Consider the following 41,217-nt stretch of genomic DNA (forward strand, 5'->3'; position numbering starts at 1 on the left):
ATTCCCGATGGACAATTCACCCTACTCTTTGGCCCGTCAGGTGGTGGTAAGTCAACTCTTTTGAAATTGATTGCCCACCTCTATCCAAAATACCGTGGGCACCTTGAAGGGCAGATCACTGGGAATGATCAAGTAGCCATGATGTTTCAAGATCCAAGCTTGCAATTTGCCTTAGATACTCCACAACACGAATTAGAGTTCACGCTTGAGAATCTCCAGATTGCGCCAACCGAAATTCCCACTCGCATCCAACAGGCTCTCAGCTTTTGTCAGATCGAAAATTTAAGAGATCGCCAAATCATGACCCTATCCGGTGGGGAACAACAATTAGTCGCCCTAGCCGTTGCCGTTGCAATGGATGCCGCCATCATCTTGTTGGATGAACCCTTTGCTAGCCTTGACCATCATCATCGCCACTGGATCTTAGAAAAGTTAATGCAACTGCGCCAGCAAGGCAAAACCATTATCATCGCTGATCATGATTTAAACGATTACCAGGATTACCAACCTCAGATTATTCAAGTTGGTCATGGTCAAGCTTACTATTTATCTAGTGACCAAATCCAAGCATTATTAAAGGTCCAAGCAATTGAATCACCGGTTGCTTTGCCAGACTCAACGGCGCCGATTTTAGAATTTAAAAACTTTGCCCTCCAACAAGGTCATCAAACTCTAATGGAGGTGTCAAGTTTAGCCGTCCCAACAAATAAAATCACCTTATTTACTGGTGAGTCGGGAAGTGGTAAGACCAGTCTTTTTAAGGCCATTACGAAACGCCTTCCTTATCAAGGAAGTTTAAAATTCAATCACAAAGAGATCGCTAAGTTAAAAACCCTAGGCTTAAATCAACAAATTGGCGTAATCTTCCAACAAGCCAGCGATCAATTTATCAACATTACGGTCCAAGAAGAACTTGACTTAAGTCGTCAACACGGTCACCATCCATACTTTACCGCTGAAAACTTACAGGCTACCTTGACCGATCTGGGCTTAGATCGATTGATGGAGCGCGTAGTTTACTCCCTTAGTGGTGGACAGCAAAAGAAACTCCAAGTTTTAGTCATGCTAATGATGGGGCAACCCGTTTTAATGCTCGATGAACCGCTAACCGGCTTGGATCGCCACTCGGCTCAGCAAATCATTAATCTAATCAGTAAGTGTCAAACTGTCTACCCACAAACGATGTTAATCATCAGCCATCAGTTAGCATTAATTGACAAGTTAGTCGACCACCACTTACACTTAGCTAATCACCGTTTAACTTATCAAGGAGTGGTTGCCTATGAATCCTAGCTATCAATTGCTACTCATTTTAATTTCTGCCTTAGAGATTACCTTCACCAAAAAGTTATTACCTAACTTGATCATTATCATCATTACCATCCTGTACTTGATGTATAAAAACTTACCGGCCAGGACCTGGTGGTGGATTTTAGCCGCTCCCATTATTCCGGGTCTAGCCATTCTGGTAACAATTGGCTGGTTTGGCTCGCATAATATTATGTACGCTTGGATTTTAGTCTCGCGGATTTATGTCTATATCCTGACCGGAACTGCAATTGTCAAGACTCACTCGACCTTAACGCTGACCCGATCTTTGGAGCAAAATCTCCACTTACCACCTAAGTATGCCTATGGGGTCTTAGCCGCTTTGAATCTGATCCCAAAAACGATTGAAAATGTCCAAAAAATCAAACAAGCCGCGACCATGCGGGGGGTCATTTTAAATTATTGGTCACCTCAACTTTATTTCAAAGCGATTTTAACCGCCATCCACTGGTCCGATGAACTGGCCCAGGCGATGGAATCGCATGGTTTTAATGAAGTCCAATCGCGAACGGTTAGTCATGCCATTGCAGTTAAAACTAGTGATTGGTGGCTACTAATCGGCGGACTGATCATTTTGCAATTATTATTAATCTTTTGCCCAGTTTAAGTGGGCTTTCATTCCTGAAGAATCTTTGTCGGTTCTTCAGGTCTTTTTATTTCTTGGCTAACATAATTACCAGTTGCTGACTAAGTTTGTTTTATAATAATCAAAAAAGAAAGTGGAGGATCTGATCATGCAAATGCGTAAATTAGGTCAATTAGAAGTTTCACCGATTGGGATGGGTTGTATGGGCTTTTCTCATGGCTATGGAAAGGTGCCGGAAGCTGCTGTCGCAATCAAAGCGATTCAGGGAGCCCACGATTACGGATGTACCTTTTTTGATACAGCCGAAACCTATGGACGCGAACAGTTTTACCCTGGTCATAATGAACAACTGGTTGGTCAAGCAATCAAATCCTTTCGTAAAGAAGTGGTGTTAGCTTCCAAGATCCATATTTCAACCGAAGAATATCAAGCCGATCACGATCTATACCGAACCATTAAGCGGCACTTACTACATTCATTAGAAAATTTACAAACTGACTACCTTGACCTCTATTATCTCCACCGTTACAACGAAGAGATAGGGATGGCACCAGTCGCTGAAGTCATGGGGAAACTAATAGACGAAGGTTTGATTCGAGCTTGGGGAGTTTCTCAAGTTGGCCTAGACCTTCTTAAAACAGCGCATGAAATCACTCCGGTAAGTGCCGTCCAGAATCTTTATAATATGGTCGAACGGTCTTGTGAAAGTGAAATCATCCCCTATTGTTTACAAGAAGGCATTGGTCTCGTGCCCTTCTCGCCAATTGCCAGTGGTCTTTTATCAGGCAAAATTACGCAATCAACGAAATTCGAGGGGGATGATGTTCGAAAATTTGTTCCCCAATTACAAGCCGAAAATTTAGCGGCCAATCAACCGATCGTTGATTTATTGGACCGCTTTAGTACCAGTAAACACGCTACCAAGGCCCAGATTGCCTTGGCTTGGATGTTAAAGAAATATCCAAATGTCGTCCCAATTCCAGGATCAAAAAATCCCCAACGGATCATTGAAAACCTCGGTGCTTGGAAGGTCGAACTAACCGATGCTGAGTTTAAGGATTTAGATGATTCTTTGAACCAATTAAAAATATATGGTCATCGAGGCTTTGAAGAATCTCAACAACATTCTTTTTCCAATAACTGGCGTTCATAATCGTATGATAGTTGCATAAAACCGAATAATTAAATAAATATTCATTTTTCACTTGCATACTATGCATTTTAGTTGTATATTATTCCTTGTAAATTAATAATTATTCATCAAGGAGAAAATGATTATGGCTAATCCAAAAGTTGTGCTTGCTTATTCTGGTGGTCTCGACACTTCAGTTGAGATCGCCTGGTTAAAAAATGCTGGTTATGATGTCATCGCAGTTTGTTTTAATGTCGGTGAAGAAGAGATGGACCTTAGTGCCATCAAGCAAAAGGGCCTCGATGTCGGAGCAATTGAATCGATTGTGGTCGATGCTCGGCATGAGTTTGCGACTGAATATGTCCTCCCTGCACTGCAAGCAAATGCTCTATACGAAGGAGTTTACCCCTTAGTTTCTGCCCTTTCACGGCCGCTCATTTCAAAGCATTTAGTTGAAATTGCTAAGGAATACGGTGCTGTCGCGATCGCCCACGGGTGTACTGGCAAAGGGAATGACCAAGTTCGGTTTGAAGTATCTATTCACGCCTTGGCCCCAGATATGATCATTGAGGACCCCATCCGGGAAGTTCACTGGTCCCGGGAAGAAGAAATCGCCTATGCAAAGGACAATAACATTCCTGTTCCGATTACCAAGGAAAGCCCCTACTCTATTGACGAAAATTTATGGGGACGGGCTAATGAAGCGGGAGTACTAGAAGATCCATGGGTAGGTGCACCTGAAGATGCCTTTGCCCGGACTAACTCCTTAGAAAACACTCCGGACACGCCGGCAGTTGTCGAATTATCATTTGTGCAAGGTATCCCAACGGCTTTAAACGGCAAAGAATTACCATTAGAAGAATTGATTGCTCAGCTAGACCATCTCGCAGGACAACATGGGATTGGTCGGATTGACCATATTGAAAACCGGTTGGTCGGCATTAAATCGCGGGAAGTTTATGAAGCGCCGGCGGCCGAGGTCCTCATTAAGGCCCATCAAGATCTTGAAAACCTCACCATGGAACGGGGATTGGGTCATTACAAGCCCGTAATAGAACATGAGATCAGCAATCTGATCTATAATGCTCAATGGTTCTCTCCCCTCTTTAATTCATTAATGGCCTTTATCAAAGCCAGTCAAACGGACGTAACAGGTACCGTTCGGGTTAAATTATTTAAAGGGAATGTCATCTGTGAAGGACGGAAATCACCGCTTTCCCTTTATAATGAGGATTTGGCTACTTATACTAGCTCGGACTCCTTTGATCACGAATCCGCTAACGGGTTCATTAAACTTTGGGGCCTGCCAACCCAAGTTTATGCCCAGGTACACCAACACGCTGAACAAAAGGACTAGTGCTTATGAGTATTCAAACTGCTTGGGGCGGTCGGTTTCAATCTGCGGGAGCCAAGTGGGTTGATGAATTCGGCGCTTCAATTGATTTTGACCAATTAATGGCTCATGAAGATATCGAAGGCTCCTTGGCCCATGTTCAAATGTTAGGTCATACGGGCATTTTAACTAACCCAGAAGTCCAACAAATTAAAACCGGCCTAGAAGATTTGCAAGCCGATTTAGATACTGGTAAATTAAGTTTTTCTGTGGAACGCGAAGACATTCATATGAATCTGGAAGCCTTGTTGACGGAAAAGATTGGCCCCGTGGCCGGTAAATTACATACCGCCCGGTCCCGGAACGACCAGGTTGCCACCGATTTTCACTTATATTTAAAACACCGTCTTCCCCTAATTATCGAAACAATCAAAGAATTGCAAACGGCCCTTGTGCAACGGGCGGAAGAAAACGTGGAAACCATCATGCCGGGTTATACCCACCTCCAACATGCTCAGCCGATTTCATATGGCCATTATTTGATGGCTTATTACGCCATGCTTAAGCGGGATGTCGAACGGTTTGAATTCAATCAGCACCATACCGACATAATGCCACTGGGGTCCGCAGCCTTAGCGGGGACCACTTTCCCCATCGACCGGGAATATACAGCCCAACTATTGGACTTCAACCAAATTTACACGAATTCCTTAGATGCGGTTAGTGACCGGGATTTCGCCTTAGAATTTTTGAGTAATGCGTCCATCTTAATGATGCATTTGTCCCGGCTCAGTGAAGAATTAATTTCCTGGTGCTCATACGAATTTAACTATCTTGAAATGGCCGATGAGTTCTCGACGGGAAGTTCAATCATGCCACAAAAGAAGAATCCAGATATGGCCGAATTAACTCGAGGGAAAACCGGTCGGGTCTATGGACATTTAATGGGACTTTTAACCACCATGAAAGGACTTCCCTTAGCTTACAATAAAGATATGCAAGAGGATAAAGAAGGGGTTTTTGACACTGTTAAGACAATTATTCCGTGTCTAAAAGTTATGACCGGGATGATCAAAACTTTAAGTGTTCATCCCGACAAAATGGCCGCTGCAACCCAAAATGACTTTAGTAACGCTACCGAGTTGGCTGATTATTTAGCTACTAAGGGGATCCCCTTCCGACAGGCTCACGCCATCGTTGGTAATCTAGTTTATGAAGGACTCCAAAGTGGGAAAAATCTGCAAGATATTTCATTAGCGGATTATCAAAAGATCGAACCTCGAATTGAAGAAGACGTCTATCAGGTCCTCGATCCCAAAGTCGCGGTCCAACGGCGGACTTCTTTGGGCGGAACCGGCTTTGATCAAGTCAAAGCCCAAATAAAGCAAGCACATGCTGAATTAGATTAGCCAATTATAATTCCGCCCAAAAAGGCCTTCACCATCGTTCTGGATGGTGAAGGCCCTTTAAAGTATTCTTATTCTTGACGTAACAACAAAGCTAACAAATCAGCTGGAGCAATTTTGCCAAAATAATATTCGGTATCAATCCGGCTTAAGGCATCCGCGAGCTCATTTTCTTGATAACGAACCCCGCGCAACTGCTCTGCAAATTCATTCACATCCCCTTGACCTAAAAAGTCACCATAAATCTGTAAATCAGTGATCCGGCCGTCATTAATTTCCAAACGAAAATCAACGGTTCCCTGATCAAAATGTTGTCGATGTTGGATCTTAGACACTGGGGATTTCCCGTACACCCAATCCCAATTGCTATAAACGGCTTGATTCAATTGATCAACAGCTTGTAAAGTGGCTTGGTCTAGCTCATATGGGCGGGCATCCTTTAAATCTGTCAGGCCTAAAATCTTCTTGGCCAGGGTGTCCCGAAATTCTTCAATCGTAAGATTTTGAAATTCCGGCGCAAAATGTGGTTTTAAATTAGTAACTCGACTATGAACTGATTTGATTCCTTTGGAAGCAATCTTATCAGCCGGAACATTCAGCGCTTGACCAATAACGTCGAGGTCAACATCATACATCAATGTTCCATGTGAAAACATCCGTCCGTGTTCAACCCGCATTGCATTACCGGAAAATTTCTGCCCATTAATTTGAAGATCATTCCGACCTGATAACTCGGCAGCCGTCGCTCCCATTTCATGCAAGGCTTGAATAACCGGATCAGTAAATTTCCGAAAGTTACCTGATGAATGCCCGTCATCTTGCGTAATAAAGCTAAAACTAACGTTGCCTAAATCGTCAAAGACGGCGCCACCGCCCGAGGTCCGACGGGTCACAATGATTTGATGGGCTTTCACATAATCTAAATTCACCTCTTCATAAGCGTTTTGATTCCGCCCCAAAATAATACAAGGTGAGTTAATGTAAAAGTACAAGATGGGTTCGCTCAAGTCGGCATGTTCCATCAAGTAGGTTTCTAAAGCTAAATTATAACGAATATCATGACTCTTGGTGACTAAATACTTCAATTCTCTCGCCTCGATTTAAATTGATCAACCAACTTTACTGTAACATTAGGATGTTGACCTAACAACTTTTCCATCGGGCATCGACGCTTAGCAATTTCGAGTATTTCTTCCGCAACGGTCCGATTTACTTCTGGAATGCGTACTAGGACCAAAAGCTTAAATTGATACCCTTCAACGTCCTTAGCTAAATCAACTTGCACCCGCACCTGACTATTATGAACCAGGCCACGACGTGCTTCTTCAGCTTCAATGGTCGCGTTAAGGCAGGTAGCATACGCCAGTCCAACCAATTGTTCAGGATTCGTCCCCGGCGTTTCACTTAGGGGACTACTGGTCCTTAAGACGAGGTCACCCTTGGTCTCACCTAAAATCCCCATATCATTTTCCACCGTGGTTTGATAAATTGATTTGAAGTCCATTGGTAACCTCCGCTAGTTATTCAGCGTGCTTAGCTAACCGCTTCATCCGTGCTTCGTGAATCATAATGTAAATTAACAATAATAATGACAAGGCCGAAGCACCATACAAGACGGCGTTACTTGCCACCCAGCCATATTGAGCAACTAAAATCCCGATCAAGGCCGTGGCTAAGGTTTCCCCAAAAATGTACTGGAAAAAGCCCATAAAACCAGTCGATGACCCAACCGCAAACTTTGGTACAGCTTCGTTAACCATCAATCCAACTAAGGTTAATGGGGCGTAAATCAAAGTCCCCATGATAAAGAGAACCGTTACAATCAGTACATGACTAGTACTATAGAAGTAAGTGGTCAAACAAGCGACTAACCCTAAAACACAAATGAGACAAACTAGGGCCCGACGATCTTTTAGAAAATCCGAGATCGCCCCCATTAAGATTACCCCCGGAACGGCGGCTAGTTCAAAAATCCCAACTAACCACTTAGCAAAATCAGGTGAAAAGCCTTTGGATTGAACTAAATAAGATGGAATCCAAGACATGACCCCATAACGTACCAGGTATAAGGACATAGAGGTTAAAGTAATGGCCCAGACCATCGGGTTCTTCAAAATATATTGGACAAAAATTTGCCATAAGGATAAGTCCGTCAAATCCTCCGATGAGGTTTCCCCACCATCAAGGACCACTTCATCCCCCGTATATTCAGAAATACTTGGCAAACCAACGGCAGCTGGTCGTTCTGAACCGGCCCACAAGACAAAGAGAGCAATAATGACCGAAACGACGGAAGCGGTATAAAAGACCGCTTGAATCGATCCTGAGAACATAAAGACGGCTAGTTGAACGACGGCCACACAACAAAAGGCTCCAGCGTTGTGCGCTGACGACCAGATCGAGTAGACCGTCCCCCGCCAACGCTTCCCCCACCAAAGTTGGATAGTCCGTTGACAAGCAGCTGCTCCCATCCCTTGCGCAATTGACATGACCAGCATTAAGATCATCATCAAGTAAAAATTCCGGGTTGCCCCTAAGCCCACGTTTAAGATGGCGGAAACAATCAAACCTGTCGCTAGGTATCGAATGGTATTACTCTTGTCACTTAAGGCTCCCATGAATAATTTGGAGATCCCGTAACCAATCCCAAAACAGGATAAAATAAGTCCCACTTGGGCGGTGGTAAAGCCATAAGCTTTCATAATATCATTTTGTTCGGTCGTAAAAATTAACCGAATAATATAGTACCCAATATAACCAATACACAATGACAACAGAACCCCCGTTTGATGCCATCGATAACTACTAACAACCTTTTCTGCCGGGACCTTCTTGCTTGCGTCAGGTGCCGGCCGTAAGAATGGAATCATCTGATTCTACCTCCCCATTTCAAAAATTTACATTTTCATTTTATGAGGTTCAACCCGGCTTTGCAACCGTTTTCAAAAAGATAATAACTTTTTTATCAAATAATATATCACGACATAACTTTCCTAAGTTATCTCTTTTAAATTCTCAGCTCACCAGCTACATCCCCAGCCGATTAATGCTAAAATAAAGAAAAGATACAAAGGATGTGGTGGTATGTTTCCAGAACGTTTACGGGCCTTACGCCGCGGGCAAAAAATCACCTTACGGGAACTATGTGATGTGCTGAATGCCAATCTTGGCCCCGATGAACGGCCCAATACTCCGTCACAAATCGGCAATTGGGAACGAGGGATTCGGACCCCTAATTATATTGAAGTCCGCAAACTAGCAGAATTTTTTGACGTGAGTCTCGACTATTTAACCGGCCGTGCCGAACGTGATGATCATGATCTGGCAAAGCTATTCTTCTCGAGTAAGGATCTCTCCTTTAACCATACAACTTTAATTAGCGAAGATCGTTACGAAATTTTTCAATTGATTGATGGTTACTTAAAGGGCCGGCAAAATCGAAGTGAAACCGAAACTTTCTACGGCACGCAAGAAGAATTGAACCTCAAATTCTAGTCTGGAGGAACCTGTGAATCCCAAGAAACTCAAACAATTAAAAAAACAACACCGCAAAGCCAATCCTCAGCCGCAACAATCAACTTATATTCAACAATTGACGCAATACGGAGAACTTTTTCAAGATTTTCCGCGGATTAAGTATCTAATTAATCTCATCCTTGTTAACGATCGGCTGATGCAAGATCAGCTCTTACCCCAACCAGTCGTGAAAATGTTATTACCGGACGATATTCAAGATGAGATTTTTACCTATCTGAACCAACATTATCCAAGTGGTGATCCAATTGGCGATCGATTATGGGAAGAATATAGTGAGGCCTTACCAAAGCTTGATCGCTTATTACGTAATTACCGTGACTACTTGGAAGCAACTTATGGGATGTGGTCATTCACAAATACCAAATTTATTAGCGCCTTGAGCAAATACTTACAAGGAGCCCCCGTTCTAGAAATTATGGCGGGGAATGGCTATATCTCTAAAGGGCTTCGCGATCTGAACCACCAGCAGACTATCATCACAACAGACGACCAATCTTGGGTTAAAGAAAATGAAACTGGTAAGCATCCTGTGACTAAGGTGCAAAATTATTCGGCCATTGAGGCCATCAAGACTTTTCATGATCGAGTTGACTACGTCATTATGGCTTGGGCCCCTGATAAAGGGGATGCCGATTGGCAAGTCTTACAATTAATCCGTCAAGCCTACCCTGAATTGAAGTTATTAGTAATCGGTGAATACCAAGGAGCAACGAACTCCCAACAATTCTGGCAAACGGCGCAATTAAGTCAACCCGATGCTTTACAACCCCTAAATCAAGCCTTACAATCATTTGACCTCATTGACGAACAAATTTATCTGGTCCAATAGTAAAAGGCCACCAACTTGACCATTTCTGATCAAGTTGGTGGCCTTTTAAGGTATTGATATGATCTCAGACTCAAGAACCAGTTCACAATCGTCCTTAAATCGAACACCCTACAATCCGGTAGGTTTTGTGTCCCCTTTCCGAAAAAATCAACGTAACCAATTGGGGTTGGTTACCGACCTCTCGGCTCATCGTAACTTTAATTTAACACACTTTGTAGCTGGTGACTAGTCATCAGCACTTTCCCGATTATTAATTGCCGTTGCGATGTGTTCAGTTACCCAGTTCTTAAAAGGCGTAACATAATCGTCAACCGCCGGCATTAATTCATCAGCCGTCGTTAATTCGTCAATCCGTAATCCTGAAGCATTCACCTGATCACCCTCAATAACCATGTAAACTTTAACTTCATACGGCGCAGTTTGGTCTAACAATTTCGGATCCAGGCGAGGAGCTTCAATTAATGGGACATTAATTAGATTCGTTTCTAAGCGTACGTTTACGGGATCCCCTACTGGCATCTCAACTTGCCAACTAAATTGAGCTAAGTAGCCAGCAGCTAACTGACTGCTAACATGTTCGAGCCCCGCTAGTAAGTTTTCCTGGGTAAGTTGATCAGCGGTTAAGCCTTGTGAAGCAACTTGAATGCGTTCTGCTTCTAACTGTGTAAGTAATTCGGTAACTGTCATTTCCATTATTTGTGTCTCTTCCTCCATCGTGCCTCGTGAGCTTTGGTCCGTTGATTAAAGCCATCGACAATCCCAGTTAAAGCTGTCATCACGCCGATTACTCCAATAAGCTGTGTTAAAATCCCTAATCCTGAAAAGCGTGCACTCACTTGTAAAATTCCGCCTAAGGAAAGGACTCCAAAATAAAGCATCACTATAATCGTCCCGTAAGAAGCAAGCATGGTTTGGGTATATTTGGCGATAATAATGACCGCTTCTAAAATCGTCATTAGAATAATCCGCCCCCAGATCGCCCCACTCAACAAAGAGGTACCAATTTGAACTTGCATTAAAATTTCAATTAGACAAGCCATGAGCCAGCTGATCAAGGTGACGAAGGCAAATCGTGTTTCTTCTTTCATAATTGCTCCCCTTGCATTATTCCCAACAATTCTACCTGATTGGCAATCAATCTGCAATTCATCGAGTAGAATTAAGTTTTTATGTGAATTTCTTAATAAAATCAATTATAATAAAGAAAAGCTGTGTGGAGGGGAAACATTATGCAACTTAAAGAATATCATCATATTTTGGTGCCGGTCGATGGGTCCAAAGCCACCGAAGCCGTCGTTGCTCAAGCAGCAGTCATGGCGAAAGCCCACCACGCTAATTTAGAACTCTTGAATGTCGTTCAAGTAGCTCAATTTAGCGATGGAATTATTTCGGGAATTTCTTTGGATAAAGATCAAACCTACAACCTCATTAATCAAGCCAATGAACGTTTACAGGATCTTAAAAAAGAACTAGAAGACGCTGGCGTGGAAAAAGTCGGCGTCCATGTCCGTTTTGGTAATCCTAAACAAGTGATCGCCCATGACTTCGTGGAAGATCACCAGATTGATCTAATCGTGATGGGCGCCACCGGATTATCAGCGGTTGAACGGATGGTCGTTGGCTCTGTTACCCAGTATGCAACGCGCAATGCCGATGCAGATGTCTTAGTCGTTAAGATCAATAAGGATGATTTTAAGGTCAAGAGTTCGTCAGACGAACCGATTGTTGGACTATAGAATTTAATTAATGGCAAAGCAGCTGGCGAAGGAACTTCATTCTTCGCCAGCTGCTTTTCTTTATTCAACTCCTTTTAAAACTTGAACCATGTCCAACTTTCGAATTCGTCGACTTATCAACAGACTCGTTGATAAGGAACATAGCCAAACAAAAACCGACGCGAGTGTCATCGTCACCCTAACCAAATATACTCGGACGTGAAAGACCTTTTATTTATACCCGATAATGAATTCAAACCAACCCTTAAGTTGTCAAGATTATAGGCCATTCCGCTTTTCCATTAATTTTCGGAATGCTAATTCTTTGCCACCAACGTGTTCAATTTTTATTAGAGTTTCTATCTCCGATAAATCTGATCGTTGTAATGCATCAATCAAGTCTTTTTGACTTCTATCGTACGTTAACACTTGACCATGACCTGCTGCCAAACATTGTAAAAATAAACGAGTCGACCTTCCGTTTCCCTCTCTAAATGGGTGCAAAAAATTCAGATCGTTTAGTAAATCTGCATATATTTTTCTGTTAATCGGAATTGATAATGGTAAGGATTTCAATTCATCATTTATATGATTAATACCACTGGATAAAGCATGGACCTCCAGAAAATGAAAACCTCCTTTAGCCAAATCGTAGTCACGTATCTCTCCTGCCCATTCGTAAATGGAACCAAACAACAATAAATGGATTTTACACAAATCATCAATGGACTTAGGAATTCTTTGCTGATTTAAATATAAATAAGAGTATCTTGAAACCACAGTATATTCATATATCCTTAGTTGCTCAGCATTACGAACATCAAGTTTATTTCTTAGAGTCCCATTCGAATAATTAAATTTATCCATAATTACTCGTCACCAAATATTTCTTTATATCGTGCTATGTATTCGGGATCTGGATTATGAGCAAATCTTAATAGATCTTCGATATCTTGCTTAGTTGGCTCCCAACCTTCCATCACATTATTTTCTACCGCAAATCTAATTTGTTGGTACATCTCATAATTATCGATTTTAACGCCTTGGATCGTCATTAAATCATCATTGGTTTCTAATTCGAATTTAGAAGGATTTATAATATCTAATAGTTGGCCAGCTGACATATACAACGGTTTAGCTACAGCATCCAATATTTTAATTGACCAAGAATCAATAGGTCTATTTAATGTTTGATTAATAGTCGCTAAACTAATTCCACTTGTTTCAGCTATCATAGTTTGAGTGATTTGATTATCATCTAATAAATTTTTCAATGTAACATTCATCATTTTAATCACCTCACTTATATGATACCATATTTTAATATGGTTTTTCATAAAAATCCCCCTAGCTCCTATCTCAGAACTAGGGGGATTTACATTACTTCTTTAACGCTTCTTCAACCTCAAAGCCCATTGGAATAGATGGCATGGCGCCATATTTTTGGACAGTTAAACTAGAAGCTCGTTGGGCATAGGTAATTGCTTCATCCAGGTTATCTAAACTTGTTGAAAGTTGGGAAGTTAAGGCCCCAATGAAGGTATCACCCGCCGCAGTAGGGTCAACGGCTGTGACCGTAAAAGCCGGCACGATTCCTGCTTGATCCTTGGTAGCATAGTAAACCCCGCGTTTCCCTAAAGTAATTAACACTACTGGGATCCCCATTGCTTGGAAATGTTGGGCGATCAGATCCAACGAAGCTTCATCAGTTAACTTGACCCCCGTCAATAATTCGGCTTCCGTTTCGTTGGGTGCGACCACATCCACATATTGGGCTAATTCAGGAATCAATTGACTGGCCGGTGCAGGATTTAAAATCGTCACGACTTGATGTGCTTTCGCCCGCTTAAAAGCTTCCAAGGTCACCGCTTGGGGCGTTTCAAATTGAGCAATCATAAAATCAACGTCTTCAAAAACTTGATCAGTGCCATCCAAGACGCTGGTAGTCATTGCTTGATTGGCTCCACCATACACCATGATATTGTTTTGGCCCTCTTCATTAAGAGTTACTAAGGCTGTCCCCGTTCCATGATCCATATTCGTGGTTAAATGCGCCGTATAGATCCGCTCATCGTCTAAGCACTCACGCATTAGCTTTCCTTCATCGTCATTACCGACACTTCCGATAAAGTAAGTTTTCGCCCCTGAACGGGCGGCCGCAACCGCTTGATTCGCGCCTTTTCCCCCGGGAGCTGAACTCCGACTAATGGCCGAAATTGTTTCACCCGGTTCCGGGAAACGGACAACACGATAGGTCGTATCCACGTTCAAACTCCCTAATACCGCCACTCGATTTACCATGATCTGATCCTCTTTTCGATTATTTACATCTTTAATTTTACCAATAAAAAAAGGCGTGTGAAACCGCTTTTTTGGTTCACACGCGCTTGATGGTTAATTTACTTTAAATTAAGACGTTCTTTAACTAAGGCTTCTACTTCTTCAGCCGTATCAAGATTTAAGGCATCGTCAACTAATTTTGCACATTCCGTCGTGTCTAACTTCGACATCATACTCCGAGTCCGTAAGATGGAAGTGGCGCTCATCGAGTATTCATCAAGGCCCATCCCCATTAGCAATGGTAAGGCGAGTTGATCCCCAGCCATTTCACCACACATGGCAGCTTTAGCATCATGCCGGTGAGCTGCATCAATCACATGCTTGATTACACTTAAGAGTGCCGGGTTCAATGGTTGATAGAGATAAGAAACCGCATCGTTACCCCGGTCGGCTGCAAAGAAGTATTGGATCAAGTCGTTAGTCCCGATACTAAAGAAGTCAACTTCCTTGGCTAGGGCGTCAGCGTTCACGGCAGCCAATGGAACTTCGATCATCATCCCAATCTTAACGTTATCCCCTAAACTAGGGTGATCTGCTTGAACTTCCGCCTTGGCTTCTTCGTAAATTTGCTTTGCCGCCCGTAATTCAGCGACAGTCGCAATCATTGGGAACATGATTTCAATTGGACCAAATTCTGAAGCCCGAATCAAGGCCCGTAATTGGGTCTTAAACATATCTGGTTGTTCCAAACAAATCCGGATGGCCCGGTAACCCAAGAATGGATTCAATTCTTCCGGAAGAGGCATGTAATCTAATGGCTTGTCACCACCGATATCCATCGTCCGGACCACGACTGGTTTACCATCCATCCCAGCTACGGCCACCTTGTAGGCCTTGAATTGTTCTTCTTCAGATGGGAAGTGGTCGCTACTCATGTATAAGAATTCTGACCGGAATAACCCGACCCCGTCAGCCCCTTGGGCCATGGCATCTTCCACATCGTCAGGAGTCCCAATGTTAGCCGCAATTTCAAAGTCCTTACCATCCTTAGACTTGGATGGTGCATCGACCATCTTAGCCCATTCAGCCCGTTCTGCTTCAAAAGCGGCTGCCTTATCTTCGTATTCCTTCACTTCGGCTTCACTTGGGTCAACAATCGCATCCCCATTTAAACCGTCAACGATCACGGTTTGACCTTGCTTAGCAGTGGTGGTGATTTCTTGTGAACCGACAATGGCTGGAATCCGTAGAGTACGTGACATAATCGCCGCATGGCTCGTCCGGCCCCCAAGGTCCGTGACCATCCCTTTGACATACTTGGCGTCCATTTGGGAAGTGTCGGATGGGGTAATTTCGTGCGCCACAATAACCACTGGGTGATCAATTCCGGCGATGTTAGGTAATTCCTTGCCCATTAAGTTACTCATGGCCCGTTTAGCCACATCCTTAACGTCAGCAGCCCGTTCTTGCATGTAGGCATTATCAGTCATGGCCGCTAACATATCTGAGAAGTTAGTCGTTACCTTATCAACGGCTTCTTCGGCGCTGGTTTGGTTTAATTCAATATCATCTTTGATTTGTGAGAGCATTTCCGGATCGGAGAGGATCGCAATATGTGCATCAAAGACGGCTAATTCTTCATCACCTAACCGGCTCTTGGCATTTTCCTTGATGGTTTCTAATTGACTGATTGAGTCTTGGAAGGCCTTTTCGACCCGCGCATATTCCGCCGCGGTGTCGTCAACCTTCTTCTTGTCGTATGACAAATCAGGATCAACTAAGAGATAGGCTGGGGCAACCCCAATCCCATCACTAGCAGCAATTCCTTTTACAACTTGTGACATAAACATTGTCCTCCTTCACATCTTATGTGATAACCGTTTAACATAACACTTATACATTATAAACCGCTTTCATAGATGAAACAATTGATTTTTCGGAAAATGATTCCTTTTTAACGCTTACTTAAACGTTCATATAATTCATGTCCAACGACATCATTCGTCCACATCCACGCAATATGACCTAAGGCTTCGGAAAGGTGTTCTTCAAAAGGCTGATCCTTAGCGGCGGGAACAGTCCCCATTGCCGGCATAATTCCTAAATGAAAGGCTACCCAGACGGCTAAGCCAAAAATTGAACCATCACCAACTCGTAAATATTGACGGTTTTCGGATAATACCTCATAAATTATGGCAAAAGATATTGAAAAGCCAAAGTGAACTAGATAACTAGTAATAGGCAAATCATGTCCTGAATAACGATATGTTAAATGGGTTATTGATTTGGGAATTCCCATTTGTTGCAATAATTTTTGGGGTGGGTTAGTCTCATCACGTTCTTTAGTTCGTGGTGGCAAAATATTTTCCCATCCAAGTTTCACTAATCCCGATACTACCCCTGCAGCTGTTCCTGCAATCATTGCTTTTTTCAAATAGTCTTGTTTCATATAAATCACCTCATGTCTGTTTCATTATACATCATAAGTCTTCACCATGCGGTTGACTAAGAGTTCATGCATCTTATATTTTATACGACAACAAAAAAGCTGATATTTAGGGGTAGATACCCTGAATATCAGCCTAGCAATGTAAGTGTATTAGACAAATTCAATCCCTAAATTACGATTGAAACTCAAACGATGCGCTTCAATCTTCTCTCTTTCATTATCGATGGGCCTTCATCAACTCAACCCCACTCGATCGACCTACGATCACCAGATCAACCGCATCAAGAAAGAGTCCATGTTCCACAATTCCTGCTGTTGACGCTAAATCCCTTGCTAAGGCATGGGGATGGGCAATGACACCTGTTTTTAAATCAATTATTTGATTCCCCTCATCGGTCTTAAACAATTGGTCTCCTTGCATTCGCCATTGCGGATGATAGCCGCGATCGGCCAATATTTGGAATAACTTTTGCGAACCAAACGGGATGACCTCTACTGGAACTCCGAAACGACCAATCCGGTCAACCAATTTGGATTCATCAATAATCCATACATTCCGCGTCGATGACTGATTAACGATCTTCTCCCACAAGAGCGCCCCACCGCCCCCTTTAATCCCTTGAAAATCAGCATCTACCTCATCCGCCCCATCGATCGTGAGGTCAATTTGCCGCACTTCATCGATCTGACGACAATCGATGCCTACTGCCTGAGCCAATTGCATGGTCTGCCGAGACGTGGTAACCGTTTCAATTTGTAATGGTTCTTCTTGCATTCGTTTCCCCAGGGCCTTAATCAAATACGCCACTGTGGAGCCACTGCCAAGCCCAACAACCATCCCCGATTCAATTTGATCAACAGCCGCTTGGCCGACCAAAGCTTTTAAATCATTTTGATTCATTTCAATGATGCCTTTCAATTATTTGATAGCGCTTTCTCACACATTCAAATTATAGCTTTTCCACCCCTGAATGAACAGACATATTCAAAAAAAGAGATTACCAATTGGTAACCTCTTTTTTATCACATTTACAATGTGTTTTAAGTCAATTGTAATTACTTAAGCCCCGTCCACTTCCAGTTAGTAACTTCAGGTAAGTCCTTACCTTCAGCATGAACGTAAGCAGTGTGCTTAGCAAGCATGTTGTCCATTTCTTGAACAAATGCCGTTGCCTTTTCTTCGTAACCAGCAACCTTTGAGATTGCGTCCTTAGCAAGGTCGAACCGGTCAAGCTTGCTCATAACCCGCACATCAAAGGTTGAAGTGATGTCACCATTTTCACGGTAACCATGAACGCTCAAGTTGTGGTTGTGACGGTCAAAGAAGATACTTTGAAGCATGTCTTGGAAACCACTCCAAGCAAAGATCACTGGCTTGTCAGCCGTGAAGTAATGGTCAAATTCAGCATCTGAAAGCCCTTCTGGGTTCCGACTTTGTGACATCAACTTAAGTGGTTGAACCACGTTGATGAAACGAATCTTCAATTCAGGGAAGGCCTTGTGTAAGATGTCAATCGCAGCCAAGGCTTCTTCGTTAGGTTCCGTCCCAGCAGCTGCAAAGACAACATCTGGTTCTGCCCCTTGGTCAGTAGATGCCCAATCAACGTAGCCTAAACCATTGTTAACAATCGTCTTAGCTTCGTCAAGTGAGTACCATTGTGCCCGTGGTTGCTTGGAAGTAACGAATAAGTTAATAACATCTTGGTCGTTGAAGGCCACGTCAGAAACTGCCAATAATTGGTTGGTATCAGCTGGAATGTATTCCTTGATTAATTCTGGACGTTCCTTTTCAAACAAGTGCGTTAACAGACCTGGATCTTGGTGAGTGTAACCGTTGTGGTCTTGTTGGAAGACCGTGGAAGTATCCACAAAGTTCAAGGCTGGGATGGACTTCCGCCAGTATTGTTCCTTAGCCTTACGTAACCACTTCATGTGTTGAGTCAACATAGAATCAACAACCCGACCAAAGGATTCGTAAGTAGCGAAGAATCCGTGACGACCAGTCAAGGTGTAACCTTCTAACCAACCTTCAGCTTGGTGTTCGGAAAGTTGTGAATCGATCATCCGACCTTGTGGTGCCAAGTTTTCATCGTTTGGTTCATGAATGTTTTCCATCCATTGACGCTTGTCTTGGTCAAGCACCGTGTAAAGACGGTTGGACTTGGATTCATCAGGACCGAACCCACGGAAGTTGTTCGGGTTCAATTCCATCATCTTAGCAAGGTACTTAGCCCATTCAATCATGTCTTGAGCAACCACTGAACCTGGTTGGTCAAACTTCAGGGCAAAGTCGTTGATGTCTGGCAATGCCAATGGCTTTTGGTCTGCCCCACCATTAGTAGCAGGGTTAAGAGCCATCCGTTGGCTACCTTCAGTAGCGTTAGCCAAAACTAATTCAGTTGGGTGACCATCTTCGTCAAACAATTCTTCTGGCTTGTATGACTTCAACCAATCAACTAACATGTCAACGTGTTCCATGTCGTCTTGTGAAACTGGTAGTGGAACTTGGTGAGCCCGGAATGAGTTTTCAATTGGGTTCCCATCAAGATCAGTCGTTGGACCAGACCAACCCTTAGGTGCCCGAACAACAACTACTGGCCAAGCTGGCAAGGAGTTGTCATTGTTTTCCCGAGCGTTCTTTTGGATAGCCTTGATTTCTTCAACGGCAGCATCCAATTCCTTAGCCATTTGTTCATGAGTTTCCATGATGTCCTTGTAACCACTGAATGGATCGTCAGACGTCTTGTAAGCAGAAACAAAGTGTGGCTTCCAGCCCATTCCTTCGAAGTACTTAGTAAGTTCTTCGTCGCTCATCCGGGCAGGAATAGTTGGGTTAGAAATCTTGAACCCGTTTACTTGAAGGATAGGCAACACAGCCCCATCCTTAATTGGGTTGATGAACTTGTTTGAGAACCATGAAGTAGCCAATGGGCCAGTTTCGAATTCCCCATCACCGATTTCAACGGCAGCGATTAAGTCTGGGTTGTCTAAGATTGCCCCAACCCCATGAGAAAGGGCGTAACCAAGTTCCCCACCTTCGTGAAGTGAACCTGGTACTTCTGGAGCAGCGTGTGAAGCAGTCCCACCTGGGAATGAGAAGTGCTTGAACAACTTAGCCATCCCGGCTTCATCTTGAGTAAATTCTGGGTAAAGTTCCGTGTATGAACCATCGATGTATGAGTTAGTTTGCATAACTTGACCACCGTGACCAGAACCTTCGATGTAGAACATGTTAAGGTCATACTTCTTAATTGCCCGGTTTAAGTGAGCATAAATGAAGTTTTGTGGTCCGATCGTACCCCAGTGACCAATTGGCTTTGGCTTCACGTCAGATGGCTTTAATTCCCGACGTAATAATGGGTTGTGCATTAAGAACATCGCACCAGCTGAAAGATAAGTGGTTGCGCGCCAGTAGGCGTCAACGCTTTCCAAGTATTGCTTGGAATCGTAATCTACAGTCATAGATATTATCTCCTTTAGATAAAAAGTAACTACTACGTTTGACTTATAAACGCATTGTAAACTCGCACATTGCTCGAATTTACAAAGACTATCATAACGGTTTTGGCGGAAATGTCAACCTTTTTAGAAATTGGACCGGTCCAATTTTAAGAAAACTTATATATTTAACCATATTGCTGAATTAAATAAGCTTCGATGACTTGTAAGACCCCATCTTCATCATTAGACGGCGCTAAATTTTGGGCCGCTTTCTTGACGATCGCCATCCCATTGGTCATGGCATAACTGTGCCCGACAAATTCCAACATCGATAGGTCATTTTGACCATCTCCAAAGGCCATTAGCTCACTTGCCTGCCAGTGATTGGCTTGGCATAATTTGGCGAGGCCCGCCGCTTTATCTTGGCCAGTAATAATCAAGTCGAGATCATCATAGCCACTGGTAACGGCAGTAACTCCCTGAATATGATCATTAATGTAGGTCTGGAGCTGGCTAGTCTGATCCACGGGAACCTTGATTTGCATCTTAACGATCGGTTCGTTAACTTCTTGTAAATCATCAATTCGTTTCAAACCCAGATAATGGTGCTTGACGGAGTCAAAAAACTCATCATCTTTTTCACCCATCAAATAAGCTTGGTTAAAGCCCGAGAGAATAAATTGACTATCGGGCAAGTCTTGATGTAGCCGGAATACATCTTGAATCGCGCTTGAAGTCATTTGCTCACAGGATAGCACCTGTCCAGCTTGGATCACTTCAACCCCATTTTCAGCTACATAGGCGAGCTCGGCTTGGACCGGAGCAAACTGCTTTTTTAATTGGTAATGTGGATTCCCACTGGCCGCAATCAAGGTAATCTGATGGTCCTGTAACTGACGAAAGACTTTTAAAAAGCGATCGTGATTATAAGTTCCATCAGAATGTAAAAAGGTCCCATCCATGTCAACAGCAATTGCTTTAATCATTTTTAATCTCCATTAATGTTGGTAAAAGTGTTGTAACGTAGATATTGGTAGTGAAAACGCATATTAGACACCTCAAAAGGCGTTCCATCGTCTAAAAAGAAGACCCCATCCAAAACCGCTACCGGTTCGGTTGGCTTTAAATCCAACAACTCTTGGTCCACGGCTGTTGAAGGTGCTGCCGATACCGAAACATAAGAGCGGGTAACCGTCTTACCCAAGGCAGCTTCGATATAATTAAAGACCGATCCTTGAACCACTTCTTCTGAAATCGTTGGCGCAATCTTAATCGGGATATAACCCGTTTCCAGGATGAAGGGTTGATCATCAATATAGCGAATCCGTTTGATCTCATAGACAAAATCGGTTGGGTTCAAGAATAGGTCCGTTTGAACCTCTTCGCTGGCCGGGATTACTTGAAAGGACTTAACCTCAATGCACTGGGTTTTTCCGTCGAATTGGTAACTATCCGTAATTCCTAGATTGGATCCTTCATAAGAAAACATTGCCTGTTTCTTTAAGTATAAAGGGTTAATAAAGGTTCCCGAGCCCCGCTTTTTAAAGATAATGCCTTGGCGCACCAAAATTTCTAAGGCCCGTTTGATTGAGCTACGGCTAACCGCATACTGTTGACTCAAGCTCCGCTCATCCGGCAGTTTCATTTCCGGGTACTCACCATGCATGATCTTTTGTTTTATATCTTTCATGACGGTGCGGTATACTAAATCTACCATTTAAATTTGACTCCTTTAGTCATTCACTATTTTTATATTATATCAGTCCAATTTATTTGTGGATACTAATTACATATTAATTGGATCGAACCACTTTTGCTTACGGAGGTACCAATCTTGAGTAAGAAAAAAGGGATCAAAAAGACCCAGGTCGAACAAATTTTAGATAAACATCATATTCCATATCAGCAGGCTGCTTTTGCGACCACCCAGGATGGCGACAGTGCCCGCTCCTTAAAAATGGATCATCAGGGCATTGATGACCATCTCATCTATAAAACCCTTGTTTTGAGGGGGAACGTCACAGGACCGCTGGTCGGCGTCGTGCCCATCGATCGACATCTTGACGAAAAAGCCCTGGCACGAGTTTCCGGCAACAAAAAGGTCGAAATGGTCCCCTTAAAGGATCTCTTGAAAACCACCGGTTATGTCCATGGAGCTAATACACCGATCGGGATTTATGAAAAATACCATTACCCGATCTTTATTGATAATGAAGCTCAAGCAACCCCTACAATTTACGTTTCTTCTGGACAAGTGGGGCGTTCCGTCCAACTCAAGGCTAGTGATCTAGCCGACCTCGTAGACGCTACCTTTGCCGACTTACAGAAATAGCTTATGGAAAATTTAATTAATATCTTCTTTGTAATTTTAATTTGGATCATTGCTATCCCCACGACTTTAAGCATCGCCCTTTGTTATGTGGGTCGTCTCAGCAAAACTGCGACCGTTCGCTTTGGTGGATTTTATGGTCAAATTATTTTTGGTGGAATCGGCGTCATGATCCATGAATTAAGTCACCTATTAATGGCCTTACTTTTTCGTCATCATATTACCGGCTTTCGGTTGCTCCATATCCCGCGGAAAAACGATCCCAACGATCGCGCCTTAGGATATGTCAACCACACTTGGAATCCGCAAAGTTTTTACCAACAAGTTGGGAACCTTTTTATTGGGATCGCCCCCCTCTTTGGCGGGATTGCGGCTCTTCTAGCAACTTTTCGTTGGCTGACGCCGGGAATGTACGATTGGTGGTTAACCTTGATGGGCAGTGAACACCTGGTGATTGCCAATCAAACCCCTTGGTGGCAATATTTAATCGCCATCATCCTAGTAATTCATATTAGCGTGGGTTGTTTTGATCTTAGTCGCGCTGATTTACAAAATTCCAAGCAAGGCTTAATTGTTGCCCTTGGCTTAGTTGTCGTCATTACTCTTATTTTAAGTTTATTGATGTCGGCAAGTACTTTTCAAACCGCTATCTTCTCATGGTTCCCAGTGGTTTATTGGGCCTTTGCCTTAGCAATTGCCTGTAATTTATTAGTCTTGTTAGCCTTTTATTTAATGTATCTATTTAAACGTTAATTCAAGAAAGAAGGTTTTACCTATGTCTCAGTCCTTATCCGCTTGTACCACGGTTTTAGTCGGTAAAAAAGCCACCATTGATGGCTCTACCATGGCTGCCCGTAATGATGATACTTTTAAGCCCTTAACGCCCCAGCGAGTGGTGGTTTATCCCAAATATAGGCAACACCCGAATCAAGTACATTCGTATTTAAACCATTTCGTTGGTGAGCGACCGGCGGAGGGCGCACGTTATCAAGGGGTCCCGAACGTGAATTACGAACAAGAAGGGGTCTTTGATGAAAATGGCTTCAACGAATTTAATGTTGGCATGAGCGCCACCGAAAGTGTTTATGCTAACGAACGCGTCCTCGCTTTTGACCCACTAAATACTGAATCTGGGATCAACGAAGACGTGATTGTTGCAATGACTCTTCCCTTTATTCACTCTGCCAAAGAAGGGGTCCAATACCTTGGTCAATTAGTTGCCCAATATGGTTCTGCTGAAGGAAATGGGGTCATTTTCGTTGATCGTGACGATGTCTGGTATATGGAGATCGTTACCGGTCATCACTGGGTCGCCCAACGGATTCCTGATCAAACTTATGCCGTCACCGGTAATCGGGTCGCCATCCAAGAAGTTGATTTCACCGATCCCCATCAATTCATGTGGTCAGACGGCATCCGTGACTTCGTTGATCAACATCATCTTAATCCTGATTTAACGGGCTGGAACTTCCGCCATATTTTTGGGACCGCCACTAGCTTTGATCAACACTACAATACCCCTCGGCAATGGTATGGTCACCGCCTATTAAAACCAAGCCTAGAACTAGACCCCACGGATTTCGATCTGCCCTTTATCCAAGAACCTGATCGCAAACTATCCTTAACTGATGTGGAAGCCGTTCTGTCGAGTCACTATCAAAACACTCCTTATGATCCCTTGGGACATGGGAGTGACGCTGATAAGCATCGATTCCGACCGATTTCATTAAATCGGACCCAAAATTCACATATCCTTCAGGTTCGTCCTGACCTACCGGAAGTGGCTTCGACGATCATGTGGATGACGCTGGGTATTCCAACTTTCACTCCCTATGTACCTTTCTTTGGCAATGCTGATACCTTAGATGCCGCTTATCGGCTAACGCCGCCAGAAATGAACCTTGATTTCAAGAGTGCCTACTGGATGTACCGAGGACTTTCTATGCTTGTCGAGAGCCATTATGCCGAGTTTATTCAGGCTGACTACGACTATCTCAAAGGTGCTCGCGAGTATCTGTATCGGTTTGTTGAAGATACCGCGCATCAAACGGCTGATTTAACTGCCAACGAAGCAATTCAAGTCTTAAATACGGCTTCTACCGAACTAACGACGGAAATGGCCAAGCGCACTAAAAAATTAATGAGCCAACTAATGATGCAAGGACTCGAATTATCCAAATTAACTTTTAAGATGGATGCTAATTTATAAATTAAAATCAGGTCGCTAACCCAAATTAAGGTTTAGCGACCTGATTTTAATTTCAGCGAAACTACTGTTTTCATTACGGCAAACTTAATTTTATCAACAAACAACACCGGTTGGGCTTGCCAAGGTTGATTAGGGAGATAAACCACCCGGTGCTGATTTTCATACCAATTCTCCTCGTTTAGTTCCGTTAACGGAACTGGATAATTGTCTACCGTAAAGTTTCCGGCAGCAATTAACTGAGCCAACAAAAATAATTCTTTACCAAAAGTAGCCGCGGCAATACTACCGAGACCAGAACCAAGGAGGCGCAGATTATTGGACCGTAAATAGTTGGCCGGTAAAGTCACTTTAGGTCCAGCAATGCTCCCAATTTGGACCCACTCTAACAAGCGATCATGCTCTGTCCGTGCAGCTAAAAGGGCCGTCATCAGGTCGGCAGCTGGCTGACCATACAAGTAATCCAAAACTACATCTACATCCGCATATGGTTGCAGATTTTGTGCTAAGTGATCATCCAGTAAGACCCGCCCATCTAAATTTAATTGTTGCAAAGCCTCCGCATTCCGGGCGACACCGATAATCGCTTGGGCGCCTAAATAACGGGAAATTTCAATCGCTAATTTACCGGCATTCCCCGTCGCTCCTAAAATTAGCACTTTTTTACCTTTAACCCCTGCAGACAATTGTTGCCGAATTGCCATCCACGATGATAAAGCTGGATTCATCGAAGCTGCCAAACTAGCAGCATCCGTGGATAACGGCAAAGGTAACAGATGGTGTTGATCTACCAAGGTATACTGAGCAAATGACCCGTATTGCCCTTCTGAACCCATAAAATAATATAATTTTCCATCGTCAGTTTGGCCAACCCCATCTAACCCTGCTACAAAGCCAGTTGCTTGACCTGCGGAGTAATGACTCCCATTCGCCCGCGAACGGGTCACATTATTGATACTGGCCGCTAATACCTTGATTAAAACTTGACCTGCTTGGGGTTGTGGAACTTGGATTTCTTTGATTTGCGGGATCTTATTAAAATCTTCAACCACCGCAGCTTGCATTGTTGATTTCATCAGTTATCATTCCTTTCTTTTTATATTACCGGTAATTTATTTTAATTATACCTAGTTGTGCTATAATGTCAATATAAATTACCCGTAATTAAAAAGGAGAATAATTATGATTACTTTCCAAGACCTTCGTCAGGTCCTCCAGCACTTTGATGAAGCTAGCGAATCCCGGCGACAACAATTAATTCAAACGATTATCCAGGAGCAAGCAACGCCTTTGCCTCAGGACCTTACAGATCGTTTTAATCAGGACCGCTTTTCACATTCTGAGATGAAATTACTTTCCTATATCGATAATCACGGCGGCGAATGTTCTTATCAGCAATTAACCCAGGAGCTCGAGCTTTCTCAAGGGATGATTTCGCGTTATGTGAACCGACTAACTACCAACGGATTATTGGAAAAATTTCATCGTAATGGCAACAAAAAGTCCGTCTATTTAAAAATTACCCCTACTGGCCAGCAAGTCTCTCATATTCATCTGACCATGCATCGGCGCGAGGATGAATACTATAATCAAATCTTAGAAAAGATTGATGAAAATGACCTGCAAGCAACCCTAAATATCCTACAAAAATTATCATAGAACCTATCAAACAAGCCTTTTCATCCGCTAAATTTGTCGTTACAATAGTATATACAATCTCTTAAATCGAAAGGAAGACCTGCCATGGATCCACTATATTGCCTTTACATTTCCATCAGTGGAAATACCCGCTCCTTCATGCAACGCCTGAAGGAATACGCCCTCCAACTTCATACTATTAATCCTGATCAAGATTACCCACTCATTGATCTAAAGGAAATTTCCGATCAATCTATCCCCACTCGCGAAGACCGCCCCTTCTTCGTTTTTGTGCCAACCTACCTCGATGGTGGAAACGGGTTTGAAACTGGGACGACGGAAGTTATGACCAATTCCTTTGGTGAATACCTATTAGATGGCGATAACACTGATTTAGTCATGGGTGTTGTTGGCAGTGGTAACAAGAACTTCAACGAACAATACTGCTTAACGGCTCGGAAGTACGCTAAAGAATGTCACAGTGAGGTCATTGGCGATTACGAACTCCGCGGTACCGATGAGGATATTGAGCGAATTTACCACCAATTAGTACAAGTAGCCAAGAACTATCGTAATAAGTAAACAAAAATAGGCCGGGAAACCGACCTATTTTTGTTTACTTGTTATTGAGCGCCCAGCGATATGGAAAATTAGGATCATCTAAGGACCATGTTCCGATCACTTGACCATCGGGACCGATTACTTTAACAATCGTCGTGGATGAGGATGAATTATTACTCGTTCCACTCTTGGAACACGAACCAGTCGATGAACTTGTTGTGTCTGCCGCGGATAATTGAGATTGCGCAGCTTTTAAATCAGCCTGAGCCTGGTTAAGCTTTGTTTGAGCTTGGTCTAGCTTCTCTAGAGCGGCTTGATAGGCCGCTTGCGCCTGCGCTAAGCTTGTTTGTAAGCTAGCGCTTTGACTCGCATCCAGACTAGTCGTGGTTGTCGGTGCGGTCAAAATTGTTTCACCTCCCTTAGCCTGGAAGGTTGCCTGGTCTTTGATATAGGCACTGGCATCCGTAATATCAATAATATGAATTCGAGTATATAGATTCCCATCAGCTTCAATCGCATCCGTAGCTACGCCAAGATAAGTAATCCGTTGATCTGTTGGAGTTTGATCCCGGACAAAGTTATTGTATCTCAAGGTTCCAAGCAAGGAAACCGTATGACCGTAATTCGAATCAGCATCTTGGAAAAGCATCTGCATAATAGCTGTATAGAGCTGATTTTTCAAATCCGCCATGGTCGTGGTTGTTTCATATTTTCCAGTAGAATCCCAAAGGACATTAATTGCTAGATTCTCATAATACTGACTATTGCCACTAGTGGTCGCCAAACCATAGCCGCTCGCCACCGCATTAATCCCACTGTAGTAATGTTGTAAATCAGTATAACGATCATTTTGGTATTTATTAGCTACATCAATTGCCATCGCAACAGCTCCCGTCGTGACAACCACCCGACCAGTATAATCAACTAGACCTAACTGTTCCCGCGCTTGGTTAATCACCTCGGCCGCAAACCAGGATAATTCATCAGCCTGGCTAGTAGTTAAGTTAGTCCAATCGGCAGCGGTCGCTAAGTCACTAGCATCCGTATCCGCATATGAATTTAAGGCGTAACCTTGATCAAGTGCTTGCCCCCAAGTTTGCTGAGCAGCACTCAGTTGGGCACTAGTTGCATTGCTATTAGTCAGAATCTTTAAATAATCATTCGTCGCACTTTGCATAGCTGCATTCACGGTGACCGTTGGGGTATTCGCTGAACTGGCCGAAGTCGCCGTCAGTTGACTTTGAACGTTTTGGACCGCCGCAGAGGTTGAATTGACTGCCGCTTGTGCCTGATCGTATTCACTTTGCGCCTGGTCAACTGCCGTTTGCGCCGAATCCACATCTGACTGCGCCGTCTGAGCTGAACTTTGCTGGTTGGTAGCATTTGAGTTAGTAGCGACCGTGCCAGAACTATCCGCTTTGATGGTTGGCGACTGACTCCAGAAAATTCCACTCGCCAAGGCAGTTGTTGAAATAAGGGTTAAAATGGTCTTTTTCATAATTCACCATCCTTTCTAATTTTGGGGTTGCGTCATTTTAGCATGTCGTTGCCAATAAATATGTGTATTGAGTTATATACATAAATCAGTGTCAAGCCAGTATTTATCAATGGTTATCGGTTATCAGTCGTCGAAAATTTTTATTCGATTATTTGAAGTTATATCAAAAGTTATTTAAAAAGGCGTTTAAACAGGCCCTGCCAAGGATGGCAGGGCTTTCATTATTTTCAAACATATATTTATTTTCTTAACCTTAAGCCTGACTTTATAAAGCCGAAACTTATTTGATAACACAGAAATCTATTCACAAACCTATAAAAAGATCTTTTTCACAAAATTTATAGTGAATTTTCGAAAATAGTGCTAAATTATCTCCGCAACTTAATTATTTTAAATTATTCTTGATATATATCGTTAGTTATCCTACTTTCAGTTAAATTTCTAAATAAATATAATATATATTAACGCATAACTTTGTGAAAACTGACCCTGGTACCAAGGAGTAAATTCGAAAGGATTTCATTATGGATTTTAAAACACGCCGAAAATTATACAAAAGTGGTAAACAATGGGTCATCAGTACCATCTTTAGTGCTGCCGTTCTCTCAGGAATGATCTTCTCGAGTCAGCCAGTCACGATTCACGCCGACTCAACTCCAAGCATTACTAACTCCTCCAGCGCTGCCAGTATTGATTCTGCCCAAGTTGCTCGGGATCAAGCGATCGCAATTGCAGCAACCAGTCAATCCGCGGCTTTATCAGCTAATGCAGCTGCTGTAGAAGCAGTGAATGATCGGCTAGAAACAGCACAAAATAACTACAACGAAGCAGTAGCTAATGCGCCTGAAGTTACTAAAACGGTTGCCGCTAATCAACAAGCCGCCACTGGTAGTGATGATTGGAATCAATTAACGACGACCGAACAAAATGCGATCCAAGCCATTGTAACGACACCTGGAAATGAATACTATCAATCTTCGTATCCCGCTGAATTAGCCGGTATGTACCCCACCATCACGATTGGTGAAAACAGCACCAATGTCTTTAAAGACGGCGTAACCACCAATATTGTTGGTTCAGTCGACCAGCTCCCCTTAACCTTTTATCCTGGAATCTTACAGTACGATCCAACTAATGACACTTCAGCCACCGTTTCTGGACAACTGACCCGGGATCAAGTAATCGAATTAAATGACCTGTCCAACACTTGGATGAACTGGATGCGCAACTACATCTACAACACCCTGGGTTGGACCATTCAATCGGCCACAAGTGATGAAAAATACTCCAAAGATAACTTCCAAACCGCTGATAACCAATTATTAACTTTAAGTAGCCATTTAGACTACTTTAATGAAGCGCAGAATGTCGCTGCTGAACGTTCCGCCGAACAACTCGGTTACCAACACAGTGTTAATTTAAAGGGTCTCGATGGTTCGGGCTTCCGACGGGGTTCCCAATACACCTATCGGGCTATGGCCAATGATCGTCAGTTAACGGCCAATAAGAGTTCTTATGCCGGTGAAAACCTTTATGAGATCTCAGGAAAGACCATGTTGCAACTAGAGGTTGACCTCTACAACAAAATGCAAGCTATGCTGTGGAGTGAGGTACTACAAGAAACTCCTGACAGCACTAGTGAACACCCCGCCTATTACGTTAGTGGTCACCTGCTTAACACTTTGACGCCATACAATTCGGAAGCATCACTCGCTACTCAATACGTTGATGATGATACTTATTATGTTATTTGGGAATTTGCCGGTATTAAAAATGGTCAAGCCCTCACTGATAACGGCAAAGAGACCGTATCTTCGGGGATTATTGATCAAATCAAACAAGCCACTAGTCCGACTAGCAAAACTTACATTGACTACACTGGCGATAATATCGTGACAGCTCAAGAAGCCTTAACCGCAGCTCGACAAAATGCCCAAAGTGAATTGTCAACTCTGGAAGCAACCGCTGTTCAAATCAACCAAGATTACGCTTCGGCAGTTCAAGCGGCCAATGAAACCTACAATCTCGCTTTAGCTACGGCAACAGAGCAATCAAATCAGACTAGCAATGCTACGGACAATGATTCAGTTCTCTCATCCACTCCCGTAACTGCGATCCCTACTGACGATGACACCGCTGCTCCAGTGTCAGACAAGTCTTCCATGAGTGACTCTGTTTCTGAAACCTCGACGGCATCCGCTAGTGAAGAAACCAGTCAAAGCACTGCCGAAAACAGCTCAACGACTACGAGCCCCACAAGCGTTAGTTTAGCGACTACCAATTCAACAACTGCGTCGACTGTCTTAACACCTGCAACTTCTACAAGTGATTCAGTTGTTACAGCAGCGTCAACTCCCACTAACCTTACCAGTAATAACCAAGACGTTACTAATTCAACCAATCCCACCCCTGTCGAAAGCACCTCAACTGCTAGCAGTGAAATGGTTAGTCAAGAACCCGCTCAGTCAACTGCATCGTCAGCCGTGGCAAGCACTGCAAATCAGCTTAATCAAGTAAATGTTATCTCAGCTTCAACTGCATCATTAGCATCTGAAACCACATCTGTTGCCTCTACTAGCCAAGCTCCTCACATTCTTCCGGCTACCGCCACTAAAGCAACCAGCCTCGTGGCAATTTCTACCACAAATACGACCGCATCTGCTCAAAAGGCGACTAATGAAGACCAAAAGAACACTACCTTGACACAAACTGGCAATCAATCAACGGCTGTTTTTGCCTTCTTAATGGCTGGTTTGACTAGTTTCCTTAGCTTGATTGGCCTCCGTCGTCTTAAATAAATCCACTTAACAAAACTAGATTGGTATATAAAAACGAACCCCCTAAGTTAGACCAGCCATCCAACTTAGGGGGTTCGCTTATGCTACCCGGATTACTTTTTAACTATTTCAGATACTTTTCTGGGTCATCCAACAAGTCTTTTACTTGTACTCGTTGACGTTGATTATCAGTTACCGATTTGATTTCTAATTCTTCAGTTTCAACTTCGCGATCACCAACCACGACAAAGTATCGACTATTTTTCCGTTCGGCTTCTTTAATCTGCTTACCAAGCTTGATCCCTTGATAATCTTTATCAACTGCCAGACCTTGTTCCCGCAACTTTTGCATTAACTTAAAGGCGTACTGGTCACCAGTATGATTTGCGGATACGAAGAAAAGGTCCAGGGATGGTTGGGGGATAAAGGCCGGGTTTTCCTCTTCTAAGAGCAATAATAAACGTTCAAAGCCAAGGCCGTAACCGATCCCGCCTTCTTCTTCGGGGCCACCCAATTGGCCAATCAAACCATTGTAGCGACCACCACCACAGACGGTGACATAACCTCCCCCAAAGGCTTTGGAATCAGACATAATTTCAAAGATAGTATGGGTGTAATAATCTAAGCCCCGAACCATCGTTGGGTCCACCACATAATCAATCTCAAAATCATCTAATAAACTCTTCACTTGGGCAAAGTAATTGGACGAGTATTCATTTAATGAGTCCATAATTGACGGCGCATTGGCCACAATTGCTTGATCATGCTCATCTTTACTATCTAAGACCCGTAGTGGATTCTTTTCTAGCCGAGTTTGAGAATCTGCACTTAATTCATCTTTATAGGGGGTTAAGTAGTTGACCAAGGCAGCATGATAGGCCTCTCGTGATTCGCGATCTCCCAAGGTATTAATTGCCACCCGTAAATTATTAATCCCTAGCCGCTTAAAGAAGGTTAAGGCTTCTAAAATGACTTCGGCATCAATTTGTGGCGATTCACTATTTAAGGCTTCACAGCCGATTTGCGTGAATTGGCGTTGCCGACCAGATTGAGGCCGTTCATAGCGAAACATCGGTCCAATATAAAACATTTTATAGGGTTTTGGATATTCTGGTCCAAAAAGTTTGTTTTCCACATAAGAGCGGACCACCCCAGCCGTTCCTTCAGGTCGCAAGGCAATGTGACGGCCACCTTTATCATCAAAGTCGTACATTTCCTTGGTGACAATATCCGACGTTTCGCCAACGTTTCGCGAATAAACATTAAATTCCTCAAACATCGGTGTCCGAATTTCTGAATAACCATATTGATGAAAGGTCTCCCGAGCGACTGCTTCCACCTTTTGCCATAATTCACTATCCCCCGGTAAAATATCAGCGGTTCCCTTTGGTTTTTGATAGCGACTCTTTGCCTTTGCCATATTTTCCTCCAATTAACTTTTTAAATTATTAATTCCAAAAGAAAAACTCCCCCACGGCAATTACCTGGAGGGAGTTGATAACTCTGTGCCACCTCTGTTCGTGATAATCTCACAATTATCACCTCATTAAGTCGGTCTTGACTTACGCAACTAACGGAGCGGCCCGGATAATCTATTCTCAAGTGTGTATTCACGTTATGACCAGCTTTCAGCAGGACTGGATCTCTGTTCAATTACCATAACGCTTTCGGGTTTGAAATTATCATTTTCATTTAACTTATGATTGATTCTATTCAGCTCAGGCCCGCTTGTCAAGCCCTATCCTACAAAACCGCATCAACCATTCCTGCACTAATCTGCCAAGTAATTCCATAAGCATCCACAATCTGACCCATCTGCCCATCATTTTCCCGTTTTCCAAAGGGAATCGTGACCCGCTGTTGGTCCGATGCAGATAAACGTTGGAAGAGTTCCTTAGCCGCGCGTTCGTCATCATCAAAATCAAGCATAATAGCGATTCTCGATGAAACCTGTGGATCCGACATCAACGCATCCGCACACACAATCACTTGTCCTGCAATCGAAAATTCCGCTTGCATGGTCGTATCCATCATTTGATCGGGATCTAAGCCCATCGATTCGATTTGTTCCTCACTGAGGGGCCGGTGAGCAATGATCTCCGCACCAAATTGTTCAACGTAATAATCCATCGCCTTTTTCGCATTGTCAAAAATCAAGTATGGATATATTTTTTCCATATAATGCCTCCATTTCGCGATGGATAAATTATACGCAAGATCCGAATTTCCGTCAAACCAGGGCCTTTTACTATGATAGAATGATGGACGGAATTTACTTTAATTAACTGAGGAGCAAATCTATGAAAAAACGCCAATACAGTCGGTGGCTAGTTTTAGGAATCTTCTTACTTGCTGCTTGTATGCGCTCACCTTTTACTTCTTTACCATCCGTGATCAATCAAATTGCGGCTAGCTTCCATCAACCAGCCACTAATCTAGGAATCTTGACCACGGTCCCCCTAATTTGTTTTGGACTTTGTTCCACTATTGTACCGACTATCAGTCGCCGCTGGGGCAATGAAGTCACTTTGGGGGTAGCTTTGCTGATCATGGTGATCGGTTCTTTTCTCCGGATCTTTAATTTTGTAACTTTGATCTTTGGCACAATTTTAGTCGGAATTGCCATCACCTTTTTAAATGTATTATTGCCAGCTGTAATTACGGAAAATATTCCGCAAAAGATTGGTCTCTTGACCGGGATGTACAATGTTTCTTTAGCGATTTTTAGTGCAATTGGCGCCTATGTAATCACCCCGGTCACCCAAGCAACGAATTGGCAGACCGCCATTATCGGTTTTACCCTCCTGATTGGCGTGACCTTTATCGTCTGGTTGCCTAACCTGCGCTTTAACCACCGTCATTCCGGTCCTACCCCAGCAGCGACCCAAACGCGAATTTGGACAAATCCTCGAGCTTGGCTATTATTAATGTATTTTGGTCTCCAATCCTTTGCCTTTTATATCATCGTCGCTTGGCTTCCTTCGATTGCTATGGCCGCCGGGCTTTCAAATGCAACCGCCAGTTTAGTCGCGAGCGCTTTCCAACTATTATCGCTTCCAGCTGCCTTTCTCATTCCGACCATCACTCCCCGGTTTAAAAATCGAGTTCCCCTAGTTATTATGGCGGCCACTCTCCTATTAATCGGTCTGATCTTATTGCTCTGGCCACTTAAATCATTAGCTTACTTTATTTTCATCAGTTTCCTCTTGGGGACGGGAACCTCGGCCACTTTTGGGATTGTCATCACCCTCTTTGGCCTTAAAAGCCATTCGCCAGAAGAAACGAGCCGGTTATCAGGAATGGTCCAATCCGTTGGTTACATTCTCGCGGCTTTAGGCCCTGTGATTGCCGGAAATATCAAAGCGACGACTGGTAATTGGCAGGCCAGTTTATGGATGACCATTATCGTCGTCGTCATTATGATCGCTTTTGGCGCTCTGAGTGAACGACACCAATACATTAACTAGGATTTATTTTAAACTAGACCAATTCTAGACCAATTTAACAAAAAGCGATTACATGACCCTTTTTCAACCCAGACCTTTTTAGCCATCCAGGTTAAAAATCGCCGTATTAGTGCATTTATTAACAAAAAAGGCTATAATATCACATGTATTTAGATCACAATCATAAACATAAGGAGTGACGATTTTGGCTACCGAAATTAAAGCTGTTATCACATTGTTTGGGGCTACTGGTGACCTTGCGCACCGGAAGCTCTACCCATCATTATTTAACTTATTCCGCAAAGGGTTCCTCGCAGATAATTTTGCTCTACTAGGTACTTCTCGGAGTGAGTGGAGCGATGCCGATTTCCAAGCAAAGGTTCGTGAATCAATTAGTAAAGTTGACGAAGACCAAGCAGGTCAATACGACGCTTTCGTTAAGCACTTCTTCTACCAACCACATGATGTTACTAATCCTGAACACTACGATAAGTTAAACGAACGTATCGCTGAACTAGAAGATAAGTTCGCTACTGAAGGTAATCGTTTATTCTACATGTCCATGGCCCCACGATTCTTTGGGACTATTGCGGCTAACATTAAGTCCCAAGGATTGCTTTCTGACAATGGTTTTAACCGTCTCGTCATTGAAAAGCCATTTGGTCGTGACTTTGCCTCAGCTCAAGAATTAAATAAGGAATTAACCGAAACCTTTGATGAAAATCAAATCTTCCGGATTGACCACTACTTAGGAAAAGAAATGGTTCAAAACATCTCTGCCCTTCGTTTTGGTAATACTGCCATTGAAGCTCTTTGGAACAACCAATACATCGACAACATCCAAGTTACTTTAAGCGAAGACATGGGGGTTGAAGAACGGGCTGGTTATTATGACCAATCAGGAGCTTTACGGGATATGGTCCAAAACCACATCATGCAAGTGGTGGCCCAATTAGCCATGGAACAACCATTAACTTTCACCGACCAAGATATTCGGGCCGAAAAAGCTAAGGCTTTACGGAGTTTACGGAAGTACACCCCATCTGAAGCAGCTGCTAATTTTGTTCGTGGTCAATACGCTGCCGGTGACAACAATAACGAATACCGTAAAGAAGATGGGGTTGATCCAAAATCCATCACTGAAACATACGTGGCAGCTAAGTTAACCTTTGATAGTTACCGCTGGGCTGGAGTTCCTTTCTACGTCCGGACCGGGAAGCTTTTAGCTGGTAAGTTCACCCGTGTTGACGTTGTCTTCAAGAAACCACTTATTGACATTTTTGCTACTCCAGCCAATTCTAACGATCAAAAGTTAAACAACAACGTCTTAACTATTTACATTGATCCAACCCCAGGCTTTAGCTTAACCCTTAATGCTAAAAAGGTTGGTCAAGGTTATACCACTGAACCAATTGATTTGGCCTTTAGTCAAAGTGCCGAACAAAAGGATCTTTCGCCAGAACCATACGAACGGCTCTTCCACGATGCACTTGAAGGAAACAGTACCAACTTTGCTTCTTGGTCAGAAATCGCGGATGCTTGGCAATTCGTTGACGTCATTCGCCAAGTTTGGGACCACGAAGAACCAAACTTCCCGAACTACCAACCTGGTTCAATGGGGCCAAAAGAAGCTGATGAATTATTAGCTCGTGATGGTCGTCAATGGGTTTACTAAACTGAATTCTTAATTATTTAGCAGCTCATCCTTTGTCGGGATGAGTTTTTTATTACTCAATTTAAAATTCCCGCTTTCCTTATCAACCAGAATTGATTATTATTTGAATAGTAATATCTCAGCATTTAAATATATACACAGGAAATTAAGATGAAAGTAAATATCACAAATCTATACGGAATGGCAGCTAACTCAACTGCCCAATTAGCCCAAAACAAGGTCACCAACATTGCCAAGGAGCTTGGCTTTAACGAACTAGGCATCTACTACTATAATGCCCTGAGTGAGTCCGAAGAACAACGGGCTTCCCGTATTGATGGGATCTTAGCATCTGTTGGCGTTGGCGATATCATTATCTTCCAACTGCCAACCTGGAATGCCATTGAATACGATCGCCTCTTCTTGCAACGAGCTCGTGCCTATGGCGTTAAAATCGTCATGTTCGTCCAGGACATTCTCCCCTTAATGTTTAAGAGTAACTACCACGATTGGATGCCAGTTTTCGTTGATTTCTATGATCAAAGTGACTACTTGATCTTGCCGAGTCCAAATATGGAAACTAAATTGCGCGAAGAAGGGCTAACCATGGATCATGACCATATTATCTTCCAGCGTTTGTGGGATCACCCTACCAATTTTGAACCCCAACGGCCAACTTTTGAACGCAAACTTTCCTTTACTGGGCAGCCGGAGCGCTTCCCCTTCATCAAAAATTGGCACTTTACTACTCCAGTTGACGTATATACGATGGGCGATCCTGAACAATTCCAGGATTTAAATATTAATTTCAAGGGCTTTTATCCCGATGAGTTACTCTTATATCAATTAAATCGCGGCTTGGGCTTATGTTGGAGTGAGAATTCGCCAGAAAAAGATGAACGTGATTACTCAAGATGGAATGCCTCCTATAAGCTTAGTACCTATTTGGCAGCCGGGATGCCCGTCGTCGCTAATCGTGATATTTCATGCGCCGACCTCATCGAAGAACACCATCTGGGGATTTTAGCAGACACGCTCGCCGAAGCAGACCAATTAGTCCAAAGCCTAAGCGAGGATGAATACAACACCATGGCCGACAATGCCGTTAATCTTAGTTTCTTGTTGCGGCATGGGCACATCACCAAAGAATTATTACTGGAAACCGTCCGGCGGGTGCTGAGTTTTTAATTGTGATATGAATCACGCTTAGTTTCTTTCAGTCATTTTGGTGTATTTAAATGGCGCGAATCTATCAATTCTTAAGATTTATTCATGTTGCTCACTAGTTATCAAATAATTAACATAAGCCCCGTTTATCTGTTATAATAATAGAGTAAAAACTTTTAAGGAGTGTGACAAACTAATGTCAGAAGAAGCACAAATTGGTGTTATTGGTTTAGCCGTTATGGGTAAGAACCTGGCGCTTAACATTGAAAGCCGCGGATTTACTGTTGGTGTTTACAACCGTCACCGTAATCGGACTGACGAAATGATGAAGGACCACAGTGAAAAGAAGTTGGTACCAAGCTACACGATTGAAGACTTCGTTGACTCATTAGAAAAGCCTCGCCGGATCTTGATGATGGTTCAAGCTGGTAAAGGGACTGATGCGGTGATCGATGAATTACTTCCATTACTTGACAAGGGTGATGTCTTGATCGATGGTGGTAACACTAACTTCCACGACACGATGGCACGGAATGCTAAGCTTGACGAATCTGGAATTAACTTCATCGGGATGGGTGTTTCCGGTGGTGAATTAGGTGCCTTACAAGGTCCTTCATTGATGCCAGGTGGTCAAAAGGAAGCTTACGACTTGGTTGAACCTATCTTGACACAAATTGCTGCTAAAGCTGAAGATGGTAAGCCATGTGTTACTTACATTGGTCCTAACGGTGCTGGTCACTATGTTAAGATGGTCCACAACGGAATCGAATATGGTGATGAAGAATTAATCGACGAAGCATACAATGTAATGCGTAATGTCCTTGGTCTTTCAGTTGATGACATGGCTGACATCTTTGCTGACTGGAACAAGGGTGAATTGGACAGTTACCTTGTTGAAATCACTGCTGACATCTTAACTCGTAAGGATGACTTAGGTGACGACAAGACTAAGCCAATCGTTGACATGATTCTTGACCGTGGTGCTAACAAGGGTACTGGTAAGTGGAGTTCAGAAACTGCCCTTGATGGTGGTGCTCCTCAATCAGTTATCACGGAAGCTGTTTACGCTCGTTACATCTCAATGTTGAAGGACGAACGGGTTGCTGCAAGCAAGGCCCTTCCAGAAGATGTTGAAAGTGCTAACTTCACGGACGAAGAAAAGCAAGAATACATCGAAAAGGTTCGGGAAGCTCTATACTTCGGTAAGGTGATGAGTTACGCTCAAGGATTCGAACAAATGCGGATCGACTCAGAACGTTACGACTGGAACCTTCAATACGGTGAATTGGCTCAAATCTGGCGTGAAGGTTGTATCATTCGGGCCCAATTCTTACAAAAGATCACGGATGCTTTTGAAAAGGACCCAGAATTGAAGAACTTATTGCTTGATGACTACTTCAAGGAAATCACTAAGAAGTACCAAAAGGCTATCCGGGACGTTGTTGCTTTAGCTGTTAAGGCTGGTATTCCGGTTCCTGCCTTTGCAGCAGCTATTAGCTACTACGACTCATACCGGGCTGAAGTGCTTCCTGCTAACTTGCTTCAAGCACAACGTGACTACTTCGGTGCTCACACCTACGAACGGACTGACCGTGATGGTAACTACCACTACAGCTGGTACGAAGAACAATAAAAACATTCCTAAAACGTTTTTAAGCTCCCAAAGTTGGGAGCCTTTTTCTATGCAGTAAAAAATGCTAGGCAACTCCATCGTCTACCTAGCACTAACATTGATTTTATAAAATTAGCAACATTGGAATGAATGCAACTACATTATTTAAGAAATGTACCCCAATCGAAAGTTTGATATTACCCGTTTTCCGATAGATAAAAGCTAAGACACACCCCAACGAAAAGTAAATCAAGAAACTATAAATGGTGGTACTTGCATGACAAGCCGAAAATAAAGTGGCTGATAAGATAATTGGCCACCAGAATCGTTCATCTTTAAAGAATAAATTCATGATCAAGCCCCGAAAGATTAATTCTTCCACCACTGGAGCCATAAAGACGAGTGAAATCACGACAAAAGTTACCGAAATCTTATTACCGTTCAGAATTTGATTTATCTGCATATCATTAGCCGTTTCCCCTTGATGAGCGAGAGCCTCATTTAACCAACTAAAGAAGGATACCAATCCCCGGCCAACGACTAAGCCACCCAAACCCCAGAGGACTTTCTTACCATTTGACATTGTCACGACTGGCCAACGTCGATATTTGGGATAATAGGATGCGATCCACCAAATAATCAATCCATACGCGATCAGGGCTAAAGCACCAAAGAAAAGCTCTAACTGAATATTTTTCTCACAGTTTCCCATGATCATCAGAAAAAACGGTGGGAATGAGATAACCAGATAAAGTAAGAACAACCACAGGACCCGAATCAGATAATCCGCCCTCGTCAATTTTTTCATAATGTTTCCCCCAATAATATTACCAAAGATTATTTAGATAATATCATAATAATTAGTGGAAACAAGCTGATTTTATATAATTATTTATTTTATTGACTTTGCGGGATACAAGCTTGGATAATTTCCACCATCTCATCAATATCTTCATGGCAATCACGCCGCAACCAGCGACTGATCACTTGGGTAATTCCTGCCATGAAGAAACTACTCATATAACGAATTTTCTCTTCATCCATTACCCCATGCTTTTGATATCGTGGTCGGAAAATATTAGCGACCAATTGATCAAAGCGATCCTGATGATGAAAGTCGCGTTGGTGGGTTAAATAGATTCGGTAAATTCGTGCATGATCACGCACAAACTGAAGATATGGTTTTAAGTATTGCTCACTAACCAGGCTTTGATCCTCATTCGGTGAAACCGCAGCTTGATATGTCGCGAACTCCGCCCGGAATAACTCTACTAGATAATCATAGGCCTCTTCTAACAGATCATATTGATTATCATAGTAAGCATAGAAGGTGGAGCGATTTACTCCAGCGGTTTGGCAAATTTTACTTACCGAAATGTGATCAAAATCTGCTTCATCTAATAACAAGATCAGGGCTTGTTGTAATTTAATCTGCGCCTTAGTTGCCATTTTACTGTTTCTCCTGATGGTGACGTTTGGATTCCTCAGCAGACGCTTTTAAGCGCGCTTTCGCACTAGCGACATCTTCGCCGTCCCTGGTAAAGAAGCGGGCAATGAATTTATCGGAAATATTATTAAAACCATCCACGGCCATCGTTTCCGTTCTTTGATAAGCCTTGGTCACACCCTGTTCAATTTGATGATGGGCGGTTACCACTTGCTTCGCGATTTTTTGATTTCTTTCGTTAATTGACATCTTTCTTTCCTCCAAAATGCTCTACTTTGATTATCTATACTATAACTAATAATCAATAATCTAAACACAACATCTTGATCAAAAAGTGTTGGCTAACAAAAAAACGCCACCAAACAGGTGACGTCATCATGATTATTTAACAAAGAACCGCGCACAGTAGGCTGCTAGAACTGCCCCAATTTCAGGTGCTAATAAGTAGACCCAGTAGTGACTGATTGCACTGCCACCAGCTAAGAGCGCCGGACCAAATGACCGTGCTGGGTTTAAGGAACCACCAGTTAAGTTCAAGCAAACAATGATCAAGAAGGCTAAAGTGATCCCGATGATTAAGCCGGCCATCATCCCGTTACCAAAACGATCACTGGTTACCAATAAAATGATCAAGACAAACAAGAAGGTTGCTAAACATTCAACGATTAAAGCGGTGAATGATGAGATCTTCGTAAAATCAGTTTGTCCAAGAGCCGTGGTATCTTGGCCTAAAGCAGAGACAAAGTACTTTACAAAGCCAGAAGCCACAAGTGCCCCAATAAATTGGGAGATGATGTAGCCAATTGCATCGGCCCCTTAGAAGTGAACCCCCTAAGTTGGACAGA

39 protein-coding genes and 1 pseudogene (1 of these 40 cut by a window edge) are annotated in these 41,217 nt (G+C 43.0%); 18 read left to right on the forward strand and 22 right to left on the reverse strand.

Features of this window, described 5'->3' with window-relative positions; genetic code table 11:
* From FC60_RS01455 to argH, 5 genes are all read left to right on the forward strand, one after another.
* Positions 1-1,293: the 3' portion of an ATP-binding cassette domain-containing protein gene (locus tag FC60_RS01455; RefSeq protein ID WP_056936735.1), read on the forward strand. Its footprint begins 72 nt before the window's first position; the window shows 1,293 of its 1,365 coding nt (coding positions 73-1,365); its start codon lies beyond the left edge, outside the window; the stop codon is at positions 1,291-1,293.
* Complete coding sequence (locus FC60_RS01460; protein WP_056936736.1) at positions 1,283-1,936, forward strand: energy-coupling factor transporter transmembrane component T family protein; 654 nt, start codon at positions 1,283-1,285, stop codon at positions 1,934-1,936. Before FC60_RS01455 ends, FC60_RS01460 begins: the two co-directional genes overlap by 11 nt.
* A gap of 127 nt (positions 1,937-2,063) precedes the next feature.
* The gene (locus tag FC60_RS01465) at positions 2,064-3,068 is read left to right on the forward strand and encodes an aldo/keto reductase (RefSeq protein ID WP_056936737.1); all 1,005 of its coding nucleotides are present in this window, start codon (positions 2,064-2,066) and stop codon (positions 3,066-3,068) included.
* A 124-nt stretch (positions 3,069-3,192) separates the two neighbouring features.
* The gene (locus tag FC60_RS01470) at positions 3,193-4,404 is read left to right on the forward strand and encodes an argininosuccinate synthase (protein WP_056936738.1); all 1,212 of its coding nucleotides are present in this window, start codon (positions 3,193-3,195) and stop codon (positions 4,402-4,404) included.
* 5 nt (positions 4,405-4,409) lie between these two features.
* On the forward strand, positions 4,410-5,789 hold the full coding sequence (gene argH, locus FC60_RS01475) for an argininosuccinate lyase (protein ID WP_056936739.1): 1,380 nt from the start codon (positions 4,410-4,412) through the stop codon (positions 5,787-5,789).
* Positions 5,790-5,857: 68 nt separating this feature from the next.
* On the opposite strand, the gene FC60_RS01480 is transcribed toward argH, so the two are convergent.
* From FC60_RS01480 to FC60_RS01490, 3 genes are read right to left on the reverse strand one after another with little or no spacing between them, the layout of a single operon-like run.
* Positions 5,858-6,871: a lipoate--protein ligase gene (locus FC60_RS01480; protein WP_056936740.1), complete on the reverse strand. Its 1,014-nt coding sequence runs from the start codon at positions 6,869-6,871 to the stop codon at positions 5,858-5,860.
* The gene (locus tag FC60_RS01485) at positions 6,868-7,290 is read right to left on the reverse strand and encodes an OsmC family protein (RefSeq protein ID WP_056936741.1); all 423 of its coding nucleotides are present in this window, start codon (positions 7,288-7,290) and stop codon (positions 6,868-6,870) included. The genes FC60_RS01480 and FC60_RS01485 overlap by 4 nt, the downstream gene beginning before the upstream one ends.
* A 16-nt stretch (positions 7,291-7,306) precedes the next feature.
* Positions 7,307-8,656 carry an MFS transporter gene (locus FC60_RS01490; protein ID WP_056936742.1) on the reverse strand — a complete coding sequence of 450 codons (1,350 nt, stop codon included), beginning with the start codon at positions 8,654-8,656 and terminating at the stop codon, positions 7,307-7,309.
* 214 nt (positions 8,657-8,870) lie between these two features.
* Between FC60_RS01490 and FC60_RS01495 the strand changes: the two genes are divergently transcribed.
* Positions 8,871-9,281, forward strand: a complete 411-nt coding sequence (locus FC60_RS01495; RefSeq protein WP_056936743.1) for a helix-turn-helix domain-containing protein — start codon at positions 8,871-8,873, stop codon at positions 9,279-9,281.
* 13 nt (positions 9,282-9,294) lie between these two features.
* A complete protein-coding gene (locus tag FC60_RS01500; RefSeq protein ID WP_056936744.1) occupies positions 9,295-10,152 on the forward strand; it encodes a hypothetical protein in 858 nt (285 codons plus the stop codon).
* A 225-nt stretch (positions 10,153-10,377) separates the two neighbouring features.
* On the opposite strand, the gene FC60_RS01505 is transcribed toward FC60_RS01500, so the two are convergent.
* Positions 10,378-10,845, reverse strand: a complete 468-nt coding sequence (locus tag FC60_RS01505; RefSeq protein ID WP_056936745.1) for a hypothetical protein — start codon at positions 10,843-10,845, stop codon at positions 10,378-10,380.
* Positions 10,845-11,240 carry a hypothetical protein gene (locus tag FC60_RS01510; RefSeq protein WP_056936746.1) on the reverse strand — a complete coding sequence of 132 codons (396 nt, stop codon included), beginning with the start codon at positions 11,238-11,240 and terminating at the stop codon, positions 10,845-10,847. The genes FC60_RS01505 and FC60_RS01510 overlap by 1 nt, the downstream gene beginning before the upstream one ends.
* A 141-nt stretch (positions 11,241-11,381) precedes the next feature.
* Here FC60_RS01510 and FC60_RS01515 point away from each other — a divergent pair, with 141 nt between their 5' ends.
* A complete protein-coding gene (locus FC60_RS01515) occupies positions 11,382-11,888 on the forward strand; it encodes a universal stress protein (RefSeq protein ID WP_056936747.1) in 507 nt (168 codons plus the stop codon).
* Between the two features lie 258 nt (positions 11,889-12,146).
* Here FC60_RS01515 and FC60_RS01520 read toward each other — a convergent pair whose 3' ends face one another.
* From FC60_RS01520 to FC60_RS01560, 9 genes are all read right to left on the reverse strand, one after another.
* Positions 12,147-12,734: a Fic/DOC family protein gene (locus FC60_RS01520; RefSeq protein WP_056936748.1), complete on the reverse strand. Its 588-nt coding sequence runs from the start codon at positions 12,732-12,734 to the stop codon at positions 12,147-12,149.
* A gap of 2 nt (positions 12,735-12,736) precedes the next feature.
* On the reverse strand, positions 12,737-13,204 hold the full coding sequence (locus FC60_RS01525) for a helix-turn-helix domain-containing protein (protein WP_056936749.1): 468 nt from the start codon (positions 13,202-13,204) through the stop codon (positions 12,737-12,739).
* Positions 13,205-13,247: 43 nt separating this feature from the next.
* Entirely contained in the window at positions 13,248-14,168 is a 921-nt protein-coding gene (gene rbsK, locus FC60_RS01530) for a ribokinase (RefSeq protein WP_056936750.1), read from the reverse strand.
* 98 nt (positions 14,169-14,266) lie between these two features.
* On the reverse strand, positions 14,267-15,991 hold the full coding sequence (gene ptsP, locus FC60_RS01535) for a phosphoenolpyruvate--protein phosphotransferase (RefSeq protein WP_056936751.1): 1,725 nt from the start codon (positions 15,989-15,991) through the stop codon (positions 14,267-14,269).
* 110 nt (positions 15,992-16,101) lie between these two features.
* Positions 16,102-16,596: a DUF1440 domain-containing protein gene (locus tag FC60_RS01540; RefSeq protein ID WP_056936752.1), complete on the reverse strand. Its 495-nt coding sequence runs from the start codon at positions 16,594-16,596 to the stop codon at positions 16,102-16,104.
* A 217-nt stretch (positions 16,597-16,813) separates the two neighbouring features.
* A complete protein-coding gene (gene rpiA / locus FC60_RS01545; protein ID WP_056936753.1) occupies positions 16,814-17,497 on the reverse strand; it encodes a ribose-5-phosphate isomerase RpiA in 684 nt (227 codons plus the stop codon).
* 155 nt (positions 17,498-17,652) lie between these two features.
* Positions 17,653-20,058, reverse strand: a complete 2,406-nt coding sequence (locus tag FC60_RS01550) for a phosphoketolase family protein (RefSeq protein WP_056936754.1) — start codon at positions 20,056-20,058, stop codon at positions 17,653-17,655.
* 164 nt (positions 20,059-20,222) lie between these two features.
* Entirely contained in the window at positions 20,223-21,023 is an 801-nt protein-coding gene (locus tag FC60_RS01555; RefSeq protein WP_056936755.1) for a Cof-type HAD-IIB family hydrolase, read from the reverse strand.
* Positions 21,024-21,025: 2 nt separating this feature from the next.
* Positions 21,026-21,754 (reverse strand): GntR family transcriptional regulator, encoded by a 729-nt coding sequence (locus FC60_RS01560; protein WP_056936756.1) that lies wholly within the window; start codon positions 21,752-21,754, stop codon positions 21,026-21,028.
* 117 nt (positions 21,755-21,871) lie between these two features.
* On the opposite strand from FC60_RS01560, the gene ybaK reads away from it, so the two are divergent.
* The 3 genes from ybaK to FC60_RS01575 are packed head-to-tail and all read left to right on the forward strand — an operon-like array spanning position 21,872 to position 24,575.
* On the forward strand, positions 21,872-22,369 hold the full coding sequence (gene ybaK / locus FC60_RS01565) for a Cys-tRNA(Pro) deacylase (RefSeq protein WP_056936757.1): 498 nt from the start codon (positions 21,872-21,874) through the stop codon (positions 22,367-22,369).
* A gap of 3 nt (positions 22,370-22,372) precedes the next feature.
* Positions 22,373-23,119 (forward strand): hypothetical protein, encoded by a 747-nt coding sequence (locus FC60_RS01570; protein ID WP_056936758.1) that lies wholly within the window; start codon positions 22,373-22,375, stop codon positions 23,117-23,119.
* Positions 23,120-23,141: 22 nt separating this feature from the next.
* A complete protein-coding gene (locus FC60_RS01575) occupies positions 23,142-24,575 on the forward strand; it encodes a C69 family dipeptidase (protein ID WP_056936759.1) in 1,434 nt (477 codons plus the stop codon).
* A 32-nt stretch (positions 24,576-24,607) separates the two neighbouring features.
* Here the strand turns inward: FC60_RS01575 and FC60_RS01580 are convergent, their stop codons facing one another.
* The gene (locus FC60_RS01580) at positions 24,608-25,648 is read right to left on the reverse strand and encodes a quinone oxidoreductase family protein (protein ID WP_056936760.1); all 1,041 of its coding nucleotides are present in this window, start codon (positions 25,646-25,648) and stop codon (positions 24,608-24,610) included.
* A 106-nt stretch (positions 25,649-25,754) separates the two neighbouring features.
* Here FC60_RS01580 and FC60_RS01585 point away from each other — a divergent pair, with 106 nt between their 5' ends.
* Both FC60_RS01585 and FC60_RS01590 read left to right on the forward strand, forming a co-directional pair.
* The gene (locus FC60_RS01585) at positions 25,755-26,231 is read left to right on the forward strand and encodes a MarR family winged helix-turn-helix transcriptional regulator (RefSeq protein WP_056936761.1); all 477 of its coding nucleotides are present in this window, start codon (positions 25,755-25,757) and stop codon (positions 26,229-26,231) included.
* A gap of 84 nt (positions 26,232-26,315) precedes the next feature.
* Positions 26,316-26,792, forward strand: coding sequence for a class Ib ribonucleoside-diphosphate reductase assembly flavoprotein NrdI (locus FC60_RS01590; protein ID WP_056936762.1), 477 nt, complete (start codon positions 26,316-26,318; stop codon positions 26,790-26,792).
* 34 nt (positions 26,793-26,826) lie between these two features.
* Here FC60_RS01590 and FC60_RS01595 read toward each other — a convergent pair whose 3' ends face one another.
* Positions 26,827-28,269, reverse strand: a complete 1,443-nt coding sequence (locus FC60_RS01595; protein ID WP_056936763.1) for an SEC10/PgrA surface exclusion domain-containing protein — start codon at positions 28,267-28,269, stop codon at positions 26,827-26,829.
* A 524-nt stretch (positions 28,270-28,793) separates the two neighbouring features.
* Between FC60_RS01595 and FC60_RS01600 the strand changes: the two genes are divergently transcribed.
* The gene (locus tag FC60_RS01600) at positions 28,794-31,067 is read left to right on the forward strand and encodes a KxYKxGKxW signal peptide domain-containing protein (protein WP_056936764.1); all 2,274 of its coding nucleotides are present in this window, start codon (positions 28,794-28,796) and stop codon (positions 31,065-31,067) included.
* A gap of 103 nt (positions 31,068-31,170) precedes the next feature.
* On the opposite strand, the gene hisS is transcribed toward FC60_RS01600, so the two are convergent.
* Together hisS and FC60_RS01610 are read right to left on the reverse strand one after the other, a co-directional pair.
* A complete protein-coding gene (hisS, locus tag FC60_RS01605) occupies positions 31,171-32,466 on the reverse strand; it encodes a histidine--tRNA ligase (protein WP_056936765.1) in 1,296 nt (431 codons plus the stop codon).
* 323 nt (positions 32,467-32,789) lie between these two features.
* Positions 32,790-33,224, reverse strand: coding sequence for a VOC family protein (locus tag FC60_RS01610; protein ID WP_056936766.1), 435 nt, complete (start codon positions 33,222-33,224; stop codon positions 32,790-32,792).
* A 122-nt stretch (positions 33,225-33,346) separates the two neighbouring features.
* Between FC60_RS01610 and FC60_RS01615 the strand changes: the two genes are divergently transcribed.
* The 4 genes from FC60_RS01615 to gndA all read left to right on the forward strand — a co-directional run bounded on the left by FC60_RS01615 (position 33,347) and on the right by gndA (position 38,946).
* Positions 33,347-34,513 (forward strand): CynX/NimT family MFS transporter, encoded by a 1,167-nt coding sequence (locus tag FC60_RS01615; RefSeq protein WP_056936767.1) that lies wholly within the window; start codon positions 33,347-33,349, stop codon positions 34,511-34,513.
* Between the two features lie 184 nt (positions 34,514-34,697).
* Positions 34,698-36,167, forward strand: coding sequence for a glucose-6-phosphate dehydrogenase (gene zwf, locus FC60_RS01620; protein ID WP_056936768.1), 1,470 nt, complete (start codon positions 34,698-34,700; stop codon positions 36,165-36,167).
* 150 nt (positions 36,168-36,317) lie between these two features.
* Positions 36,318-37,334, forward strand: a complete 1,017-nt coding sequence (locus FC60_RS01625; protein ID WP_056936769.1) for a sugar transferase — start codon at positions 36,318-36,320, stop codon at positions 37,332-37,334.
* Between the two features lie 175 nt (positions 37,335-37,509).
* Positions 37,510-38,946, forward strand: coding sequence for an NADP-dependent phosphogluconate dehydrogenase (gene gndA / locus FC60_RS01630; RefSeq protein WP_007121821.1), 1,437 nt, complete (start codon positions 37,510-37,512; stop codon positions 38,944-38,946).
* Between the two features lie 103 nt (positions 38,947-39,049).
* On the opposite strand, the gene FC60_RS01635 is transcribed toward gndA, so the two are convergent.
* The 4 genes and pseudogenes from FC60_RS01635 to FC60_RS01650 all read right to left on the reverse strand — a co-directional run.
* Positions 39,050-39,733, reverse strand: a complete 684-nt coding sequence (locus tag FC60_RS01635; RefSeq protein WP_056936770.1) for a CPBP family intramembrane glutamic endopeptidase — start codon at positions 39,731-39,733, stop codon at positions 39,050-39,052.
* Positions 39,734-39,822: 89 nt separating this feature from the next.
* A complete protein-coding gene (locus FC60_RS01640; RefSeq protein ID WP_056936771.1) occupies positions 39,823-40,374 on the reverse strand; it encodes a TetR/AcrR family transcriptional regulator in 552 nt (183 codons plus the stop codon).
* A gap of 1 nt (position 40,375) precedes the next feature.
* Positions 40,376-40,621, reverse strand: coding sequence for a hypothetical protein (locus FC60_RS01645; protein WP_056936772.1), 246 nt, complete (start codon positions 40,619-40,621; stop codon positions 40,376-40,378).
* 132 nt (positions 40,622-40,753) lie between these two features.
* Positions 40,754-41,185, reverse strand: a pseudogene (locus FC60_RS01650) (MIP/aquaporin family protein); the annotation flags it as partial.
* Positions 41,186-41,217: the final 32 nt, after the last annotated feature.

The organism is Limosilactobacillus gastricus DSM 16045 (assembly GCF_001434365.1).
GTDB lineage: Bacteria > Bacillota > Bacilli > Lactobacillales > Lactobacillaceae > Limosilactobacillus > Limosilactobacillus gastricus.

Bases quoted from the DNA above. Each gene is read 5' to 3' on its own strand.
- FC60_RS01460 (WP_056936736.1), top strand. From the start codon at position 1,283: ATGAATCCTAGCTATCAATTGCTACTCATTTTAATTTCTGCCTTAGAG.
- FC60_RS01465 (WP_056936737.1), top strand. From the start codon at position 2,064: ATGCAAATGCGTAAATTAGGTCAATTAGAAGTTTCACCGATTGGGATG.
- FC60_RS01470 (WP_056936738.1), top strand. From the start codon at position 3,193: ATGGCTAATCCAAAAGTTGTGCTTGCTTATTCTGGTGGTCTCGACACT.
- argH (WP_056936739.1), top strand. From the start codon at position 4,410: ATGAGTATTCAAACTGCTTGGGGCGGTCGGTTTCAATCTGCGGGAGCC.
- FC60_RS01485 (WP_056936741.1), bottom strand. From the start codon at position 7,290: ATGGACTTCAAATCAATTTATCAAACCACGGTGGAAAATGATATGGGG.
- FC60_RS01490 (WP_056936742.1), bottom strand. From the start codon at position 8,656: ATGATTCCATTCTTACGGCCGGCACCTGACGCAAGCAAGAAGGTCCCG.
- FC60_RS01495 (WP_056936743.1), top strand. From the start codon at position 8,871: ATGTTTCCAGAACGTTTACGGGCCTTACGCCGCGGGCAAAAAATCACC.
- FC60_RS01505 (WP_056936745.1), bottom strand. From the start codon at position 10,845: ATGGAAATGACAGTTACCGAATTACTTACACAGTTAGAAGCAGAACGC.
- FC60_RS01510 (WP_056936746.1), bottom strand. From the start codon at position 11,240: ATGAAAGAAGAAACACGATTTGCCTTCGTCACCTTGATCAGCTGGCTC.
- FC60_RS01515 (WP_056936747.1), top strand. From the start codon at position 11,382: ATGCAACTTAAAGAATATCATCATATTTTGGTGCCGGTCGATGGGTCC.
- FC60_RS01520 (WP_056936748.1), bottom strand. From the start codon at position 12,734: ATGGATAAATTTAATTATTCGAATGGGACTCTAAGAAATAAACTTGAT.
- FC60_RS01525 (WP_056936749.1), bottom strand. From the start codon at position 13,204: ATGAAAAACCATATTAAAATATGGTATCATATAAGTGAGGTGATTAAA.
- rbsK (WP_056936750.1), bottom strand. From the start codon at position 14,168: ATGGTAAATCGAGTGGCGGTATTAGGGAGTTTGAACGTGGATACGACC.
- ptsP (WP_056936751.1), bottom strand. From the start codon at position 15,991: ATGTCACAAGTTGTAAAAGGAATTGCTGCTAGTGATGGGATTGGGGTT.
- FC60_RS01540 (WP_056936752.1), bottom strand. From the start codon at position 16,596: ATGAAACAAGACTATTTGAAAAAAGCAATGATTGCAGGAACAGCTGCA.
- rpiA (WP_056936753.1), bottom strand. From the start codon at position 17,497: ATGAATCAAAATGATTTAAAAGCTTTGGTCGGCCAAGCGGCTGTTGAT.
- FC60_RS01550 (WP_056936754.1), bottom strand. From the start codon at position 20,058: ATGACTGTAGATTACGATTCCAAGCAATACTTGGAAAGCGTTGACGCC.
- FC60_RS01555 (WP_056936755.1), bottom strand. From the start codon at position 21,023: ATGATTAAAGCAATTGCTGTTGACATGGATGGGACCTTTTTACATTCT.
- FC60_RS01560 (WP_056936756.1), bottom strand. From the start codon at position 21,754: ATGGTAGATTTAGTATACCGCACCGTCATGAAAGATATAAAACAAAAG.
- FC60_RS01570 (WP_056936758.1), top strand. From the start codon at position 22,373: ATGGAAAATTTAATTAATATCTTCTTTGTAATTTTAATTTGGATCATT.
- FC60_RS01575 (WP_056936759.1), top strand. From the start codon at position 23,142: ATGTCTCAGTCCTTATCCGCTTGTACCACGGTTTTAGTCGGTAAAAAA.
- FC60_RS01580 (WP_056936760.1), bottom strand. From the start codon at position 25,648: ATGAAATCAACAATGCAAGCTGCGGTGGTTGAAGATTTTAATAAGATC.
- FC60_RS01585 (WP_056936761.1), top strand. From the start codon at position 25,755: ATGATTACTTTCCAAGACCTTCGTCAGGTCCTCCAGCACTTTGATGAA.
- FC60_RS01590 (WP_056936762.1), top strand. From the start codon at position 26,316: ATGGATCCACTATATTGCCTTTACATTTCCATCAGTGGAAATACCCGC.
- FC60_RS01595 (WP_056936763.1), bottom strand. From the start codon at position 28,269: ATGAAAAAGACCATTTTAACCCTTATTTCAACAACTGCCTTGGCGAGT.
- FC60_RS01600 (WP_056936764.1), top strand. From the start codon at position 28,794: ATGGATTTTAAAACACGCCGAAAATTATACAAAAGTGGTAAACAATGG.
- hisS (WP_056936765.1), bottom strand. From the start codon at position 32,466: ATGGCAAAGGCAAAGAGTCGCTATCAAAAACCAAAGGGAACCGCTGAT.
- FC60_RS01610 (WP_056936766.1), bottom strand. From the start codon at position 33,224: ATGGAAAAAATATATCCATACTTGATTTTTGACAATGCGAAAAAGGCG.
- FC60_RS01615 (WP_056936767.1), top strand. From the start codon at position 33,347: ATGAAAAAACGCCAATACAGTCGGTGGCTAGTTTTAGGAATCTTCTTA.
- FC60_RS01625 (WP_056936769.1), top strand. From the start codon at position 36,318: ATGAAAGTAAATATCACAAATCTATACGGAATGGCAGCTAACTCAACT.
- gndA (WP_007121821.1), top strand. From the start codon at position 37,510: ATGTCAGAAGAAGCACAAATTGGTGTTATTGGTTTAGCCGTTATGGGT.
- FC60_RS01635 (WP_056936770.1), bottom strand. From the start codon at position 39,733: ATGAAAAAATTGACGAGGGCGGATTATCTGATTCGGGTCCTGTGGTTG.
- FC60_RS01640 (WP_056936771.1), bottom strand. From the start codon at position 40,374: ATGGCAACTAAGGCGCAGATTAAATTACAACAAGCCCTGATCTTGTTA.
- FC60_RS01645 (WP_056936772.1), bottom strand. From the start codon at position 40,621: ATGTCAATTAACGAAAGAAATCAAAAAATCGCGAAGCAAGTGGTAACC.